This window comes from Xanthomonas arboricola pv. guizotiae, assembly GCF_002940205.1.
In the GTDB taxonomy this organism is placed as follows: Bacteria; Pseudomonadota; Gammaproteobacteria; order Xanthomonadales; family Xanthomonadaceae; genus Xanthomonas; species Xanthomonas arboricola_C.
Genome location: NZ_MDSK01000019.1, coordinates 1 through 56,212, shown reverse-complemented (window position 1 = coordinate 56,212; position 56,212 = coordinate 1). Strand labels below are relative to the sequence as shown.

At 66.9% G+C, this 56,212-nt stretch carries 49 protein-coding genes and 1 pseudogene (1 of these 50 cut by a window edge); 21 read left to right on the top strand and 29 right to left on the bottom strand.

Going from position 1 to position 56,212, the window contains the following annotated elements:
* The 5 genes and pseudogenes from XarbCFBP7408_RS12840 to XarbCFBP7408_RS12820 all read right to left on the bottom strand — a co-directional run.
* Positions 1-510, bottom strand: a pseudogene (locus XarbCFBP7408_RS12840) (response regulator transcription factor) (it extends 154 nt beyond the left edge of the window).
* Between the two features lie 150 nt (positions 511-660).
* The gene (locus XarbCFBP7408_RS12835) at positions 661-1,548 is read right to left on the bottom strand and encodes a TIGR01777 family oxidoreductase (RefSeq protein ID WP_104563285.1); all 888 of its coding nucleotides are present in this window, start codon (positions 1,546-1,548) and stop codon (positions 661-663) included.
* A 200-nt stretch (positions 1,549-1,748) separates the two neighbouring features.
* Positions 1,749-2,342, bottom strand: a complete 594-nt coding sequence (locus tag XarbCFBP7408_RS12830; protein ID WP_104563284.1) for a DUF4142 domain-containing protein — start codon at positions 2,340-2,342, stop codon at positions 1,749-1,751.
* A 95-nt stretch (positions 2,343-2,437) separates the two neighbouring features.
* A complete protein-coding gene (locus XarbCFBP7408_RS12825) occupies positions 2,438-2,704 on the bottom strand; it encodes a hypothetical protein (RefSeq protein ID WP_181106514.1) in 267 nt (88 codons plus the stop codon).
* Between the two features lie 42 nt (positions 2,705-2,746).
* Entirely contained in the window at positions 2,747-3,028 is a 282-nt protein-coding gene (locus XarbCFBP7408_RS12820; RefSeq protein ID WP_003486531.1) for a hypothetical protein, read from the bottom strand.
* Positions 3,029-3,597: 569 nt separating this feature from the next.
* Here XarbCFBP7408_RS12820 and XarbCFBP7408_RS22770 point away from each other — a divergent pair.
* The 3 genes from XarbCFBP7408_RS22770 (at position 3,598) to XarbCFBP7408_RS12805 (ending at position 5,832) form a co-directional block, all read left to right on the top strand.
* A complete protein-coding gene (locus XarbCFBP7408_RS22770) occupies positions 3,598-3,759 on the top strand; it encodes a hypothetical protein (RefSeq protein WP_181106512.1) in 162 nt (53 codons plus the stop codon).
* Between the two features lie 106 nt (positions 3,760-3,865).
* A complete protein-coding gene (locus tag XarbCFBP7408_RS12810; protein ID WP_104563281.1) occupies positions 3,866-4,966 on the top strand; it encodes a DUF3182 family protein in 1,101 nt (366 codons plus the stop codon).
* A complete protein-coding gene (locus XarbCFBP7408_RS12805) occupies positions 4,966-5,832 on the top strand; it encodes an alpha/beta hydrolase family protein (RefSeq protein ID WP_104563280.1) in 867 nt (288 codons plus the stop codon). The genes XarbCFBP7408_RS12810 and XarbCFBP7408_RS12805 overlap by 1 nt, the downstream gene beginning before the upstream one ends.
* A 111-nt stretch (positions 5,833-5,943) precedes the next feature.
* Here the strand turns inward: XarbCFBP7408_RS12805 and XarbCFBP7408_RS12800 are convergent, their stop codons facing one another.
* The gene (locus XarbCFBP7408_RS12800) at positions 5,944-6,756 is read right to left on the bottom strand and encodes a hypothetical protein (RefSeq protein WP_104563279.1); all 813 of its coding nucleotides are present in this window, start codon (positions 6,754-6,756) and stop codon (positions 5,944-5,946) included.
* A gap of 642 nt (positions 6,757-7,398) precedes the next feature.
* Positions 7,399-8,046 carry an HTH-type transcriptional repressor FabR gene (gene fabR, locus XarbCFBP7408_RS12795; RefSeq protein WP_104563278.1) on the bottom strand — a complete coding sequence of 216 codons (648 nt, stop codon included), beginning with the start codon at positions 8,044-8,046 and terminating at the stop codon, positions 7,399-7,401.
* 93 nt (positions 8,047-8,139) lie between these two features.
* Between fabR and XarbCFBP7408_RS12790 the strand changes: the two genes are divergently transcribed.
* Entirely contained in the window at positions 8,140-9,216 is a 1,077-nt protein-coding gene (locus XarbCFBP7408_RS12790; protein ID WP_104563277.1) for a ferredoxin reductase, read from the top strand.
* Positions 9,217-9,225: 9 nt separating this feature from the next.
* The gene (locus XarbCFBP7408_RS12785; RefSeq protein ID WP_104563276.1) at positions 9,226-10,350 is read left to right on the top strand and encodes a fatty acid desaturase family protein; all 1,125 of its coding nucleotides are present in this window, start codon (positions 9,226-9,228) and stop codon (positions 10,348-10,350) included.
* Between the two features lie 240 nt (positions 10,351-10,590).
* Here XarbCFBP7408_RS12785 and XarbCFBP7408_RS12780 read toward each other — a convergent pair whose 3' ends face one another.
* Positions 10,591-12,150, bottom strand: a complete 1,560-nt coding sequence (locus XarbCFBP7408_RS12780) for an EAL domain-containing protein (protein ID WP_104563275.1) — start codon at positions 12,148-12,150, stop codon at positions 10,591-10,593.
* A 383-nt stretch (positions 12,151-12,533) separates the two neighbouring features.
* Between XarbCFBP7408_RS12780 and XarbCFBP7408_RS12775 the strand changes: the two genes are divergently transcribed.
* Positions 12,534-12,710 (top strand): hypothetical protein, encoded by a 177-nt coding sequence (locus XarbCFBP7408_RS12775; RefSeq protein ID WP_010374782.1) that lies wholly within the window; start codon positions 12,534-12,536, stop codon positions 12,708-12,710.
* 619 nt (positions 12,711-13,329) lie between these two features.
* Here the strand turns inward: XarbCFBP7408_RS12775 and XarbCFBP7408_RS12765 are convergent.
* From XarbCFBP7408_RS12765 to ubiK, 3 genes are all read right to left on the bottom strand, one after another.
* Complete coding sequence (locus XarbCFBP7408_RS12765) at positions 13,330-13,839, bottom strand: lipocalin family protein (RefSeq protein WP_219820273.1); 510 nt, start codon at positions 13,837-13,839, stop codon at positions 13,330-13,332.
* Positions 13,840-14,120: 281 nt separating this feature from the next.
* The gene (locus XarbCFBP7408_RS12760) at positions 14,121-15,641 is read right to left on the bottom strand and encodes a YifB family Mg chelatase-like AAA ATPase (protein ID WP_104563272.1); all 1,521 of its coding nucleotides are present in this window, start codon (positions 15,639-15,641) and stop codon (positions 14,121-14,123) included.
* Between the two features lie 15 nt (positions 15,642-15,656).
* Complete coding sequence (gene ubiK, locus XarbCFBP7408_RS12755) at positions 15,657-15,935, bottom strand: ubiquinone biosynthesis accessory factor UbiK (protein ID WP_104563271.1); 279 nt, start codon at positions 15,933-15,935, stop codon at positions 15,657-15,659.
* A 141-nt stretch (positions 15,936-16,076) separates the two neighbouring features.
* On the opposite strand from ubiK, the gene XarbCFBP7408_RS12750 reads away from it, so the two are divergent.
* Both XarbCFBP7408_RS12750 and XarbCFBP7408_RS12745 read left to right on the top strand, forming a co-directional pair.
* On the top strand, positions 16,077-16,451 hold the full coding sequence (locus XarbCFBP7408_RS12750) for a P-II family nitrogen regulator (RefSeq protein WP_308632315.1): 375 nt from the start codon (positions 16,077-16,079) through the stop codon (positions 16,449-16,451).
* 447 nt (positions 16,452-16,898) lie between these two features.
* A complete protein-coding gene (locus XarbCFBP7408_RS12745; RefSeq protein WP_104563270.1) occupies positions 16,899-18,881 on the top strand; it encodes a beta-N-acetylhexosaminidase family protein in 1,983 nt (660 codons plus the stop codon).
* A 346-nt stretch (positions 18,882-19,227) separates the two neighbouring features.
* Here XarbCFBP7408_RS12745 and XarbCFBP7408_RS12740 read toward each other — a convergent pair whose 3' ends face one another.
* Entirely contained in the window at positions 19,228-19,902 is a 675-nt protein-coding gene (locus XarbCFBP7408_RS12740) for an RIO1 family regulatory kinase/ATPase (RefSeq protein ID WP_181106510.1), read from the bottom strand.
* A 558-nt stretch (positions 19,903-20,460) separates the two neighbouring features.
* On the opposite strand from XarbCFBP7408_RS12740, the gene XarbCFBP7408_RS12735 reads away from it, so the two are divergent.
* Both XarbCFBP7408_RS12735 and XarbCFBP7408_RS12730 read left to right on the top strand, forming a co-directional pair.
* Positions 20,461-21,270 (top strand): outer membrane beta-barrel protein, encoded by an 810-nt coding sequence (locus tag XarbCFBP7408_RS12735; RefSeq protein WP_104563269.1) that lies wholly within the window; start codon positions 20,461-20,463, stop codon positions 21,268-21,270.
* A 196-nt stretch (positions 21,271-21,466) separates the two neighbouring features.
* Entirely contained in the window at positions 21,467-22,078 is a 612-nt protein-coding gene (locus XarbCFBP7408_RS12730; protein WP_104563268.1) for a PH domain-containing protein, read from the top strand.
* Between the two features lie 88 nt (positions 22,079-22,166).
* On the opposite strand, the gene speE is transcribed toward XarbCFBP7408_RS12730, so the two are convergent.
* Positions 22,167-23,024 carry a polyamine aminopropyltransferase gene (speE, locus tag XarbCFBP7408_RS12725; RefSeq protein ID WP_104563267.1) on the bottom strand — a complete coding sequence of 286 codons (858 nt, stop codon included), beginning with the start codon at positions 23,022-23,024 and terminating at the stop codon, positions 22,167-22,169.
* A 233-nt stretch (positions 23,025-23,257) separates the two neighbouring features.
* Here speE and speA point away from each other — a divergent pair, with 233 nt between their 5' ends.
* From speA to XarbCFBP7408_RS12705, 4 genes are all read left to right on the top strand, one after another.
* Positions 23,258-25,144 (top strand): arginine decarboxylase, encoded by a 1,887-nt coding sequence (gene speA / locus XarbCFBP7408_RS12720; protein WP_104563266.1) that lies wholly within the window; start codon positions 23,258-23,260, stop codon positions 25,142-25,144.
* Between the two features lie 881 nt (positions 25,145-26,025).
* On the top strand, positions 26,026-30,009 hold the full coding sequence (locus XarbCFBP7408_RS12715) for a non-ribosomal peptide synthetase (RefSeq protein ID WP_104563265.1): 3,984 nt from the start codon (positions 26,026-26,028) through the stop codon (positions 30,007-30,009).
* Entirely contained in the window at positions 30,002-31,339 is a 1,338-nt protein-coding gene (locus XarbCFBP7408_RS12710; protein ID WP_104563264.1) for a glycosyltransferase, read from the top strand. The genes XarbCFBP7408_RS12715 and XarbCFBP7408_RS12710 overlap by 8 nt, the downstream gene beginning before the upstream one ends.
* A gap of 296 nt (positions 31,340-31,635) precedes the next feature.
* On the top strand, positions 31,636-32,763 hold the full coding sequence (locus XarbCFBP7408_RS12705; RefSeq protein WP_104563263.1) for an acyltransferase family protein: 1,128 nt from the start codon (positions 31,636-31,638) through the stop codon (positions 32,761-32,763).
* A 164-nt stretch (positions 32,764-32,927) separates the two neighbouring features.
* Here the strand turns inward: XarbCFBP7408_RS12705 and XarbCFBP7408_RS12700 are convergent, their stop codons facing one another.
* The 5 genes from XarbCFBP7408_RS12700 to radC all read right to left on the bottom strand — a co-directional run bounded on the left by XarbCFBP7408_RS12700 (position 32,928) and on the right by radC (position 37,657).
* Positions 32,928-33,683 (bottom strand): SDR family NAD(P)-dependent oxidoreductase, encoded by a 756-nt coding sequence (locus tag XarbCFBP7408_RS12700; RefSeq protein ID WP_104563262.1) that lies wholly within the window; start codon positions 33,681-33,683, stop codon positions 32,928-32,930.
* 40 nt (positions 33,684-33,723) lie between these two features.
* Positions 33,724-34,272: a hypothetical protein gene (locus XarbCFBP7408_RS12695; RefSeq protein WP_104563261.1), complete on the bottom strand. Its 549-nt coding sequence runs from the start codon at positions 34,270-34,272 to the stop codon at positions 33,724-33,726.
* A gap of 5 nt (positions 34,273-34,277) precedes the next feature.
* The gene (locus XarbCFBP7408_RS12690; RefSeq protein ID WP_104563260.1) at positions 34,278-35,159 is read right to left on the bottom strand and encodes an SPOR domain-containing protein; all 882 of its coding nucleotides are present in this window, start codon (positions 35,157-35,159) and stop codon (positions 34,278-34,280) included.
* A gap of 45 nt (positions 35,160-35,204) precedes the next feature.
* Complete coding sequence (gene argS / locus XarbCFBP7408_RS12685; protein ID WP_104563259.1) at positions 35,205-36,893, bottom strand: arginine--tRNA ligase; 1,689 nt, start codon at positions 36,891-36,893, stop codon at positions 35,205-35,207.
* A gap of 86 nt (positions 36,894-36,979) precedes the next feature.
* Positions 36,980-37,657: a RadC family protein gene (gene radC, locus XarbCFBP7408_RS12680; RefSeq protein ID WP_104563258.1), complete on the bottom strand. Its 678-nt coding sequence runs from the start codon at positions 37,655-37,657 to the stop codon at positions 36,980-36,982.
* A gap of 96 nt (positions 37,658-37,753) precedes the next feature.
* Here radC and coaBC point away from each other — a divergent pair, with 96 nt between their 5' ends.
* Genes coaBC through XarbCFBP7408_RS22765 form a run of 3 tightly spaced genes read left to right on the top strand, consistent with a single transcriptional unit; the run spans position 37,754 to position 41,845 of the window.
* Positions 37,754-39,022 (top strand): bifunctional phosphopantothenoylcysteine decarboxylase/phosphopantothenate--cysteine ligase CoaBC, encoded by a 1,269-nt coding sequence (coaBC, locus tag XarbCFBP7408_RS12675; protein WP_104563257.1) that lies wholly within the window; start codon positions 37,754-37,756, stop codon positions 39,020-39,022.
* Positions 39,019-39,486, top strand: a complete 468-nt coding sequence (gene dut / locus XarbCFBP7408_RS12670; protein ID WP_104563256.1) for a dUTP diphosphatase — start codon at positions 39,019-39,021, stop codon at positions 39,484-39,486. Before coaBC ends, dut begins: the two co-directional genes overlap by 4 nt.
* A 13-nt stretch (positions 39,487-39,499) precedes the next feature.
* A complete protein-coding gene (locus XarbCFBP7408_RS22765; protein WP_181106508.1) occupies positions 39,500-41,845 on the top strand; it encodes a phosphomannomutase/phosphoglucomutase in 2,346 nt (781 codons plus the stop codon).
* A 298-nt stretch (positions 41,846-42,143) separates the two neighbouring features.
* Here XarbCFBP7408_RS22765 and XarbCFBP7408_RS12660 read toward each other — a convergent pair whose 3' ends face one another.
* From XarbCFBP7408_RS12660 to pyrE, 9 genes are all read right to left on the bottom strand, one after another.
* Entirely contained in the window at positions 42,144-42,677 is a 534-nt protein-coding gene (locus tag XarbCFBP7408_RS12660; RefSeq protein WP_104563315.1) for a hypothetical protein, read from the bottom strand.
* 261 nt (positions 42,678-42,938) lie between these two features.
* Positions 42,939-43,280: a lipid-A-disaccharide synthase N-terminal domain-containing protein gene (locus tag XarbCFBP7408_RS12655; RefSeq protein ID WP_104563255.1), complete on the bottom strand. Its 342-nt coding sequence runs from the start codon at positions 43,278-43,280 to the stop codon at positions 42,939-42,941.
* Entirely contained in the window at positions 43,280-44,002 is a 723-nt protein-coding gene (locus XarbCFBP7408_RS12650; RefSeq protein WP_104563254.1) for a glycosyltransferase family 2 protein, read from the bottom strand. Before XarbCFBP7408_RS12650 ends, XarbCFBP7408_RS12655 begins: the two co-directional genes overlap by 1 nt.
* 89 nt (positions 44,003-44,091) lie before the next feature.
* The gene (locus XarbCFBP7408_RS12645; RefSeq protein WP_104563253.1) at positions 44,092-45,057 is read right to left on the bottom strand and encodes an SDR family NAD(P)-dependent oxidoreductase; all 966 of its coding nucleotides are present in this window, start codon (positions 45,055-45,057) and stop codon (positions 44,092-44,094) included.
* Between the two features lie 204 nt (positions 45,058-45,261).
* Entirely contained in the window at positions 45,262-45,570 is a 309-nt protein-coding gene (locus XarbCFBP7408_RS12640; protein WP_104563252.1) for a helix-hairpin-helix domain-containing protein, read from the bottom strand.
* Positions 45,571-45,605: 35 nt separating this feature from the next.
* A complete protein-coding gene (locus XarbCFBP7408_RS12635; protein ID WP_104563251.1) occupies positions 45,606-46,535 on the bottom strand; it encodes a ParB/RepB/Spo0J family partition protein in 930 nt (309 codons plus the stop codon).
* The gene (locus tag XarbCFBP7408_RS12630) at positions 46,535-47,332 is read right to left on the bottom strand and encodes a ParA family protein (RefSeq protein ID WP_104563250.1); all 798 of its coding nucleotides are present in this window, start codon (positions 47,330-47,332) and stop codon (positions 46,535-46,537) included. Before XarbCFBP7408_RS12630 ends, XarbCFBP7408_RS12635 begins: the two co-directional genes overlap by 1 nt.
* Positions 47,333-47,447: 115 nt before the next feature.
* A complete protein-coding gene (locus XarbCFBP7408_RS12625; RefSeq protein ID WP_104563249.1) occupies positions 47,448-48,110 on the bottom strand; it encodes a hypothetical protein in 663 nt (220 codons plus the stop codon).
* A 25-nt stretch (positions 48,111-48,135) separates the two neighbouring features.
* Complete coding sequence (gene pyrE / locus XarbCFBP7408_RS12620) at positions 48,136-48,795, bottom strand: orotate phosphoribosyltransferase (protein ID WP_104563248.1); 660 nt, start codon at positions 48,793-48,795, stop codon at positions 48,136-48,138.
* 118 nt (positions 48,796-48,913) lie between these two features.
* On the opposite strand from pyrE, the gene XarbCFBP7408_RS12615 reads away from it, so the two are divergent.
* The 3 genes from XarbCFBP7408_RS12615 to XarbCFBP7408_RS12605 all read left to right on the top strand — a co-directional run bounded on the left by XarbCFBP7408_RS12615 (position 48,914) and on the right by XarbCFBP7408_RS12605 (position 51,537).
* The gene (locus XarbCFBP7408_RS12615; protein ID WP_104563247.1) at positions 48,914-49,714 is read left to right on the top strand and encodes an exodeoxyribonuclease III; all 801 of its coding nucleotides are present in this window, start codon (positions 48,914-48,916) and stop codon (positions 49,712-49,714) included.
* A gap of 241 nt (positions 49,715-49,955) precedes the next feature.
* Positions 49,956-51,251, top strand: a complete 1,296-nt coding sequence (locus XarbCFBP7408_RS12610) for an AmpG family muropeptide MFS transporter (RefSeq protein WP_181106504.1) — start codon at positions 49,956-49,958, stop codon at positions 51,249-51,251.
* A gap of 58 nt (positions 51,252-51,309) precedes the next feature.
* Positions 51,310-51,537: a hypothetical protein gene (locus XarbCFBP7408_RS12605; RefSeq protein ID WP_104563246.1), complete on the top strand. Its 228-nt coding sequence runs from the start codon at positions 51,310-51,312 to the stop codon at positions 51,535-51,537.
* A 90-nt stretch (positions 51,538-51,627) separates the two neighbouring features.
* Here the strand turns inward: XarbCFBP7408_RS12605 and XarbCFBP7408_RS12600 are convergent, their stop codons facing one another.
* Both XarbCFBP7408_RS12600 and XarbCFBP7408_RS12595 read right to left on the bottom strand, forming a co-directional pair.
* Complete coding sequence (locus XarbCFBP7408_RS12600; RefSeq protein ID WP_104563245.1) at positions 51,628-52,770, bottom strand: anhydro-N-acetylmuramic acid kinase; 1,143 nt, start codon at positions 52,768-52,770, stop codon at positions 51,628-51,630.
* Positions 52,771-53,053: 283 nt separating this feature from the next.
* Positions 53,054-54,472 (bottom strand): M23 family metallopeptidase, encoded by a 1,419-nt coding sequence (locus XarbCFBP7408_RS12595; protein ID WP_104563244.1) that lies wholly within the window; start codon positions 54,470-54,472, stop codon positions 53,054-53,056.
* A gap of 170 nt (positions 54,473-54,642) precedes the next feature.
* On the opposite strand from XarbCFBP7408_RS12595, the gene tyrS reads away from it, so the two are divergent.
* Entirely contained in the window at positions 54,643-55,854 is a 1,212-nt protein-coding gene (tyrS, locus tag XarbCFBP7408_RS12590; RefSeq protein ID WP_104563243.1) for a tyrosine--tRNA ligase, read from the top strand.
* The last annotated feature ends 358 nt before the right edge of the window (positions 55,855-56,212 follow it).

The following is a 56,212-nucleotide window of genomic DNA, read 5'->3' as shown; positions in this document are numbered from 1 at the left end:
TGGTGACCACGCGCCCGGCGCGTTCCATCAGCGCCAGCAGCAGGCGGTATTCGTGCGCGCTCAGCGCCACCTACTTGCCGTTGCGGGTGACCTTGCGGCTGCTCGGGTCCACGCAGACATCGCCCTGCGTGAGCAGCGGCACCACGCGGCCCTGGCTGCGCCGGGTGATCGCACGCAGCCGCGCCATCAGCTCGTCGAACTGGAACGGCTTGACCAGGTAGTCGTCGGCACCGGCATCCAGGCCGCGGATGCGGTCGGTGAGCTGGCCGCGCGCGGTCAGTGCGATCACCGGGGTGGCGTCGTAATGGCCGCGCATGAAGCGGATCACCGTCAGCCCGGAGTCGCCTGGCAGGCCGATTCCAGCAGCACCGCGGTGTAGCGGTGGTCCACCAGCACGGTCTTGGCGGCATTGGCGCTGCCGACGTGGTCGATGGTCCAGGACCGCTGGCGCACGCCATCGCAGATCGCGTTGGCCAGCATGGTGTCGTCTTCGACAAGCCGCAGGTGCATAGGTGTTCCGCCGGGCCCAGGGCCAGTCCGAGATCGGCAGCACTGTCGGAGATGGTCGTTGGGCAAAGATTAGTGCATGGCCCGCAGGGCCGTTACAGGCGGCCGGCAGCCTTGCCCGTTGCGCAAGGCCCCAGGGCCACCACGCAGGCGCTAGCGCTGCAGGATGGCGCGCAGTGCCGCTTCCAGGCGGACGTACCGGAAGCGGAAGCCGGCCTCCAGGGCGCGTTGCGGCAGCACGCGCTGGCTGACCAGCAGCAGCTCGGCCATCTCGCCGAAGCCCAGCCGCAGCAGGCTGGCCGGCAGCGCCAGCAGCGCCGGGCGATGCAGCACGTGGGCCAGGGTGCGCGCGAACTCGGCATTGGTGACCGGGGTTGGCGCGGTGGCGTTGTAGGCGCCGGCCCGGCCGTGTTCCAGCAACCACAGCAGCAAGGCCACCATGTCGGCGCGATGGATCCAGCTCATCCAGTGGCGGCCATCGCCGAACGGGCCACCGCCACCGAAGCGGAACGCCGGCAGCATGCGCGCCAGGGCGCCGCCGTCGCGGTCGAGCACGATGCCGGTGCGCACCCAGCTCACGCGCGGGCCGAGCGCGGCGATCCTGGCCGCTTCGGCTTCCCAGTTGCGGCACAGCTGTGCAGAGAAATCGTCGCCGGCGTGGTCCGCCTCGGTCAGGACGCTGTCGCCCCGCTCGCCGTAATAGCCCACCGCCGAGCCGGAAATCAGCACCGCCGGGCGCCGTTCGGCCGGCTGCTGCGCGATCCAGGCATGCAGCTGGCCGGTGATGCCCAGGCGCGATGCGCGGAAGCGCTGCTTGCGCGCATCGCTCCAGCGGCCGGCCGCCAGCGGCTCGCCCGCCAGATTGATGACCGCATCGGCCTGCACCCCGTCCAGCGTGTCCACCACGGTCATGCCGGGCAGGCGACGCGCTGCGCGCCGCAGGTCGCGGGTCAACACGCTGACCTGGTGCCCGGCCTGCACCAGTGCCGGACACAAGGCCTGGCCGATGAACCCGGTGCCGCCGGTGATGAGCACCTGCATGGGACATTCCTGCGCCGAATCGATGCGGCACGATAGGCCAGCGCTGCCTGCTGCAAAGTGAAGTCGCTGCTGCACACGCTGCGATGGCCGCATGCGGCACCAGGACGGCGGCCGGGCGGGACGCGTCAGACGTGTAAGGCGCAAACGCCAACGCGCCGGACAGGCCGGCGCGTTGGATGCTTGCAGACGCTGTAACAGGCTCAGCGCGAAGAGGACACCGCGTGGGCACGCTCGAAGTGCGCCGACACCACGCGCCGGCTTTCTTCCAGATGCTGCTTGACCGGCGCGCTTTCGGCGGCGGGCAGCAGTTCGGCATCGATGATCTTGATGGTGTCGCCGTGGTCGCTGACCATCGTGCGCAGGAAGGCATTGCGGTAGGCGTCCTTGCCATCGGGCAGGGTCGCTGTCTTTGCCAGTGCGTCTACCGCTGCCTTGCCCTTGGCGCGCATTGCGTCGGCGCGCGGGCTGTCGGTGGCACCCAGTGCCTTGCTCTTTTCCAGGTTGGCTTCGTGGTCGTGCAGCAGCTGCTTGGCGAAGGTGTCGGTGGCGCCACCCAGATCCTGGGAGATGGCCTGCTTGGCCAGCGCGATTTCGTTTTCATCCAGCGCCGCCAGCACGCCGAGCACGGCGGGATCGCCCTTTGCCAGTTCGGTAGCACCGGTGCCGCTGACCGGTGCGGCGGTCGGCTCGGGCGATACGGCCGGCGCAGTCCGCGAGGCGTCGCCGCCGGGGCGATCGCAGGCGGTCAGGGAGAGCACGGCAAGGAACGATGTCGCGACAAGTAGGGATTTCATGGAGGTCCTAAAAGAATGCGGCCAATACTGCCGACGGTGAAATGCAAAGGAGCCGCTACGCGGCTCCGGTGAGATGCGGAAGTGGCGCCCGCCGGTCAGGCCAGCTGCGCCTGACCGGCTGCGCCAAGGCCCAACGATCTGGCTGGCGTACGCACGCTGTCCTGTGCGGTGCGGCACACGCGCGCCATGCGTGCGGTGCGCTCGCGAATCAGCGCGTGTTCGCTGGCCGGGGCACTGCCCAACAAGCTGGCGACATGGAAGCCCAGGATGTCCTCCGCGCGGTCGCCCTGGTCGCTGACGATGTGCGGAACCAGCCGCTCCAATCGCTCCAGCTCCTGCTGCACTTGATACGGGGTTTTCATGATGCTCTCCAATGAGTAACGGTCCTGCTCAATACGTGCCGCTCAACTATTGCGTGCACCCAGCCGCTGCCAGCAATCGGTAGCCAACTGTTCGTAGTTGGACTGGGTGCTGGATGAGATGAAGTGATGCTCCAGGCGGTCGCGAAACAGGCGCAGACGTTCCTGATCGCTCGAGCGCGGCGCCTGCAGATAGATATCGCAGGCCATTTTCACCACCGGGGACAATTCGCTGAACTTGCCGGCACCCAGGTTGCCCTGTGCATGCCGCGCCTGCCAATGCGCGATTTCGGCTTGTACATCGATGACGGATGGGTCTCTGCTCATGACTTCGCGTGGTCCGGGTTAAACAAACTTGACATGCAGGGTAACTGCGGCTGTGTCAACGAATGATCATCGAACCCGACTATTCCACGCACTTCAGCAGCGTGTGCTTAATTGGTCAGCTTGCATTTGCGCCTCTACACGCTGCGTATGCAGGCCATGTCGCGCATGACGTGTGCAGTTGCGATCAAGGCCATGGCGTCGTGCTTAGGGAACCTCTGAACAACTCTTGGCGTTGCGAGCGAACTTGGGATTTCGCTTGATCACGACAATCTCCGTTGCTGAAAATCAATCACTTACGCGTGATGGCTCCAACCTCAGGCGTCGATCAGAAGTCTATCGAGGAGTTGTTCAGAGCTTCCTTAGCAACAGCCAGCAATCGATTGCATTGGCTGAAATGTCGGCAATCGAGGTGTGAGGCTTGCCATCGCGCATCGGCTGGTAGCTGCGTTGAGCGCGAGAAAACAGTTGCGAAATGCCGCAATTTACGGAAGATTCTGAATCGTTCCACACTTGTATAACGTCCGATGCTTAGGATGCGCAATGACGTAATGGAGATGAGAGTACTCAGGATGCAGGACAGCGAAAGCAGTCGCAAGCCGCAACCCGCCAGCGGGACCCCCGAAGCACGCGTGTGGTGGCATGCCTTATTGGAATTGCGTGGGGGACGTATCGCCATCAGCTTGATCGTCGTCCTCGTGATCGTGTTTGCGTTCTACCTGACGCTGAAATAATTCCACGTTTCGGCACCAGCGTAGCGTTGCATCCACGCCTGCGCGTGTCTCGACCGTTTAAACAAGCCACAACGGCACGCGGCTCGACGCTGCGAGGGGAGACGTGATGGCGCGCAAGCAGTATTGCCATGTCGTGGGGCATGTCACCCGGCCGGTTCCCGAGTACGGCCATGAGCGTGCCACGCACGCCTGGGTGTGCGGCGAAATCGCACGGTTGCTGGACGTGCGCAGCGCAGGGCAAGCCGGCGACTTCAGGCATGGTGTCCCGGAGACCGTTTTCCATGTGCCCGATGAGACCTTGACGTGGGAACAAGCGCATGGACTCGGTATCGATGACGCGGCGGACCTGCTGGGCGGTATCGTGCCGCATGCGTTCCTGGCGACCAAGGTGATCGGCCATCCGCTGATTGCCGATCACGCAGACAGCATCGCCGGATGGAACCAGGCGCTGGCCACCGCCTTGATCCCGGCCACATTGGCGGGCTATACGGTGTTTTCGCGCACCGATGCCCTGCATGCCTTGGAGATCCTGCTGCCGGACGGTGGCGTGCGACTCAAATTGCCGACTGGCGTGGGCGGCGCCGGCCAATGGCGCATCGCCGGTGCAGCGCACCTCGCGCAGGTGCTGGACAGCCTGCCGGAGCACTATCTGGGCACGCATGGCGCGGTGCTGGAGCGCAATATCCTGCAGCCGGTGACGCACAGCGTGGGCGAGCTCTGCGTTGCCGGTGTCCAGATCGCCTATTACGGCACGCAATGCAGCGTGCGCAATGCGCAGGATGAAGAGGTCTACGGCGGCTCGTCGCTGCATGTATATCGCGGATCGCTCGAGGCCCTGGCCGCGGCCGCGCTACCGCCCCTGCAACAGCGCGTGGTCGAACAGGCCTGCAGATACGATCGATTCATCACCGCCGCCTATCCTGGGTTGCACATCTCGCGGCGCAACTACGACGTGGTCAGCGGCAACGACGGCAAGGGCGGCGCGGTTTGCGGTGTGCTGGAGCAATCCTGGCGCGTCGGTGGCGCGACACCGGCCGAGCTCGCCGCGATCTCCCGCTTTCAGGATGACACCAGCCTGCAGTGGGTGCACGCATCCACGCATGAGATCTATCAGGGCGAACCGCCCGCGGATGCGCAGATCTACTACCGCGCAGAACGCGCCGGGCCGGGTCCGCGCTTCAAATACAGGAGGGTATCCACCCCATAATGGAAGCGAAACTTTCCAGCATCCAGATCCCGGTCGACCAGGACGAACTCAGCGGCACCTTGCTGACGCCCACCGGCATTCCTGCCGTGTTGTTCGTCCATGGCTGGGGCGGCAGCCAGCACCACAGCCTGGTGCGCGCGCGCGAAGCGGTCGGCCTGGGCTGCATCTGCATGACCTTCGACCTGCGCGGTCACGAGGGCTATGCGTCGATGCGCCAGAGCGTGACACGCGCGCAAAACCTGGACGACATCAAGGCCGCCTACGATCAGCTTGCCGGCCTGCCGTATGTCGATCCGCAGTCGATCGCGGTGGTCGGGCTCAGTTACGGCGGCTACCTGTCGGCATTGCTGACGCGCGAACGTCCGGTGGAATGGCTGGCGTTGCGCTCGCCCGCGCTCTACAAGGACGAGCACTGGGATCGTCCCAAGGTGAGCCTCAACGCCGATCCGGAGTTGATGGACTACCGGCAACGCGTGCTGACCCCTGACGACAATATCGCCCTGGCGGCCTGTGCCGATTACAGGGGCGATGTGCTGCTGGTGGAGGCGCAGCACGATGTGATCGTGCCGCATCCGGTGTTGCGCAACTACGCCAACGCCTTCGTCAACGCGCGCTCGCTGAGCGCGCGCATGATTGCCGGTGCCGATCACGCATTGAGCGTCAAGGAACACCAGCAGGAATACACACGCATGCTGATCGACTGGCTGACCGAAATGGTGGTCGGTCGGCGTATCGCCCTGGCCAAGGAAGTGGTGGCCGCGCGCAAGCACAGGCTCAAGCAGCAAAGCGATGCGGGGGCCTCGCCAGGGCAGGGCGCACCCGAGTTCCGTGGCGATATCCGTGCGGTGGAGAACAGCTCCAGCTGATGTGCGCGTTTGCCAAAGGCGCCTCGTACCCGGCAATAGTTTCGACAAAAGAACGGGCCCGACGGGCCCGTTCTTTTTTGTCAGCTTGGCTGGGTGCCGGGCTGCAATACCTCAGACGCGCGGGTCGGTCGGATTGCGACGTGCCGCCTCATCGTGATGCTCGGAATCGAAGGCTTCGCGCACTGCATGCTTGGCCTTTTCCCAGCTCAGGCGCGAGTTGGACTTGAAACGGTCCCAGCCATCGCCCAGGTCGCGTTCCAGATGGTCGTCCCACTGGCGGCCTGCATGTTGTTGACGCGCCTGCATGCCATAACGATAAGCCGGACGATAATCGTCGTAGGAATACGCGGCATCGCGGTAGCTGGCGCTGTCGAAGCGGCCCTCGTAATGCGTGTCGCCCGCGCGATAGACGCTGTGGGTACGATCGGCGCGCTCCCAGGCATCGCGCGCGGCAAGGCGCGCCTCTTCCCACTCCAGCCGCGATTCGCCGCGATTGCGCGGCCACTCGCCGGCCAGGGTCGCTTCGGTTTCTTCCCAGGTGCTGGTCGGCCGCGTTTCGCGCGCCTGCAGGCCAAAGCCGTAGACGGTGGCGTAATCGCGGTCGTAATCGGTGCCTTGCTTGTAGTAGGGACGGTGCTGATGTTCCTGGCGCCAGTACTCGGTTTCCACCGTGGGATCCAGGCGCTCGGCCACGCCCTTGCCAGCTGCAGCGCCGGCCACCACGCCCACCGCAGCGCCGATCAAGGTGCCCAGCGGGCCAAACACCGTGCCGGCCAGCGCACCGGCGGCAGCGCCGCCTGCAACGCCACCCACACCCACACCCACCGGATGCGACCCGGGTGCACCGGAGATCGGATCGCGATTCAGATCCTGCGCTTCGGCCTTGCGTTCCTGCTTGTCGAGAGGGGTGTCGTGGTTGCTCATGTCGTCTCCGGGGCGGCTGTAGGTGCGTCTGTCGAGCAGATCGCGAACGTGGCGCCACCTTGGCCAGAAAGGAGTGAAACGCGCGTGCTTTGACGTGAGTGCCACCGCGACAAGGCTGAACTGTGCATCTGTCGCTCTGGATGAGCTTGCTGACGCCAGGTTGCGACCCTGCGCTCAGGCACGTTCACCCATGCGCGGCATGGACGACGGCGTGACCTCGGCTTATTGGTGTGGGCGGATAATCTCGACCACGTCGTCAGCCGATAACGCCAGGCTTCTTTCCGCAAAGCGGTGGTGTGTAGAAAGTGCGAGCGTAGCGCGCTGCAGGTCGTTGAAATGCCGTCCTACCCAAGCGGGCGCTGCAGCTGTTGCAGCGATCGCTGATTCCGGTTGGTTGCGCGGAATGCAGCACTTGCGACGATGTCGCTGCACGGGCGCCCGAGCGACGCTCCAGGCGGCAACGCAGGTGTATTGCGCCACCATGACCACAAGGTCATTGACGCACTGACAGTGCAGACGTGCGATGCAATCCATCCGCAGCCAGCCAGGCTGCAGCGCTCAACGATCAACGATCAACGATCAACGATCAAGCGTCATTGATGAAAGCGGAGCAGGCGCGCAGCTTCCAAGGTCAAACCACGCTCACCCGCCGTGCGTGCCCAAGGTGCGCGCGCCTGTCAGGATCATGCGCAGCATCTGCGAGATCTGTTCGATCAGCTCGGGATCTTTTTCCGGCGGCGAGTCCATCGCCACCGCGCCCATCGCAAACACCAGCCGGGTGATCGCCTTGGACACCAGCGCCGGTACATGCAGCTTGGCGTTGTCGGCGGCGGCCAGGCGGATCAGGTCCACCCGCAGCTCGTCTTCGAAATAGCTGAGCTCGCGCTCCACCGCCTGCTTGAATGCATCCGAGCCCACTGCGCCCTCGCGCAGCAGCACATGCAGCAACTTGTCGTCGGCGCGCAGCTGCTCCATGAAGGCTTCGACCGACACGCGGATGACGCTGCGGTCGGTGGAGGTGGCGCGCTGGCGGGCCTGGCCGATGATGGTGCGCAACGAGCGCCCGGCCAGATCGATCAAGGCCACCGCCAGCTCGTCCATGTCACGGAACTGGCGATAGAAGCTGTTCGGCGCGATGCCGGCTTCGCGTGCCACCTCGCGCAGGCTCAGCGTGGACAGGCTGCGGTGCGGTCCGATCAGCGACAGCGCCGCGGCGATCAGGTCCTCGCGTGAAATCGCCGGCTTGCGTGACGGCGGCGCGTCGTGGGAAGGCAGGGCGATGGATGTCATGGGGCGGCAGCCGGGCGTGGGTCTGAATCATAGCCCCTCCAGCCAATATACAAGTGTATACACGCCTGTGCATGCATGCGTATAGTGCGAACCATGAGCCCGGCATCTCCTCCCAAGTCCAAGTCCCCGTTGCCGACGCGTCTGGCGCGCCGGCTGGTGTCGCCGCAGTTGTTCGACTTCTGGGCAACCCGGCTCAACCCGCTGTGGACGCTGGAACGGCCGATGGCCCGCCTGGTCGCGCGCACGGCCGCCAGTCGGGACGCGGTGACCCTGGTGCTGCGGCCCAATGGCCACTGGCAGGGCCTGCAGGCCGGCCAGCATGTGAGCCTGGGTGTGGAGATTGATGGCCGCCGCCTGCTGCGCAGCTACAGCCCGACCGTGCTGGCCGATGGCCGCCTGGCGATCACCGTCAAGGCGATCGAGGGCGGGCTGGTCAGCCGCTACCTGGCCGGCGCTGCGCCGATCGGGACGGTGGTGTCGCTGGATCCGGCCTTCGGCGACATGCTGCTGCCGACCACCCCGACGCCGCTGTTGCTGCTGGCGGCCGGCTCGGGCATCACCCCGATGCGCGCGCTGCTGCAGGCCGCCGCGCAGGCCGGCATGCCGATGGACGTGGACCTGCTGTATTGGGTGCGCCAGCGCGACGAAGCCTGCTTTGTCGACGAATTCGAGGCGATGGCCGCCGCGCATCCGCGCTTGCGCGTGCGGCTGCTGACCACCCGCGAAGGCGCCACGCCGGCGGCGCGCATCGATACCCATCCGTTGGAGCAGATCGCCGATCTCTCCAGCCGCCACGTCATGGTCTGCGGCCCGGGCGGTTTCGTGCAGGCGGCGCGTGCGCGCCTGCAGGGCCGCGTGGCCGCATTCCAGGCCGAAGCCTTCAGCGTGCCGACGCTGGAAGACGGCGAAACCGGTGACGTGCAGGTCCAGCTGTCACGCAGCGGCCGTACGCTCAGCCTGCCGCGCGGCCAGTCGCTGCTGGAAGGACTGGAAGCGCAAGGCCTGCGCCCGAAATACGGCTGCCGCATGGGCATCTGCAACAGCTGCGCCTGCGCGCGCCAGTCCGGCACCACGCGCCACCTGTTGACCGGCGAGCGCAGCAACGAACCCACCGCACAGGTCCGCCTGTGCATCAGTGCCCCGAGCACTGACCTGATCCTGGATCTGTAAGGAATCTTCATGAGCCGAGTCCACAACCGCGCCCTGTCCGCTGCCGAACTGCAGTCCTTCGGCGACGAGCTCGATGCCATCCGCGCCCGCGTGCAGAGCCAGGTCGGCGCCGCCGATGCGCGTTACATCCGCCGCATCGTGGCGGCGGTGCGCTGGACCGGCGTGGCCGGTCGCGCGCTGCTGTTCCTGGGCGCGTTCGTGCACAGCGTGCTGATCCCGGCGTGGATCGCCGGCGTGCTGCTGCTGACCCTGTCCAAGATCCTGGAGAACATGGAGCTGGGCCACAACGTCATGCACGGCCAGTACGACTGGATGGGCGACCCGCAGCTCAACGGCAACACCTACGAGTGGGACATCGTTGCCACCGGCGACAACTGGCGCAAGACGCACAACTTCAAGCACCACACCTACACCAATGTGCGCGGCATGGACGACGACATCGGCTACGGCCTGCTGCGCATCTTCCCCGAACAGCGCTGGCGCCCGTTCTACCTGCTGCAGCCCTTCATCGCGGTGGTGTTCGCGCTGCTGTTCGAATGGGGCGTGGCGATCCAGGACCTGCGTCTGGGCCGCTGGTTCGCCGGCAAGATGAAGGCGGCCGAATTGCGCGCCTCGTTCCTTCCTGTGGGCCGCAAGATGGGCCGCCAGATGCTCAAGGACTACATCGTGTTCCCGCTGCTGGCCGGCCCGTTCTTCCTGACCGTGCTGCTGGGCAATCTTGCCGCCAACGTGCTGCGCAGCATCTGGACCTTCGTGATCATCTTCTGCGGCCACTTCACCGCCGATGCGGAAGTGTTCCCGAAGGAGTCGATCCGCAACGAGTCGCGCGGCCACTGGTATCTGCGTCAGCTGCGGGGTTCCTCGAACCTCACCGGCGGCAAGCTGATGAACGTGCTGTCGGGCAATCTGAGCCACCAGATCGAGCATCACTTCTACCCGGACCTGCCGGCCAATCGCTACGCGCAGATCGCGGTCGAGGTGAAGCAGGTCTGTGCGCGCTACGGCCAGCACTACAACACCGGCTCGCTGCCGCGTCAGTTCGGCCAGGTGATGTGGCGGATCGTGCGGCACGCGTTCCCGAGCCGGCCCAAGCCGGTACGCCGCCAACGCGAAGGCGCCCTGCAAAGCGCCTGATCGAACGGGCCGCCATCATTGGCGGCCTTTTTTCGGGGCCAGTTCGGCCTGCTCGCCACGCCAGCTCGCGTATCGTCCGGCGCGCAGCAGCGGTGGTTGCGACAGTGCTGAACACCTTCGCTGCGGTGCGCGCATGCCGTGCGCGCGCATGGGCCAGTGCCCTGCCTGGATCGCCGTGGCCGTTGGTCCACTGCGCGTCGTGACGGCCCAGGTCAGTGCGCTCTGCCGTAGCGGTCCTGCTCAGTGCGCAGCGCCGCGCATCAGCGCGTGGTAGGCGATGAAGCCGGTGGCCGGCAGCGCGCGCGAGAACAGCCAGCCCTGCGCCAGGTCCACGCCGTGCGCGCGCAGGTAGTCCAGCTGTTCCTGCCGTTCCACGCCTTCGGCAATGGTGCGCAACTGCAGCGTCTTGGCCATGTCGATGATGTGCGAGGTCACCGCGCTGGTGGCCGAGTGGGTGCCGATGGTATCCACGAACGACTTGTCGATCTTCAGCGCATCCAGCGGCAGCCCTTGCAGGTATTGCAGGCTCGAGTACCCGGTGCCGAAGTCGTCGATCGACACCGTGTGGCCGGCACCGCGCAGATGGGTGATGGTGGTGCGTGCCGCTTCGATGTCCATCAGGCTGCGTTCGGTCGCTTCCACCCACACCTGCCCGCTTTCCACGCCGGTGCCATGCAGCGCCTGGGCAAGCACGGTCTGCACACGGCCGCTCTTGATGTCTTCGGCGGAGACATTGATGGCCACGTGCAGGGAAGGGTCGCTCGCCAGGGTGGGGCCGAGGTCGCGGATGACTTCGGCCACCACCAGGTCGGTGATCGGCAGGATCAAGCCGCTTTCTTCGGCCAGCGGGATGAAGGCATCGGGCGGGATCAGCACGCCATCGGATTGCTGCCAGCGCACCAGCGCCTCGGCACCGACGCAGACGCCGGTATCGAGCGCGATGATCGGCTGGTAGTGCACCACGAACTCGTTGCGCTGGACGGCGATTTCCAGCCGCGCCAACGGCGACAACCGCCGCCGCGATATCCAGATCACCAGGCTGACCAACAGCAATGCCAGCGCAATGCCGACCGGCACCACCTGCAGCCGTGCGGCCGCCAGCGGCCCGCGTAAATAGGCCACCGGCTCGGTAACGACGGCGGCCCAGTCGCCGCGGCGGTCGCGGCCGGACAACACCTGGGCATCTGCGCCGGTGCCGGAGGCATCGGTCGGCGGTGCGATCAGCAGCCGCTCCGCAGCGGTGCCGGTACTGCTCAGTATCTGCCCGTCCGGCGTGCCGATCGCCAACTGCAGGCCGGGCGGCAGATTGATGTCGGTCAGCGTGGTCGGATTGATCAGGACGTTGTAGTCCCCCAGTTGCAGGGCCATCAGCGGGTGTTGCGGATTGGCCAGCGGGCGCAGCCGCGTGGTGACCGCAATGCCGCGCTTGACCACGAAGTCGGCAGTGGTGTGTGCAACCGTTTGCGGGGATGGCCCCCACGAGGTGCAGCGCAGCCGGCCTTGCTGCATGTATCCCAGTTCGACGATGTAGTGACTGGCCAGCACCAGCGCGCGCATCTGCGCCAGCTGCGACTGCGAGCAGGGCGGCAGTTGCGATGCGCCCATGCTCAGAAGCGCGCCATGGGCCTCGTTGAAGGCGGTGTCGGTACGCCGGATCGACAGTGCCGCGAGCTGCGCGAGCTTGCTTTCCTCGCGCTCCAGCGCCAGCCGCCAGGCCAGGTAGTAGGACAGGCTGACCGGAAGCATTGCGCACAGCACTACCAGCAACACGGTCAGACTGATGATGCGTTGACGCTTCACCTCACCACCCACATCTGTGTGGAGGGATGCTCACGCACGACAGCCCGTGCACAGCGACGCGGACGCGCATCGCCCCACGAAAGCCACGGCGTGGCAACCCCGCACGCGGACATGCCGCGCGAGGACGGTGAAGACAGAGACGGTGGACTGTTGAGGCGGCACGTCGCGAATGTACGACAGACGCGTGGGTTGCGCGCGTTCGCGGAGCGAAGCAGACGTGATTTTTTGCAGACGACGATGCCGGGCGACAAGGCAACAGGCCTTGTCAATGGATTCACGCGCCTGCACCAGCCAGCGCGCTAGGGTCGGGTTGCCTGTGCTCCCAAGCGGGAGCCGCGGCGCCATCCGGCCTCGTGCAAGGCACTCTCCCTGGAGGAATCACCATGACAACGCAGAAAGAGCGCGTCGGCGGCACCGATGCGGTGCCGATCTTCAAGATGCAGGAAACCACCCGCGATGGCGAGCTGACCAAGTACGTGGTCGGCGACACCGGCGTCGCCTTCGACAGCCTGGAAGGCGCGCAGGCTGCAGCCAAGGATCTGGGCACGCTCAACGGTTGAGTCGGGCTGCGATCCGCTCGCCAGTCGTCGAACACCACAGAGGTGGGAGCTGGCAGGTCGAGGGGGCGCGGTGCCCCCACCGCTTGCGGGACACGCCGTGAATCCCTGAGTGACCCGTGGCTGCCATCCATGCCGCCAGGGGCCCCGCAAGCGGCAGGGGCAGCGCACTAGCGAGTTGGTCGGCTGCTTTCTCGAAAGCCTGTTCCTGAGCTTGCGGCGGGCACACGAGACGTCTGTCGGTTGCGCGTTGAAAACCTCTCTGCTGCGCGGCTTATGCGGGGCAGCCGGTGGCATACACAGTGATCCGAACAACCCATGTCTTGCCTTGCTTGCCCGCGCCCACCGGCCATCTCCACTGGTCCTTGCCTGCCTACCGTCGCAGGACCTTACGCGGCATGGGTGCCGCGTCAGCGCCGACAGGCACGTACTTGCGGCGTGTCCTGCGATGGTGGGCGGGCGAGGGCCCTGCAGCCAAGCCGCAGCTCAGCCGCTTTAGGGTCTGGCTCGACAGTCGAGCTATCCGCAACCCCAATCTCCAGACACACCAGACATTCGCTGGTCCAGGGTGCGCGCCTTCGCCAGGGATGTCGAAGGCTGCTGTGTGAGCTTGGCGCAGCAGTCAGGTAAGTGGCTGCTCGGTCAGCCGCCCGGTGTGCGGGGTGTGGATCAGCGGGGCCAGATCGAAGCCCTGTTCGCGCGCGTGCGCCAGATAGGCCTGGGTAATGTTTTCGTCCAGCTGCGGCAGCCTCGCCAGCAGCCACAGATACTTGCGGTCGGGGCCACCGACCAGCGCAGCGGTGTAGTCCGCATCGATGCGCATCACCCAGTAGTCGCCTTTGGTGAAAGGAATCCAGCGCAGGCCCTCGGGCAGGAAGGTGACCTCCAGTCGTGCATTGCTGTCGTCGATGGCGCGCGCTTCGCCGATCGCTTCTTCCAGCTCGCCCTCAGCGCTCAGGCAGCGGTTCTGCACCCGCACCCTGCCATCGTCCTGCAACGAATAGTGCGCCGACACATCGGTGCAATCGGCATCCTCGAAGCGAATCGGCAGCCGTGCGATTTCGTACCAGGTGCCCAGATAGCGATTCAGATCCAGGGACGGGACGGTGACTAGGTCGGGAAGTCGGCTCATGGCGGCCTCTGCGCAGTGGTGTGGCGGACGTTGTACGTGCATGGCCATGAAATGGATGTTGCGGGCGCTGGAGAGGGCGTGTGGACGTACCGGCGAATGCTGTGCTGCCCGATGGAGCACGTGCACGCACCCTGCAGACGAACCGGCAGCAGATAGTGCTGCGATGGATGCAGCGATCGATCGCATTGCCGTCTCGAACTCCTGAGCGTCACAACGAAGCCGCGCGGCATCGTCGTACGGTGGACCAAGGCCACCACGTTGAGGCGTTTGGATCGGCGCTGCTACGCCGCGCTCGCCGTGCCGATGGCGCGATCCAGTTTGCGGTAGCCGATGGCCTCGGTCAGATGCCCGGTGGCAATGGCCGCACTGTCGTCGAGATCGGCGATGGTACGAGCCACGCGCAGGATGCGATGCATCGAGCGCGCGGAGAGCTGCAGGTGTTCGATGGCGCGTTCCAGCAGCAGCTGATCGTCGCCCTGCAGGCGGCAGTGATGATCGGTCTGTGCCTGATCCAGGTGTGCGTTGGGTGCGCCGGCACGCGCGAGTTGCCGTTGGCGTGCGGCCACCACGCGGGCACGCATGCTGGCGCTGCCCTCGCCGGGATCGCCGCTGCGCAAGGCCTGCGGGGGCAGTCGCGGCACTTCGACATGCAGGTCGATCCGGTCCAGCAACGGGCCGGAGATGCGGCTGCGATAGCGGCGGATGCTGTCGCTGCTGCAGCGGCAACGCCCGCTGCCATCGCCGGCCCAACCGCATGGGCAGGGGTTCATGGCAGCAACCAACTGGAACCGTGCCGGGAAATCCACGCTGCGCGCTGCGCGCGAGATCGTCACCAGGCCCGATTCCAGTGGCTCGCGCAATACTTCCAGCGTCTGCCGCTGCCACTCGGGCAATTCGTCCAGAAACAGCACGCCGTTGTGGGCCAGCGAGATCTCGCCCGGGCGTGGATGGGTGCCGCCACCGACCAACGCGACCGCGCTGGCAGTGTGATGCGGGGCCCGATAGGGCCGCTGCCGCCAGCGCGCAAGATCCAGACCGCGGCCGCTGACCGAGGTGATGGCAGCGGTTTCCAGTGCCTCGGCCTCGCTGGATTCCGGCAACAGGCCGGGCAGGCGCGAGGCGAGCAAGGTCTTGCCGCAGCCCGGGCTGCCGACCAGCAGCAGATGGTGACCGCCGGCGGCGGCGATCTCCAGCGCGCGACGCGCGTGCGGCTGGCCGCGCACATCGGCCATGTCGGGCAGCGCACGCGCGCCGAGCGCCAGGATCGCCACTTCGGCAGCGGGCGCCGGTTGGCTGCCGTTGAGCGCGGCGCAGACTTCCAGCAGCGTGCGTGCGGTGAAGGCCTCGACATGCCCGGCGACAGCCGCTTCGGCACCGTTGACCAGCGGCACGATCAGCCGTCGCCCGGCCTGCGCGGCAGCCAGTGCTGCCGGCAGCACGCCGTCGACGCCACGCAACTCGCCGGTCAGCGCCAGTTCGCCGAGAAACTCGTAGTCGGCCAGGGTCTGGCGATCGATCTGCCCGCTGGCGGCCAGGATGCCGAGGGCGATCGGCAGGTCGAAGCGGCCGCCTTCCTTCGGCAAGTCGGCCGGGGCCAGATTGATGGTGATGCGCCGGGCAGGAAACTCGAATTGTGCGCACAGCAGCGCCGCACGCACGCGTTCGCGCGATTCGCGCACCGCGGCCTCGGGCAGGCCCACGATCTGGGTGGAGGGAAGCCCGCCGGAGAGATGCACCTCCACCCGAACCTCAGGCGCATGCACCCCCACGCGGGCACGGCTGTGCACCAGCGCCAGACTCATGGTGGAAGGCCTTGGTCAGGGAGCGGCAGTTGGCGCCGGGGGCGGCGTGGCAGGCGCGCGGGCTTCCAGCGCGGCCACCGCCTGCTCCAGCGCATCGAGTTTTTCGCGCGTGCGCAGCAGCACCGCGCGCTGCACGTCGAACTCTTCGCGGGTGACCAGGTCCAGCTTGCCCAGGCCGGCCTGCAGCGCGCCCTTGAAGGTGCTCTGCAGTTCTTCGCGCGATTGGCGCAGGCCCGGCGGCACCAGATCGCTGAGGCGGCGGGCGAGGTCGTCGAGCTGGTTGAAATCGATCATGGGTGTTCTCCGCAGGTCCGTAGGAAGCCTAGTGCAGGCCGGGACACGCGGGACATCGGCAAGGCAGTCGGCAGGCGGTAAGGATAGTCCCATTCGGCTGTCGGCCGCGGTGACGGCCGCGCGCCTACGGCCGGCCACGGTATGCTGCGCGCCCGTCATGCCGCTGGATCCGCACCGATGAAAATGATCATGGCCATCGTCAAGCCGTTCAAGCTCGACGATGTGCGCGAAGCGCTCGCCGGCTGCGGGGTGGCAGGTATCACGGTCACCGAGGTCAAGGGCTTCGGGCGCCAGAAGGGGCACACCGAGCTGTATCGCGGTGCCGAATACGTGGTCGATTTCCTGCCCAAGGTGAAGATCGAAGTGGCGGTGACCGACGACCAGGCCGAGCGCGTGGTCGAAGCCATCGTGACCGCGGCCGGGACCGGCAAGATCGGCGACGGCAAGGTGTTCGTCTACGACCTGGGCAGCGTGGTGCGCATCCGCACCGGCGAACTGGACAGCGACGCGCTGTAAGGCGTCGGCGGGCAGCGCCTGCAGCGCCGTTGCGCTGCTGCTGCCCAGGCGATTGGCCGGCTGTTGGGATATCGCACCCGTCATCGCCCGATTGCCGCGACCCAGCGCCGCGGCGTCCATAATTGCGTCGTGGGTCGTTGTTCGCCGTAGGCAGGCGGCATCTGGCCATCGACGGCCGATGCAGCTGCGAGATGGCGCGCCGGCGCAACTTCATCCGAGCAGCTGGTCCGCGACATGACCCGAGCGGTGCCGCGCCGCACGCGTGCTCATATTCAATACCGCAGATCGGATCCGGGGCCTGAGGCCGGCATTGGCACCAGCGCCGTGCCGCGATTCGGCCTGTGGCCCTGTCGTCAGTCGAAATATCCCAAGGCAGGGTGCGCTTGTCGCCGCACGACGACTTGCCTACTCTAGGGCCTAATACCATTTCAATACCGGAGTTCGGGAATGAAGCGACGCGATAGGAAGTCGGGCTTGCGCCCGCTCTCGCTCTGGCTGGCAGCGGGCCTGGCAGCGGCAACAGTCCCCGCGCTGGCCCAGCCGGTCACCCAGCCGGCGATCTTCCCCGCGCCGGTCTCGATCACGCTGGAGGGCGGCACCGTCGCGCTGGGTCAGTCAGTGGTGCTGGTGGCGGCGCCGGGTGCGGATCCGGAGTCCGTGGCGCTGGTACGCCGCATCCTCGGTACGGCCGGCGTCACCAAGATCGCCACCGCGGCGCGTCTGCCGGCCAAGCTCGACCGCCCGCACATCGTGCTCGGCACCGGCGAGGCGGCAGTGGTGCGCGATGCGCTGACCCGCAGCAAGGCGGTGCAGGACACCCACAAGGAGGGCTATACGCTCGCCAGCGTGGCGCTCGGCACCGGCAGCCTGATCACGCTGGCCGGTCATGACAACGACGGGCTGTTCCACGCGGCGCAGACGCTGCGCCAGCTGGTCGAGCGCCCGGCCATTCCGACCCTGGCGATCCAGGATCATCCGGCGATGCCGATCCGCGGCACGATCGAGGGCTTCTACGGCGCGCCGTGGTCGATGAGCGATCGCAGCAAGCACATCGACTTCCTCGCCCGCACCAAGGCCAACACCTTCATCTACAGCCCCAAGGACGATCCCTACGCGCGCGATCGCTGGCGCGAACCGTACCCGAAGGCGACCTTGAAGGCGCTGGGCCAACTGGCCGCCACCGCCAGGCGCAACCACGTCGATTTCGTCTATGCGATTTCGCCCGGCCCCACGGTGTGCTTCTCCGATCCGGCCGATGCCAAGGCGCTGCTGCGCAAGTTCGATGCGTTCCGCGCGCTGGGCGTGCGCAGTTTCTACGTGGCGCTGGACGATATCGAATACACCAAGTGGAACTGCGAGCGCGACCAGACCACCTTCGGCGCATCCGACGCGCAGGCGGCCGGTATCGCGCAGTCGCATCTGCTCAACCTGGTGCAGGCCGATCTGGTCGCCCGCCACGATGCAGCCTCGGAATTGATCATGGTGCCGACCGAGTATTACGACGCCAAGGAAAGCCCGTACAAGGAAGCGCTGCGCAAGCATCTGGACCCGAAGATCGTGGTGCAGTGGACCGGCACCGACGTGGTGCCGCCGGCCATTTCCATCCCGGATGCGCGCGCGGCCACCAAGGCGTTCGGCCGCAAGACGCTGCTGTGGGACAACTACCCGGTCAACGATTTCGAAACCTCGGCCGGGCGCCTGCTGATGGCGCCGTATGCGCGCCGCGAGGCCGGCCTGTCGGCGGAGTTGTCCGGCATCGTCTCCAACCCGATGAATCAGGAAGTGCCCAGCCGGGTGGCGGTGATGGGGCTGACCGCCTTCGCCTGGAACGACACCGGCTACGACGCCCAGCGCACCTGGCATGCGGCCGCACGCGACCTGGCCGGTGGCGACGCGCAGGTGACCGCCGCGCTGCTGACCTTCTTCGACACCCAGCATCTGGCGCCGACCTTCGGCAGCCAGCCGTGGCAGCAACAGGCACCGCGGCTGAAAGCCGTGCTCGACCAGGTGCGCGAGACGATTGCGCTCGGCGATGCGGCAGCGCGCAGCCAGGCCATCGCCGAGCTGGCGCGCACGGCCGACGCGTTCGCGGCCGCGCCGCAGAGCATTCGCGCAGGCGTGGCCGACAAGGGCTTTGCGGAGCAATCGCGCCCCTGGCTGGAGGCGATGGAAGGCTGGGGCCGCGCGCTGCAGCAGACCGCGGCCGGGCTGGATGCCGCCAATCGCGGTGACGCGCAGGCGTCGGTTGCGTTTGCCGATGCCAGGCGGATCGCTGCCGACGCCGCGGCGATTGTCTCGATTCCTGGCGCCACGCGCTTCGGTGGCCCGGTCAAGATCGCCGATGGCGTGCTGGACCGCTTCGTCGCCGACGCACCGCACCTGATCGCCTACCGCGCGCCATCGGCAGCCGAAGCGGCCGGCGCGCAATGAGGACCTGGGGCGGCGAGCGGACGACCGGCTAGCCGCCGGGCAGGCGCTGCCGGTGCGTGGCATCGGCATGTCCCCCAATCCACCGCGTTTCCCTGCGCCGTTGCGCGCTACCTGGGCGGTTGCTCGTCAGGGGATCGCACGCCGTTGGAGTGGCACCGGGAGGGTCGGCCTTGCAGCCCGTCAAGCGCGGTGCGCGTCGCCGTCTCGGCTGCGGCATACAGACCGATGCGCGTTGTCCCCTGGCGCTGGTACGGCACGCATGGCGCGGTTGCGCATCACCGGCCAGTCACCGCGTACGGCGCGCGCTGCATTGGCGGCGGGCCTGCGGCCTGCCGGTCAACGGATGTCAGTCCGCCCCGGTTGGCTGCGCATCGCGCTTCAGGTGCCGATACAGCCGCTTCCAGCTGCTGCGGATGGTGCGTACCCAGCGCGGCTCGGCGCTGCGTGCGGCCTCGTCGACGGTCGGCGCGATCCCGGCCAGGCGCTGGCGCATTTTCTGGAAGTTGGCCACATCGCTGCGCTGCAGCTGACGCGCCAGCGTGCCGCGCCGCAGCCAGCGCGGGAAGCGCCACGCCGAGGTGAAATCGATCAGCACCGGCACGCCGGCACTGACCACCACATTGGTGCCATGCAGATCGTTATGGGTGATGCCGAACGCATGCAGCCGGCGCAGCGCCTGCTGCAATTGCTGGAAGACCTCCTGCCCCACCACCGCGCTGGCGCTGAGCGTGTCGCCGGGAATGAATTCCATGCCCAGCGCGAGGCCGCCGAGCGTGCCGAGCAGGGCCGGTGCATGGCGCCAGCCCTGCAGCTGCCGCAGCATTCTGGCCTCGTGGCGCACCATCAGCCGCGCAATCGGCGCCAGCAGCGTACGGCGGTAGCGGCTGTAGTCCTTGACCACCGCCAGCTGCCCATCCAGATGCGTGCGATAGACGTTGGGCTCGAGCAGCCGGGTGCCCTGCTTGAGCAGCACGGGCGTGACGATTTGCAGGCTGGAGGTGTCCAGCGGCTGGTGATGCATGGCAAGTCTCCGGACCTTGGCGGCGCGGAGGAATCACGCGTCTGGCAGGTTCACGATGATCGCGAGGGATCGGGCCGGGTAATTTTAGAACTTGCGAGTATTGAAATTACATTTGTTAATAAAATGAAATGTTCCGGGAGTGGAACGGATCGAAGAATCAATAGGTTGCCGCGTCAGCCGCGGTCAATCTTGTCGATATGTCTAGACGATGCGCTGCCTGCAGCGAGCGTGCGTGGGGCGCGAGGCACGCCGTACCTACAGGAGTGCTCATCGGGCGGCCGGCCGCGCGGCACGCACGCCGATAGTCAGCGATCACAGCCCTTCTTGACAGCTACTGAGACTCGACTCACTGTGCTGGCTGCGGTCAGGGGGCTGCATCACACATCAGTACGGGCACGTCCACGCGGACGATGCCTGAAGCCGAGTACGCGCACGATCCGGTGATGCTGGGAAAGCCCCCGAATGGGACAGCAACTGCGCCACTTCCGGACGCTGCCAGGTCATGCCTGCGTGCGCATGGATGCGGGGAGGATGGAGGACGACTCATTGGGGAATGCGATGAAAAGGACCGCAACATGGCTGTTGGCCTGCACGGCACTGGGCTGCGTCTCCGATGCGGCCGCGCAGTCGTTGTCGCGTGGCTGGGACACCTATCGGCAACAGCAAAAGCAGCAGGCTGGCACCTGGGGGGCCACCGCACCGGCAGCGCCACCGTCCGGCCCGTCGCAGGACGGTACCGCCGCAGGACAGACGACAGTGCAAGCCAGTGCAGCCGGCGAGACCGGCGGATTCACCACGGTGACGGCGCAGACGCCTGCAGTGGCGGCACCGCCCGCACCGACGCCTGCCTACGTTGCGCCTGCACCACGCGAACAAGAGCCGCGCCTCAAGAGCGGCATGTTCTTGGGCGTGCAGGGCGGCGACGCCAAGGTGTTCGAGGGCAACAAGCAGGACATGGCAGGTTTCAACGTCGGTTACCGCTGGCGTGCTGGTCCGGTCACGCTGGTCGGCATTGAAGTGGCCACCGGAAAAGTCGACGGTTCGAGGGATGCGGATGGCTTTGTCGTCATTCCGACAGTGGACTTCGGCAGCATCGGCGCAACGGCGCGCTTCAACTTCGGCAATACCCCCGTGTTCGCCTTGGTACGCGCGGGCTATTGGGGCGGCGAGGCAAAAGGCGAGGATTACACCGAGCGTGTCTACGGCGCATATCTGGGTGCGGGCCTCGGTGTGGATATCGGAAAGCATTTCAGTCTGAGCGCCCTCTATACCAACTACCTGTACGCCGACGAGTACTACGACGACTACGAAGACATCACCATCAATCGTGCCGAAGTGCTGAGCGTCGGCGCCGAAGTCCGCTTCTGAGTCGGCGATAAAACCAGCGTTGTGCACACAGCAAGGCGGATGGCGACATCCGCCTTGTTGCCGTTGGGGCTGTATGAAGCGCTCAGTGATCCGGTACTGCGCACGCTTGGTCGGAACGCTGATCGGGACCACGAAGGCACGGATGTGGTGTCATACAAGACAACGCTGCGGCGCAAGTAATCACGACGAGGAAGGTATGGAGGTCTTTACGCAATTCCCGACCGATGAGCAGGATCCGGTGGCCGTGGGCAAGATCCTGCCCAAGGTGAACGAGCTGCTGACGCGGGACGAGCAGGTCGAGTACATCGCAGTGCAGAAGAAAATGGTGGTGAACCTGTCGCCGGCCGCGGTGGTGCTGACCACTCGCAGATTCATCGTGGTGCACCCCACGCTGTTCGGGATGACGTTTCGCGATGTCCCCTGGCGCGAGGTGCTCGACGTGCACATGAGCGAGCAGATGCTGGGAGCGACGATCATGTGCCGCACCACGCAAGGCGGCTACCTGTCCATCGACAGCCTGCCCAAGAAGCAGGCGCGGCGGGTCTACGCCTATGCGCAGCAGGTGGAGGAATCGGCCTACGAAAAGCGCCAGCAGCTGGAGTTCGACAAGTTGCGCGCATCGGCAGGTGGCGTGGTGGTGCACGCACCCACCGCGCAGGGCAGCGCGTCCTCGTCACCGCCGAACACGGCAGCGGCCGCGGACGATCCGATCCAGGTGCTGAGCAAGCTCAGGCAGCTGCTGGATGCGGGACTGGTGACCCAGGAAGAGTTCGACGCCAAGAAAGCCGAGGTGCTGGCGCGGTTGTAGGGCGCTCGGCACAGTTGCCTGGCCTGGCCGTGATTACTGGCGCGCCGCCCGCATCCGCTGGCGGCGCGCTACGGTGCGTGAGCCGTGATTACTCGCCCAGCGCCTTGGCCACGAACGGCGGTGCGACCAGCACGCCGGTATGCAGGTGCGCGGTGTAGTACTGCGTCTCGAAGCCCTTGGCCTGCGCAGCGTCCTGGCGGAAGGCGAAATCGGCGTTGGCCTGCTTGCTGGCCATGGTCACGCTCCACCAGCCGGTCGGGTAGCACGGCTGCGGGAACGGCAGGGTCTTGAACGACTGGAAGCCGGCCTTGCCCATTTCGGTACGCATTTCCTTGATCAGCTCCAGCAGCGCCAGCGGCGATTCGGACTGCTGCACCAGGATGCCGTCGTCCTTCAATGCCTTGAAGCAGCTCGCGTAGAAGGCCTTGTTGAACAGGCCCTCGGCCGGACCGACCGGGTCGGTGGAATCGACGATCACGATGTCCACGCTGCCGGCCGGGCAGTTGGCCATGTAGGCCACGCCGTCGTCGAACAGCAACTCGGCACGCGCATCGTGGTTGGAATCGCACAGCTCGGGGAAATACTTCTCCGACATGCGGGTGACCTGCTCGTCGATGTCGCACTGGGTGGCGCTTTCCACGCCCGGGTGCTTGAGCACCTCGCGCAGGGTGCCGCAGTCGCCGCCGCCGATGATCACCACGCGCTTGGGTGCGGCGTGGGTGAACAGCGCCGGGTGGCTGATCATCTCGTGGTAGAAGAAATTGTCGCGGCTGGTCAGCATCACCGCGCCGTCGATCAGCATCAGCTTGCCCCAGTCGGTGGTCTGGTAGATCTCGATCTTCTGGAACGGGGACTGCACCTCGTCCAGCTTGCCGCTGATGCGGAAGCCGATCGCCGAGCCGGTGGGCTGGAAGTGTTCGATGTACCAGTTGTCGTTGGCGCTCATGCAAAGTCCTAAAAAGAAGGGGAAGCTGTCCCTTCTCCCACCGGGAGAAGGTGGCGCGTAGCGCCGGATGAGGGTCGGGCGCAGTCGCGCGCAGTCAAACTGCGCGGCGGCCGAACCCGCATTCCACCCCGCTCCAACCGGAGCAGGGCGTGAAGTCGGCGCGGATTGTAACGGACCCTGCGCGTGCCAGGCGTTACACTTCACGCCCTTTTTGCCCCAGCCGAGTCAGCGAAATGAGCGATTGGTCCCTCGACCAAGCCCGCAAGACCTATTCGATCCCGCATTGGGCCGACGGGTATTTCGATGTGAACGACGCCGGACATGTGGTGGTCACGCCGACCAGCGACGGTCCGTCGGTGTCGTTGCCCGAGGTGGTGGATGCCGCGCGCGCAGCCGGCGCCAAGCTGCCGCTGCTGGTGCGTTTCCCGGACATCCTGGGCCAGCGCCTGGGCAAGCTGCAGGCCGCGTTCGCGCAGGCGCAGTCCGAATGGGACTACGCCGGCGGCTACACGGCCGTGTACCCGATCAAGGTCAACCAGCACCGTGGCGTGGCCGGCACGCTGGCCAGCCACCACGGCGACGGCTTCGGTCTGGAAGCGGGCAGCAAGCCGGAGCTGATGGCGGTGCTGGCGCTGTCGCGTCCGGGCGGGCTGATCGTCTGCAATGGCTACAAGGACCGCGAATACATCCGCCTGGCGCTGATCGGCCGCAAGCTCGGCCTGCAGACCTTCATCGTCATCGAAAAGCCCTCCGAGCTGAAGCTGGTGCTGGAGGAGGCGCGCGCGCTGGACGTCAAGCCGGGCCTGGGCGTGCGCATGCGCCTGGCCTCGCTGGGCGCGGGCAAGTGGCAGAACAGCGGTGGCGACAAGGCCAAGTTCGGGTTGTCGCCACGGCAGGTGCTGGATCTGTGGAAGACCCTGCGCGACACCGAGTACGCCGACAGCCTGCAGCTGCTGCATTTCCACATGGGCTCGCAGATCTCCAACGTGCGCGACATCGCCAACGGCATGCGCGAGGCCACGCGCTACTTCGTGGAGCTGTCGCGGCTGGGCGCCAGGATCAGCCATGTGGATGTCGGCGGCGGCCTGGGCATCGATTACGAAGGCACGCGCTCGCGCAGCTATTGCTCGATCAACTACGGCCTGCATTCCTACGCCAGCAACATCGTGCAGCCGCTGGCCAGCGCCTGCGAAGAGCATGGACTGACCCCGCCGCGCATCGTCACCGAATGCGGCCGCGCGATGACTGCCCACCACGCAGTGTTGATCGCCAACGTGTCCGAAGTGGAGCAGGCGCCGGAAGGCCGCGTGCCGGACGCGCACGCCGACGAGCCGGCAGCGATCCGCCACCTGCGCGAGATCCATGACGAGCTCGACGTGCGCCCGGCGGTGGAGCTGTTCCAGGAGGCGCAGCACTTCCATGCCGAAGGCTTGAGTGCGTACGCACTGGGCCAGATCGACCTGACCCACCGCGCGCGCATCGACGACCTGTTCTATGCGATCGCGCATGGCGTGCGTGCACGCCTGAGCTTCGACGAGAAGAGCCATCGCCCGGTGCTGGACGAGCTCAACGAGCGGCTGGTCGACAAGTACTTCGTCAACTTCAGCGTGTTCGAGTCGATTCCGGATGTATGGGCGATCGATCAGGTGTTCCCGATCGTGCCGATCGAGCGCTTGAACGAAGCGCCGCAGCGGCGCGGCATCATCGCCGACATGACCTGCGACTCCGACGGCATGGTCAAGACCTACGTCGAGAACGAAAGCCTGGACAGCTCGATGCCGCTGCACACGCTGAATCCGGGTGAGAGTTATCGCATCGGTTTCTTCCTGGTCGGTGCCTACCAGGAAATCCTGGGCGATATCCATAACCTGTTCGGCGATACCGATGCGGTGGAAGTGGCCGTGGACGGCGATGGCTATCGCATCGCGCAGCAGCGCCGCGGCGATACCACCGATGTGATGCTGGACTACGTGGGCTATCAGCTGGACACGCTGCGTGCCACCTATGCCGAGCGTATCGCCGCCGCGCAGCTACCGCCCGAGCGCGCTCAGGAACTGAGCGATGCGCTGGAAGCAGGGTTGACCGGTTACACCTATCTGTCCGACGAACCGTTGGGCTGAGGCACTGCGCGCTGCGGCCGGGGCCGTGGCGCGCCATTCTGTTTCACCTTCGCGCGCAATGCATTGACGAGACGGCCCGCAGCACCGCTGTGCGGCCGTAATGCGGCGTGGCTCAGCATCCGAACCCCGCGCCATTGGCGGACGCCATGACTTTTGCGCGCCCTGCCGAGCCCGGTAACGTGTTGCCCCCGGCGACGGCGTGCGACGACCAACACGCTGCGCTCCGCCAGGACCAGGCAAGCAGCACTGCCTGTGCATGCGTGATCGACGCAGCGTCGCAGTGGCAATCAGTTAACCGTCGTATGAGCGCACGGTTGCAGTCGGGGATTTGAGGGAATCACTGAGTTGCAAATGGTTGTGCCTGCAACGCAATAAAATCAAGACCGCTGCATGCAGTGGTCTTGGTGCATGCAGCCTTGGGCGCCGCAGACCGTGCAAAATTCCCGGAAAAAAGCCTTCGCCAGTTGCGCTGCGATGCACGGCGGTCTGCTCCGGAGCGCGCAGAAGCGGGAAAATGCAGTCTGTGGACGTATGCATAAAGAACACTAGTTGAAATCACACTTCGGTAATTTTTTTTTGCGGGCAACGCGGAATTCGTGATTTTTGCACGGTTTATCGCGCTGGCTAATTGTTAGTGTTTGTTTAACTTGTCGGTAAACAAGTGCTTTTAGCAAAGTCGTTGCACGTCATTGTGTCGACGCTGCACGTCGCTTCGTGGTGCGTTCCCTTTGTGCGTTCCCATCGTCTATCACCGGTATGCGCTGGCGGTCGTCGGTGTCTCCTACCTCACGTTTAGCCAGGTGCTGATCCGGCGTCCCGTTGACCGCGTTGCGGACACGGCGCTCCGGGCGACTGCGCGCCACATAAGAAGGATGCACGCAATGCACACCGACGCCTCTCCCGTGTTTCCCCTGACCAAAGCGCAACGCGGCCTGTGGGTGGCCAGCAAGTTGCATACCGACAACACCTTGATGTTGTCCGAAGCCCTGGAACTGTTCGGCCCGCTGGATCCGCAGCTGCTGATCCGCGCCAGCATGCAGCTGACGCGCGAATTCGACACGCTGCGGCTATGCATCGCCGAGCACGACGGCGTGCCGCATCAGGTGATCCTGCCCGAATACACCGCCACGATTCCGTATTTCAACGTCAGCGGGGATCCGTCCCCGCGCAACGCCGCCGAGCATTGGGTGGACGAGGAAATCCGCAAGCCGGAAGATCTGCAGAACGGGCCGTTATGGCATTGCGCGGTGTTCCGCCTCGGCGAAGACCATCACATGTGGGTGCAATGCGTCAGCCATCTGGTGATGGATGGCTATTGCGCGTCGATCATGATGCAGCGCATGGCGGTGCTGTATAACGCCTACGCAGAAGACCGCGAGCCGGAGCCTGCGCAGTACGGCAGCGCGCTGTCGTTGATCGAGCTGGAACAGCAGTATCGCGACTCCGATCGTTTTCAGCGCGACCGTAGCTACTGGATGCAGCAGCTGGCCGATCTGCCGCCGCCGGCGACCCTGGCGCGTCCGGGCAATCACCTGTCGACCGGGTTGTTGCGTGGCACCGGACAGTTCTCGCCGCAGCAGGTGGTACGGCTGCGCGCGCTCGGCAAGGACTACGGCGCCAGCCTGCCGCAGATGCTGATTTCGCTGATCGCCGCGTATTACTACCGTTGCACCGGCGCCGAGGATCTGGTGCTGGCCATGCCGGTGACCGGCCGCATCAATGCGCGTTACCGGCAGACCGCAGGCCTGGTGGCCAACGTGATCTCGCTGCGCCTGAAAATGGATCCGCAGCAGCCGGTGCATGCGCTGTTCGCGCAGGTGTCCTCGGTGGTCAGGCATGCGCTGCGCCACCAGCAATACCGTTTCGAGGACGTGCGTCGCGATCTGGGCATGTTCGGGATCGATCAGAAGTTCGCACGCTTGGCAGTGAACATCGAAGCCTTCGATTACGCAATGCGATTTGGCCAAGCCTATTCGATGCCGCATAACCTGTCCAACGGCCCGGCCGACGATCTGACCGTCTTCTGCTACGAGCGCGGCGACGGTGCCGCGTTGCGCTTCGATCTGGATGCCAATCCGGCGCTCTACGACAGCGACGAGCTGGCCGAACACTGCCGCCGCCTGACCCATCTGGCCGATGCGGTACTGGCCGATCCGGAATGCGCGCTGGGCCAGATTGATGTGCTGGGCGATGCGGAACGCCGCCGCCTGTTGCACACCTGGAACGCCACCGCCGCGCCACTGCCGGAGCCGGCCACGCTGCTGCACGGCATGTTGCAGCGTGCCGAGCTGATGCCGGCGGCAGTGGTGGTGCAGTACGACAACCGCACCCTGGACTACGCCACGCTGTGCGAGCTGGCCTCGCGCATCGCCGCGCAATGGGCGGCCGATGGCGTCCGCCCCGGCGACGTGGTCGCCATCGCGTTGCCGCGCGGCGAGCAATTGCTGGTGGCCTTGCTGGCGGTGATGTGGAGCGGGGCGGCGTATCTGCCGCTGGACCCGGAAAGCCCGGCCGCGCGCAACCGGCAGATGCTCAACGATTCCGGTGCCATCGCGCTGGTCTGCGAGCCGGCGTTGTGCGAGCGCTATCTGCTCGGCGGCATGGTCTGGCTGGATCCGCGTCCGGCGGTGTTGCCGGCGGCGATCGCGCCGCTGGTCACGCCGGACGGTACGGCCTATGTGCTGTACACCTCCGGTTCGACCGGCGCGCCCAAGGGCGTGGAAATCAGCCATCGCAACCTGTTCAATTTCCTGCATGCGATGGAGCATGAGCTTGCGTTGCGCCCGCGCGACCGCGTGCTGGCGGTCACCACCATCACCTTCGATATCGCCGGGCTGGAGCTGTATCTGCCGTTGTTGGTGGGCGCGCGCGTGGTCATCGCACCGGCCGGCATCACCCACGATCCACGCAGCCTGTCGCGGCTGATCGCGCAGGAGCAGATCAGCGTGGTGCAGGCGACCCCGTCGCTGTGGCGCATCCTGCTGGCCAACCAGGATCTGGCGCTGGACCGCATCCACGCCCTGGTCGGCGGCGAAGCCCTGGTGCCGGAACTGGCGACCCAGTTGCTGAGCCGGGTCGGGCGCCTGACCCAGTTGTACGGGCCGACCGAAACCACGATCTGGTCGACCATCATGCCGTTGCAGCTCACCGACGCTGCCGCCCCGCCGATCGGCAGGCCGCTGCTCAATACGCGCGTCTACGTGCTCGATGCGCAGCGGCAACCGCTGCCGACCGGCGCGATCGGCGAGTTGTACATCGGTGGCGCGGGCGTGGCCAAGGGCTATCGCGGCAAGCGTGTGCTGACCAGCGAGCGGTTTATGCGCGACCCGTTCGCCGACAACGGCAGCACCATGTACCGCACCGGCGACCGCGTGCGTCAGCGCCGCGACGGCATGCTGGAGTTCATCGGCCGCGCAGACGCGCAATTGAAGATCCGCGGGCACCGCGTGGAGCCGGCCGAAATCGAAAATGCCTTGCTGCTGCATTCGCAGGTGGCGCAGGCGGTGGTGGTCGGTCATCGCGATGGCGACCACGACGCGCTGCAGTTGCTGGCGTATGTGGTGGGCAAGCACGGTGCGACGCCAACGCCCGAGGTGTTGCGTGCGCATCTGCAGCAGCGCCTGCCGGCGTCGATGATTCCCTCCTTGTGGGTGCCGTTGCAGGCACTGCCGCTGACACCCAATGGCAAGCTGGATCGCCGCGCCTTGCCCTCGCCGGGTGCGCTGCCGCAGCGCGCGCATGTGGCGCCGCGCGATGCGCTCGAACAGCAGCTGGCAGCGATGCTGCAGGACGTGCTGGGCATCGAAGTGGTGGGTGTGGAAGACAACTTCTTCGAGCTCGGCGGCGACTCGCTGCGCGCGGCGGAAATGGCCGCACGCTTCCCGCAGACGTTCGGTGTCGAACTGCCATTGGGTACCCTGTTCCATGCGCCGACCATCGCCGGCCTGGCCGAGGTGATCAAGCGCAACGCGCAGATCCCGAACGATCCGCTCGGCGTGCTGCTGCCGCTGCGTGCAGGCTCCCCGGGGACGCCGCCGCTGTTCTGCATCCACCCGATGGTCGGCCTGGGCTGGTCGTATCTCACCTTGCTCGGTCAGCTGGATCCGCAGTGGCCGGTGTATGCGTTGCAGTCGCCGGGCTTGAGCGACCCCCAGCATCGCCCGGAAAGCATCGAGGCGATCGCGCGCGACTATCTGGCGCGGCTGCGCACGGTGCAGCCGCAGGGGCCGTATCGATTGATCGGCTGGTCGCTGGGCGGCTTGATCGCCCATGCCATCACCGCCGAACTGCATGCACTGGGCGAAGAAGTCGAATTGCTGGCGATGCTCGACAGCTATCCGCACCTGGAGCAGGCCGCGTCGCTGCCGGAATCGGAGAGCGTGCGTGCCTCGGTGCATGCGCTGGGCCTGCATCCGGCACATGGCCAGCCGATGCCGACCACGGTGGCCGAACTGGCCAGCCTGCTGTGCGATCACTACGGGTTGAACGAACTGCCCGCGGTGCGCCAGTTGCTCGAACAACGCCCCACGCTGCTGGACGACATGGGCGGCATGACCCAGCACCACCTGCATCTGGCGCGGCGGCATCGTCCCAAGCCGCTGGACCAGGATGTGGTGTTCGTCGAAGCGAGCGTGCGCATGACCTCCGGCGGCGACGATACGGTGTGGGTGGATTACCGGCCGCAGGCCTGGCGCCCCTACGTGCGCAACCTGCAGCTGCATGTGCTGGACAGCGACCACCACTCGATGCTGTCGTCCACGCATTCGGCTACGCTCAGTGCACTGCTGCATGCGGCCACTGCCAAAGCCGCGCAACGCGCTGGCAGCATCGCTACCGCCAGCGACGGGGTGGCCGAATATGCCTGAGTCTTCCGTCAACGCGGGACGCCAGCGCCCGGTGCTGATCGCCACCCTGGGCACGCATGGCGATGTGCGCCCGATCATCGCGCTGGGCCGTGGCTTGCAGGAGCGCGGTTATCCGGTGCGGGTGCTGACCAGTGCCAACTTCGAAGCGCTGATCCGCGCCAATGGGCTGGACTTCTTCCCGCTCAGCGGCGATCACCAGAAACTGCTGCAGGGCCATCCGGATGTCGCCGAGATGCGCGGTGGCTGGCGCGGCATCTGGGGCACCTTGCGTGCGCAGCTGCTGGAGTGGGCGCGCGACTGGGCCGAGCAGGGCCGCGCGGCCTGTGCCGATGCCGGCCTGATTCTCGGCGTCGGCAGCGCCAGCCTGCTGGCGCATAGCCTGGGCCAGGCCTATGGCGTGCCGGTGGTGTTCACGCAATTGCAGCCGCTGACCGCCTCGCGGCATATGCCGTTGATGGTGATGCCCACCGTGCGCCTGCCCGGGCTGGTGAGCGTGGCGCTGCATCACGCGGTGCGGTTTGCCGGCTGGCAGCTGATGCGCCCGGCGCTCAACGGCATCGTGCGCCCGGCCTTGGGGCTGCCGGCGTATCCGTGGAGTGGCCCCGATCGCAGTGCGCAGCGCGTGGTGTATGGCTATAGCGAGCATCTGTGCCCACGTCCGCCGGACTGGCCGGACCGGGCCCAGGTCAGCGGGTTCTGGCAGTTGCCGCAGCCGCAATGGCAGCCGCCGGCCGCGCTGCAGGCGTTCCTGCAGGCCGGCCCGCCACCGCTGTATATCGGCTTTGGCAGCATGATCAGCAGCGATGCGGCGCAGCTCACCGCCATCGTCAAGGCGGCGGTGCGTCTGACCGGTCAACGCGCGCTGCTGGCCAGCGGCTGGGGTGGGCTGGCGGCCCAGGAAGACGCATCCGACGATGCCGAGCGCTTCTTCCAGCTGGAGCAGGCACCGCACGATTGGCTGTTCCCGCGGGTGGCGGTGGCGGTGCATCACGGCGGTGCCGGCACCACCGGTGCGACGCTGGCTGCGGGGATCCCGTCGGTGGTGCTGCCGTTCGGTTACGACCAGCCGTTCTGGGCGCACTGCCTGGCCCAGCGCGGCGTCGCCCCGCCAGCACTCGCACGGGTCGGCTTGCAGCCGCAGACCCTGGCCGATGCCATCGTCCAGGCCAGCGCGCCGAGCATGCGCGCGGCGGCACGCGCGCTGGGGCAGCGCATCCGCGCGGAGGACGGAATCGGCCGTGCGGTGGAGCAGCTGGAAGCCTGGGGATTGCTGCAACCGGCGGTGTCGGTGGCGCCGGCCGTGCGGATCGAGCAGCAGGCCGTCGCATGACACAGGCCGATGCGTGATGGATGACGCTGTGGGGGGAGCCACAGCGTCAACATTGGATTGGCTGCGGCAATGCGGCTGGCCTCACCGAAGACCTTCGGCTGCTGCGCGGGTGGGCCGCCGGGGCGTGTTGCTGTCGCCGATAGGTGGTCGACCGGACCAGGCCTGCACGATCGAGTGACGTGGAAACAGCGTCTGCGTTACTGATCCGAGCTGGCGAATGCGCCAGCGTCGGCGCCGGCATCGTCGCATCGACGGGATGCCGCACAATCGGGCTCCCTCGGCTTTGCATCGCCCGCATGCGCTATCCCGCTCTCGATCTGCTGCGTGGCATCGCTATTGTCTGGGTGATGCTGTTCCATTCCTTTGTGGTCGGCGGCCTGGGGCCGGACTGGGCGTGGTTGTCGCGCTACGGCTGGATGGGCGTGGACCTGTTCTTCGTCCTGAGCGGCTTCCTGATCGGCACGCAGGTGCTGAGGCCGCTGGCGCGCGGGCAACGCCTGGACTTCAAGGAGTTCTATCTGCGCCGCGCGTTTCGCATCCTGCCGGCGTTCTTGCTGGTGCTGGTGATCTACATGGCGTGGCCGGACTTTCGCGAGTCGCCTGGGCTGGCGCCGTGGTGGATGTTCGTCACCTTCACCCTGAACCTGTTCGTCGACTACGGCCGTGATGCCGCGTTCTCGCACGCCTGGTCGCTGTGCGTGGAAGAACATTTCTATCTGCTGTTTCCGTTGCTGGCGACGTTGCTGCTGCGGCGACCCTCGGCCGCGCGGTTTGTGATGCTGTGCGTGGCGGTGGTAATCGCGGGCATCGCGCTGCGCGCCGGCTTCTGGTTGCACAACACTGCCCTGGACAGCGCTGGCGCCGGGCTGCAGCGCAACTGGTTTATCGAAGACATCTACTACCCGACCTGGAATCGTCTTGACGGTCTGCTGGCCGGTGTCGTGCTGGCGGTACTGAAGGTGTTTCGTCCCATGACGTGGCAACGGCTGCAGCAGCACGGCAACGCCATTCTGTGTGCCGGCGTGGCGATTCTGGCGCTGGCACTGTGGCTGTTCCGCGAGCGCACCGGCCTGATCGGCAATGCGGTGGGCTGGCCGGTGCTGTCGCTGGGACTGGCCTTGCTGGTGCTCGCCGGCACCGCCGGCAGCGGTGTGCTCGGCGGCTTGCGCGTGCCGGGCGCGGCATGGCTGGCGACCATCTCCTACAGCCTGTATCTGACCCACAAGGCCGTATTCCATCTCACCCAGGGCTGGTTCGGCCCGGCGCTGGAGGGGCGGGGCGTGCTGGCATTTGCGGTTTATGGGCTGGTGGCAGTGCTGGGTGGCGCGCTGTTGCACTACGCGGTGGAGCGCCCGTTCCTGCAATTGCGCGACAGGATGCTGCGGCCGGGCGCGCGGCCATTGGCTGCCGCCGATCGCGGCTGACTAGGCAGAGCAAAACGCCGCGCAATGCGCGGCGCTTCGTCATCCCTGGCGGTGCGCCGGTTGCAGTCCCGCACCCAGCTTGGATGCGGCGCGATCTGCTCACGCGCCGGCCGCCACACCATCGGATCGCGGCGCGACCGCGGCACTGGCGCTGCCGGCCATCGTCACTGCGCGTCGCGCGCCACCTGGAAACCGGCGAACGACTGCGTGACCGGCATGATTTCCAGCCGATTGATGTTCAGATGCGCCGGCAGGCCGGCGACGTAGAAGATCTGCTCGGCGATGTCCTCGGCGGTCATCGGGGTGGCGCCGCGGTACAGCGTGTCGGAGGCGGCCTGGTTGCCGCCGGTGCGCACCAGGGTGAATTCGGTTTCGGCCATGCCCGGTTCGATCGAGGTCACGCGCACGCCGGTGCCGTGCAGGTCCGCGCGCAGGCCCAGCGAAAACTGCTGCACGAACGCCTTGGTGCCGCCGTACACATTGCCGCCGGTGTAGGGGTAGGTCGCCGCGACCGAGGCGATGTTGATGATGGCGCCGCGGCGTGCGATCAGCGCCGGCAGCAGGCGGTGGGTGAGGGTGACCAGCGCGGTCACATTGGTGTCGATCATCTGTTGCCACTGGGTCAGGTCGGCCTGCTGCGCGGGTGCGGTGCCCAGCGCCAGCCCGGCGTTGTTGACCAGCACATCGATGTCGGAAAACGCGGCCGGCAATGCGTCGATCGCTACCGACAAGGCCTGCGCATCGCGCATGTCGAAGGCAGCGGTGTGCACCTGGCCGGCAGGCAGCTCGGCCGCCAACGCCTCCAGGCGCTCGGCGCGGCGGCCGGTGGCGATGATCTTCCAGCCGGCGGCGGCAAAACGGCGCACGGCGGCGCTGCCGAATCCGGAGGTGGCACCGGTGATCAGAACGGTCTTGGACATGGGGGATAACTCCTGCGAACGAGGGGATCGGGCAAAGGGATCAGGGTGTGGTGGCCGCGCCGGGCGCGTCGGCCTGGGCACGGCGCGCGCGCAGCCTGGCCTCGCTGAGCGGCTCGCGCGCAACCACGCGGCCGTGTTGCACCTGCAGGAGCAGGTATGCTGCCTCTGCAGCGCCGGGCGCGGTGTCGCCGGGATCTGCAGCGGTTGGCAGGGCGACCACCAGCTCGCCATCGATCCAATCCGCGGCAACCGGGGCGGTTCGCCCGGGGAACAGCACCTCGAGCGGTAACGCCGGCGGCGCGGTGTCGCAGGCGCCGATGACGATGCGATCCAGCAGCACCTGCGCCTGCTCCACGCGCCAGTCGGCCTGGTAGCCGCGCCAGTTTGCACCGCAACTGCCCAGCGCCTGCCGCGCATGCGCCACGAAACGTTGCCAGGTGGCCTGGTCGTCCAGCACCGGCGCCAATGGCTCGGCCAGCAGCACCGCGTCCTGCCCGTCGATCCGGATGCGGTCGGGAATCTGCTCGGTGGCGTGCGCTGCGCCGATCAGTCCCCACCACAAGCACAGGCCGGCGGTGCGCTGCAGCACTGCGGCTACTGCGCCTTGATCGCAATGGCGGGCAAGCCGCTACCGGTCAGCTTCTGCTTGGCTTCGGCCAGCTCGCTGGCGCTGCCGTATGGCCCCATGCGCACGCGGTAGACGGTCTTGCCGCTGATGTCGGCCGACTCCACGCGTGCGGCCAGGCCCATCATCGCCAGCTTGGCCTTGGTCGATTCGGCATCGCCGGAGGCGCCGAACGAGCCGGCCTGCAGGATGTAGCGGGTGTTGTCGGTCACTGCAGAGGCAGCTGCCGGGGTGGCAGCCGCTGCTGTCGCTGCCGGCCTCGGCGCAGCGGTTGCAGCCGGCGCGGTCAGCGCCGCAGTGCTGGCCTGGGCCGGCGTGGCGGCCGGGCGGGCCGGGGCGGTCTCGGCCAGTGGCTTCGGCGCGCTGGCGGCAGTTTCGGTCAACGGGACCGGCACGCTGGCGGCCGGCGTGGCTGCCGCCACGCTCGCACCCGGTGCAGGCGCGACCGGCTTGCCTTCCAATGCCGCGCGCGCACGTGCGGCTTCCTCGGCGCGCGCACTGGCTGCCAGTTCGGCATCGGACATCTGCACTTCCTTGCCGGGCAGCAAGGTGTAGAAGTCGTACTGGGTCTGCGCATCGCCCGGCTTGGCTTGCGGTTTGGGCGCTTGCGCGCTGGGCTTGGGCAGCTCGGCCGGCGTATCCACGTCGGCATCGGCCACCGGCTCGGGCTGCGCATCGGGGTTGGCGCGCGGGCCGACGCGCAGGAAGCCGTCGCCGTCCTTCTTGAACAGGTTGGGCGCGGCCAGAAAGATCACTGCCGCAATCGCAGCGCCCGCCACCAACCACACCCAACCGGGGGTGCCATTGCTGCTGTTGCGTCGCGCCTGACTCTTACCGCGTCGTGCTGCCATCTACCACTTCTCCGAATCACGTCGTCGCGGGCCATGCGGCCCGGCTCACATCTTTTCTGGGGCGCTGACGCCAAGCAGTTCCAGGCCGTTGGCGAGCACCTGTTGCGTGGCGACGGCGAGGGTGAGCTTGGCGTCGCGCTCTGCGGCATCGTCCACCAGCAACTTGGTGTTGTGATACCACGTGTGGAAGGCGTGCGCCAATTCACGCAGGTATTGCGCGATCTGGTACGGCTCCAGCGTCTGCCCGGCGATTTCCACCACCTCCGCATAGCGCGACAGCTCGACCATGACGTTGAGCGAATGCTCGTCGTCCAGGCGCGCCAGCTCGGCCAGTCCATGCGCCTGCTCGTACTTGTAACCTTTCTCCTGCGCCTGCCGCAGCACGCTGCAGACGCGGGCATGCGCGTACTGCACGTAGAACACCGGGTTGTCGTTGCTCTGCTGACGGGCCAGGTCGATGTCGAAGGTGAGCTGCGAGTCGGGTTTGCGCGCGATCAGGAACCAGCGCACCGCATCGGCGCTGGTTTCTTCGATCAGATCGCGCAGGGTGACGTAGCTGCCGGCACGCTTGGACAGCTTCACTTCCTCGCCGCCGCGCATCACCGTGACCATCTGGTGCAGCACGTATTCCGGCCAGCCCTGCGGGATGCCCAGCTCCAGCGCCTGCAGGCCGGCGCGCACGCGCGTCAGCGAGCCGTGGTGGTCCGCCCCCAGCTCGGTGATCGCGCGCTCGTAGCCGCGCTGCCACTTGGTCAGGTGATAGGCCACGTCCGGCACGAAGTAGGTGTAGGTGCCGTCGGACTTGCGCATCACCCGGTCCTTGTCGTCGCCGAAGTCGGTGGACTTCAACCACAACGCGCCGCCTTCCTCGTAGGTATGGCCGGAGGCGATCAGCTTCTGCACCGCCTCTTCGACCTTGCCGTCCTTGTACAGCGAGCTTTCGAGGAAATAGATATCGAAATCCACCCGGAACGCGGCCAGGTCGTGGTTCTGCTCGTTACGCAGGTACGCCACCGCGAAGCGGCGGATCGATTCGAGATCGGCAGGGTCCTTGCCGCCGGTGACCAGATGGCCTTCCAGGTCGACGGTGTCGCCGGCCAGGTAGGCGTTGGCCACATCGGCGATGTAGTCGCCGCGGTAGCCGTTCTCCGGCCAGCCCTCGCTGTCGGGGGTGAGTCCGCGCGCGCGCGCCTGCACCGACAAGGCCAGGTTCTCGATCTGCACGCCGGCATCGTTGTAGTAGAACTCGCGCTTGACGTTCCAGCCGTTGGCATCGAGCACGCGCGCCAGGCTGTCGCCGATCGCCGCGGCGCGGCCGTGGCCGACGTGCAGCGGGCCGGTCGGGTTGGCGGAGACGTATTCCACGCCCACCGAGCGGCCGTTGCCGGCCAGCCCGCGACCGTAGTCGTGGCCCTGCTTGAGCACATGCGCCACTTCGCGCTGGTAGGCGGTGGGGGCGAGATGGAAATTGATGAAGCCCGGGCCGGCGATCTCCACCTTGGCCACGTCGTCGCTGGCCGGCAGCGCCGCCACAAGCGCCTGCGCCAGCGCGCGCGGATTGCTGCGCGCGGCCTTGGCCAGCAGCATCGCGGCGTTGGTGGCGAAGTCGCCATGCTCGCGGGTCTTGGGTCGCTCGACCACAAAATCCGGCGGCAGGGTGTCGGCAGGCAGGGTGCCGTTGGCGCGCAAGGCTTCGATGCCTTGGCCGATCAATGCGCGGAGTAGGGCTTTCACGTGGGATCTGCTTGGAACGAAACCACCGATTTTACCCGACCGCGCGCCCCGGGGTCGGGCCGATGGTTCAGGTCACCGCCGCGCGCTCATCCCAGCCAGCCGCGCTCGGCCAGCGAGACCGGACGCCCGTCGCCGATCACGAAGTGGTCCAGCAGGCGGATATCCACCAGCTCAAACGCATCCAGCAGGCGCCGGGTGACCGCGCGGTCGGCCTCGGACGGCTCCGGATTGCCGGAGGGATGGTTGTGCCCGACGATCACCGCCGCCGCGTTGTGCAGTAGCGCCCGCCGCACCACTTCGCGCGGGTGGATGTCGGCCCCGTCGATGGTGCCGGTGAACACTTCCTCGAAGGCGATGGCGTGATGGCGGGTGTCCAGGTACAGCACCGCGAACACCTCGTAGGCGCGCGCACGTAGCCGCTGCGAAAAGTAACGGCCGACGCTGGGCGGGTCGCTGAGCGCGTCGCCGCGTTCCAGTGCGCTCAGCAGGTGGCGGTGCGCCAGTTCCAGCGCCGCACTGAGCTTGCAGGCCGACGCCGGGCCCAGGCCGGGCAGGCGCGCCAGGGCGGGCGCGGTGAGATCCAGCAACACGCGCAGCGGGCCGTGGCGCAGCAGCAGGTCGCGTCCGGTCTGGACGGCGTCCTGGCCGCGCAGGCCGGAGCCGACAAAGATCGCCAGCAGCTCGGCATCGGACAGGGCAGGCGCCCCGCGCGCCAGCAGTTTCTCGCGCGGACGTTCGTGGGTGGGCCAGTCGTGAATGTGCATATGGCGAGATTGCCGATGCTCATCGCTCACGCCTATCAGGCCGGACGGGGGCATCGGCTAATCTAGTTGTCCTTGTAACCGTAGGACGACTCCGACGTGACCGGCTCCACTCAGGCCCGCCCCCTGGACGGACAGCGCTTGCTGCTGTGCGTCGGCGGAGGCATTGCCGCTTACAAATCGCTCGAACTGGTCCGTCGCCTGCGCGACGCCGGTGCGCAGGTGCAGGTCGCCATGACCAGCGGCGCGCAACAATTCGTCACCCCGCTCAGCTTCCAGGCGCTGTCCGGGCAGCCCACCCGCACCACGTTGTGGGACAGCGCCGCCGAGCAGGCGATGGGACACATCGAACTGGCGCGCTGGGCCGATCAGGTGATCGTCGCCCCGGCCACCGCCGACCTGCTGGCGCGGCTGGCGCATGGCCTGGCCGACGATCTGGTCAGCACGCTGTGCCTGGCCACCACCGCGCCGCTGACCGTGGCCCCGGCAATGAACCACCGCATGTGGCTGCACCCGGCCACGCAGGCGAACGTGGCGACCCTGTCCGCGCGCGGCGTGCGCGTGGTCGGTCCCGAGGACGGCCCGCTGGCCGAAGGCGAGTCCGGCCCCGGCCGGCTGGCCGAGCCGGCGGCGATCATTGCCGCCCTGGCCGGCGCTGCCGGCAGCGCCGCACCGCTCGCCTCCAAGGTTGCTGCCGCCCCGGCGTTCGTGCCCAGCAGCGCGCAACTGCAGGGCCTGCGCATCGTGATCAGCGCCGGCCCCACCTTCGAGGACCTGGACCCGGTGCGCTACGTCGGCAACCGCAGCAGCGGCAAGATGGGCTATGCCCTGGCCGCTGCCGCCGCCAGCCAGGGCGCCGACGTGGTACTGGTCAGCGGCCCGGTGCACCAGACCACCCCGGCCGGGGTGCGGCGGATCGACGTGCGCTCGGCTGCGCAGATGCGCGATGCGGTGCTGGGCGCGTTCCCGGCCGACATCTACATCGGCGCCGCCGCGGTGGCTGACTACACCCCCAAGCGGGTGGTCGCGCAGAAGATCAAGAAGACCGGCGAGACGCTGACCCTGGAACTGGTGCGCACCCCGGACATCCTGGCCGAGGTCGCCGCGCAGACCGGCGCGCTGAAGCTGGTGGTCGGCTTTGCCGCCGAAACGCACGACGTGGAGCATTACGCGCGTGGCAAGCTGGCCGCCAAGCGGCTGGACCTGATCATCGCCAACCAGGTGGGGATCGAGGGCGGCGGCTTCGAAAGCGACAACAATGCCGCCACCGCCTACTGGCAGGGCGGCGAGCGCGGCTTCCCCAGCAGCAGCAAGACCGAGCTGGCCGACCAGCTGTTGGCCCTGATCGCGGAGAGATTGCAGGCATGAGCGCCCCGACCCAGTCCTTGCAGGTGAAGCTGCTCGACCCGCGCTTTGGCGATCTGTGGCCGCTGCCGGCCTATGCCACCGAATCCAGCGCCGGCATGGACCTGCGCGCCGCGCTGGAAGCGCCGATGACGCTGGAGCCCGGCGATGCGGCGCTGATTCCCAGCGGCATCGCCATCCATCTGGCCGACCCGCAGCTATGCGCGGTGATCCTGCCGCGCTCGGGCCTGGGTCATCGCCACGGCATCGTGCTCGGCAACGGCACCGGGCTCATCGATGCCGATTACCAGGGGCCGCTGCTGATCAGCACCTGGAATCGCGGCCGCGAGGCCTTCACCATCGAGCCGGGCGACCGCATCGCACAGCTGGTGGTCCTGCCGATCGTGCGCGTGGGCTTGCAAGTGGTGGATACTTTCGTCGACAGCGCGCGGGGAGCGGGTGGATTCGGCCACACCGGCGTGCGCTGACGGGGGGCGTCACATGAGCAAGGCGAGCGAGCGCAGGCAGTCGATGTCCAGCGTGCGTACGAGTGGTCCGGTGTTGGGGGGGGTGTTGGTGCTGCTGGCTGCCTGGTTCGGCTGGAACAGCTACGCGCAATGGCGCCAGGATGCGATTGCGCAGGAGCTGGAACAGGCGCGCGACCGCGCCGTGCAGGACATCAGCCGGGCCATGGCCCAACCGGCCAGCCAGCTCGACGCCGTGCTCAAGCAGCCGCAGGTCATCGCCGCGTTGGCCAATGGCGATGCGCTGGCGGCCGCCTCGAGCATCCGCGAGCGCTTCAAGGGTGCCGAGGATGTGCAGGTGCTGTCCGGCGACCTCACCGCCGCCTACGACAATCCCAAGGACTTCGGTTACGCGCGGCTGAGCCTGCTCGAGTCGGCACTGGTGGCCGAGCGTGCGCAGGTGCACGTGGTGCGCGATGCCAAGCAGGTCCGGCTCGGCGTGGCGGCCGCGGTGCGCCTGGGCGCGCAGCCGGCGGTGGCGTATGCGCGGTTGCCGCTGTTGCGCCTGACCGGCTCGCTGGATGCGATCGCCGTGCCCGGCAGCGCGTACCTGGCCTTGCGCCAGGGCAGCTACAACGTCGCCCAGCAGGGCGATCTGGCGCTGGCCGATGCCGCCGAAACCCTGGCCAGGCCATTGGGTAACAGCGGCCTGCGCGTGGCCGCCGCGGTGCCGCAACGCGATGACGGCCCGCTGGGTCTGGGCGCCGTTGGCTGCGCGATCGTGGCCGCGCTGCTGCTCGTCATCGCCGTGCTGTTGGTGCTGGCCAGCCGTGGCCGCGTCGCCTTGCCGCGTCGCCGCGTGTCCGGCGAGCCGAGCGCCGACGAACCCACCCTCAGCCAGAGCCTGCAGCACGACGCCAGCCTCGCCAGCCAGGCGCGCGCGCTGGAGGCAGATGCGCCGCCCGCGCCGCCGGCGCTGGTACCGGCCGTGCAGGTCGCCACCGAGATATTCCGCGCCTACGACATCCGTGGCGTGGTCGGCAAGGACCTCAACCCCGGCGCCGCCGCGTTGATCGGCCAGGCCATCGGCAGCGTGATGCAGGCGCAGGGCCTGCGCGAGGTGGTGGTCGGCCGCGATGGACGGCTGTCGGGCCCGGAGCTCGCCAATGGCCTGATCGACGGCCTGCGTCGCGCCGGCTGCCAGGTGATCGACATCGGCCTGGCGCCCACGCCGGTGGTGTACTTCGGCGCCTACGAACTGCGCGCCGGCAGCTGCGTGGCGGTCACCGGCAGCCACAATCCGCCCGACTACAACGGCTTCAAGATCGTGATCGGTGGCGAGACCCTGTCCGGGGCGGCGATCGCCGAACTGCACCAACGCATCAACGAAGGCCGCCTGCACACCGCGGCAACGCCTGGCGATGTGGAACAGCGCGACATCAGCGACGCCTACATCCAGCGCATCGCCGACGACGTGCAGCTGGACCGTCCGATCAAGGTGGTGGTGGATGCCGGCAACGGCGCGGCCGGCGAGATTGCGCCGCGCCTGCTGGAAGCGATCGGTGCCAAGGTCATTCCGCTGTATTGCGAGATCGACGGCACCTTTCCCAATCATCATCCCGACCCGAGCGAGCCGCACAACCTCGACGACCTGGTCAAGATGGTGCAGCGCTTCGATGCCGATATCGGCGTGGCATTCGATGGCGATGCCGATCGTCTGGGCGTGGTCACCCAGCAAGGCGCCATGGTGTTCCCGGACCGCCTGCTGATGTTGTTCGCCGCCGATGTGCTGCAGCGCAATCCCGGCGCGCTGGTCATCTACGACGTCAAGTGCACCGGCAAGCTGTCCGATCACGTGCTGCGCAATGGCGGCAGCCCGTTGATGTGGAAGACCGGCCACTCGCTGATCAAGGCCAAGATGCGCGAGACCGACGCCGAACTGGCCGGCGAGATGAGCGGGCACTTTTTCTTCAAGGAGCGCTGGTACGGCTTCGACGACGGTATCTACGCGGCCGCGCGCCTGCTGGAAATCCTGGCCCAACGCGAGGAAACCCCGTCCGAGGTGCTGGACGCCCTGCCCGAAAGCGTGTCCACGCCGGAAATCAAGGTGCCGGTGGACGGCGATGCGCACGCACTGGTCGCGCGCTTTGTCGAGCGTGCCCAGGCGGGCGAGGAATCGCCGTTCGAATCGGCGCGGCTGTCGACGATCGACGGGCTGCGTGCGGACTTCGCCGACGGCTGGGGCCTGGTGCGCGCCTCCAACACCACGCCGATCCTGGTGCTGCGCTTCGAGGCCGACACCGAAGATGCACTGCAGCGGATTCGCGGGTTGTTCCGCAGCCAGTTGCAGGCCCTGCTGCCGGACCATCCGCTGGAATTTTGACCGGCCGGTGCGTCACGGGCGACTGCTCTGCCGGCGTGTCGGCAGGGCGGGTCGCGGCGCCGCGCCGCAGGGGCCGATCACACCGTGCTCGGCGCTGGCAGATGCAGGCGATCACCGCAGCGCGCAGCCCGCTCCGGCAGGCGTAGGCGAGCAACCTCAGACGTCGCCCGAACAGACGCCGCTGGACGTCAGACATTGATCGAGCAGGCGTCGCTCGCACAGATATCCCGCAATGCTGACCGGCGAAGACGCGCAACAGTATGTCTGGCTCGCGCCGGACGGATGCAAGCGATCACGGTCACCTGCCTCCCGGACCCGGCATACGTGCGCGATCATCCGGTGCTGCAATCGCGGCGCCATGTGCAGCGCGGTCATGCAACAGCCAGACCGCATCCCAGTACGGATACCCACCGATCTGCGCGGCCAGCCCTGCGCGTACTGGCAACGCCACCAGCGTACGCGCGAACTGTCGATGATCCTCATTCGGCGCAAGCGCCGACGCCTGCATCTGCGGCTGCCACACCGTCCCGCCACGGCCGCGCGCGCGATTGACCGCCTCGGCAGCCGCCCGTCGCGCGAGGGAGGCCAGTTGCAGCAGCGCAGCCTTGCCAGGCGCCTGCAACAGCGCACACCAACTGTCAGGCAGCAGCACCCAGCACAGCAACTGCGCGCCCTGCCAATGACCGGTGGCCGCAAGGCTGGCCGCGGCCGCCCGCGCGCAACGCCAGTCGGCAAACAACGGCACCTGCTGATGCGTGTACAGCTGCAGGTACCAGTGCGCCGCAATCGGCGCCGACCCGGACAATGGACGATGGAGGAGTGCGCTGGACATGGGCACAGCATGCCGATGGGCAAACAGGCGCGGCATCGGCCACGCGCCTTGTCCCAGGTCGGTAACCATCGCATCGCGACGTACGAAAAAACGCATTGACCCCAATTAGCGAGCCCCTGACGTTATCCAGCGAAAGCAGAGCCAATGCAGCACCAATGCAGCACGCTCAATCAGCTCAGCTACGCAGCCAGCATCGCCTCAAAGCCCGGAAACGTGGAGCGGGAGTGCCGCACTTACGAATCCCCAATCCCCAATCCCCGCTCAATGCACCGCCCGATCCCGCCTCCAGCCGCGATGCTTCACATCCAGATACAGGCTGTAGAACGCGGTAAACGCCGGGAACAGGTTCTGCAGCACGCCCACCGAATCCTGCTTGGCCGAGAATACGAAATAGCTCAGCGTCATCAGGCTGCCGACCACGCTCATGTACCAGAACAGGCGCGGGATCACCGGCTTGCCGGCGCGCTTGGAGGCGACGAACTGCACCAGCCAGCGGCCGCCGAACATCAGTGCGCCCACATAGCCGATCAGCTTCCAGCCGGTGACGTGCAGCCCGGTCCAGTACAGCCAGGTCAGCGGTTGGTCCAGCCAGTGCAGTTCCATCAGCGCTCCTGCACCACGGTGCGCTTGCTGCGGGTGATCAACCAGGCCACGCCGCGCAGGTCGCGGATGCCGACCAGCGCGCGATTGAGGTTGTTGTACTTGGACACGCCGGCGGTGCGATGGCGGTGATGCACCGGCACGCTTACCGTGCGCCAGCCGGCGCGCTGCATCAACGCCGGCAGATAGCGGTGCATATGATCGAAGTAGGGCAGGTCCAGGAACGCCTCGCGCTCGAACAGCTTGATGCCGCAGCCGGTATCGGGTGTGTTGTCGTGCAGCATGCGCGAACGGATCGCGTTGGCCCACTTGCTGGCCCAGCGCTTGGACCCCGAATCCTGGCGGTTGACCCGCCAGCCGGCGAACAGCTTGACCTGCGGCTCGGCTTGACTGCGCGCGATGAGCAGCTTGGGGATGTCGGCCGGGTCGTTCTGGCCGTCGCCGTCGAGCGTGGCGATCCAGCTCGCACGCGCGGCCTTGACGCCGTTGCGCACCGCCGTGCTCTGGCCGCTCTGGGTCAGGTGATGCAGCACACGCAGTTCCGGCGTGGTGGTCTTCAGGCCTTGCAGCACCGCCAGGGTGTCGTCGCGCGAGTGGTCGTCGACATAGACGATCTCGAACGCCACCAGCCCGCGCAAGGCGGCGACGATCTCGCCGACCAGGGCGGCGACGTTGTCGCGCTCGTTGAACACCGGGACGACGACGGACAGCTGGGGTTGGCTCATGGATGCGTGTTGGCCAGATGAAGGCTGAGCGAAAAAGATCGCGCATTGTGCCCTGACTGTCTGAGTCAGGCATGAAGCGAACGCGCGCCCTAGGCGCGCTCGCCGAAATAACTGCGGCACCAATCCACCACCTGCGGCAGGCCGTGCTCGACCGGGGTGGCCGGCTCGAAGCCGAAGGCGGCGCGCGCGCGCTGCGTATCGGCCATGGTACGGATCATGTCGCCCGGCTGCATCGGCCGGTAGACCTTCTCGGCCGGGCGTCCGGCAGCCTGGGCGATCAGGTCGATGAAGTATTCCAGCTCCACCGGGGTGTGGTTGCCCAGGTTGAACACCCGGTGCGGCACCGGTTCGCCGCTGGGCGTGTCCAGCGCGCCCAGCACGCCGGCCACGATGTCGTCGACGAAGGTGAAGTCGCGCTGCATCCTGCCGTGGTTGAACACCTCGATCGGCCGCCCCGCCAGCACCGCGCGGCTGAAGATCAGCGGCGCCATGTCCGGCCGGCCCCATGGCCCGTACACGGTGAAGAACCGCAGCCCGGTCGCGCGCAGGCCGTACAGCTGCGCATAGGTATAGCCCATCAGCTCGTTGGCGGCCTTGGTCGCCGCATACAGCGAGCGCGGCTGGTCCACGCGCTGGTCTTCGGAAAACGGCGGGGTGGCCGAATCGCCGTACACCGAACTGCTCGAGGCATACACCAGGTGCTGCACGCCGCGGTGCCGGCACAACTCGAGCATGTTGACGAAGCCGACCAGGTTGCTGTCGACGTAGGCGGACGGATTTTCCAGCGAGTAACGCACCCCCGCCTGCGCGGCCAGATGCACCACGCGGGTGGGCCGGATCTCGTCGAACAACGCGGCCAGGCCGTCGCGGTCGGTCAGGTCCAGCGTGCGGATGTCGATACCGGGGCATAGCGCCGCCACCCGGTCGCGCTTGAGCTGCGGGTCGTAATAGCTGTTGTAGTTGTCCAGGCCCACCACCGATTCACCGCGCGCAGCCAGCGCGCGGCAGGTGTAGGCCCCGATGAAACCGGCGGCGCCGGTGACGAGTATGGTCATGGCGGTGATCCTGGGAAATACGCAAACAAAAGGCCAGCACAACTGATCCGCACGCACCAAGCGCCGCAGACACGGCCACGCGCTGTGCTGGCGTTTTCATGCTGTTGATGTACTTGCGGCGCGCAGTGCGCCAAGTTCGATTCACGGCAGTCGCGGCTCATGCGGTGCTCCAGGTAAGGGCTGCAACGCGGCATGCGGGTACGTTCACCGCAGGGCGAGCGGTGCTTCGCTGGCGAGCTTGGCCTTGCGTTCGGCGCTGAACTTCCACCACGGCTGCGCCGTCTCGCCGTCCATGAAGCGCACGATCGACAGGAACACATCGATCACGCAGGGGTCGTGCAGCACGCCGGTGCGCAGGCACAGCTGTGCATGCATGTCGTAGGCGTCGCGACCGCGCAGTTGCGCAGGCACGCGGATGCCGATCAGGCGCAGATCCTTTTCGCAGGCCGGCCCGACGTTGGGCAGGTCGGTCAGCTGCAGCAGATGCTGGCGGTCCACCTTGGCGGGATTCATTGCCGGCGAGGATCCTGTTGGATGCGCAATAGCGGTCAGCCGCGCTGCAGGCGCAGGCGTTCGAGCACGCCGTCCAGCGTGTCCAGGTCGGTGTAGTGGATCACCAGCTTGCCCTTGCCGCCGCGGCCGTGGTTGAACACCACCTTGGTGCCCAGCGATTCGGACAGTTCGGTCTCCAGCGAGGCGATATCGGCCTGCGGGGCCACCGGCGCCGGCTTGCCCTTGCGCAGCGCGCCGGGCAGCTTGCCGGCGGCGAACTGCTGCGCACGGTGTTCGACCTCGCGCACCGACCAGCCCTGGTCGGCCGCTTCCTGCGCCAGCTTGCTGGCCAGCTCCGGCGCCAGGGTCAGCAGCGCCCGCGCATGGCCCATTTCCAGGCGGCGGGTTTCCAGCAGCACGCGGATCGCCACCGGCAATTCCAGCAGCCGCAGCAGGTTGGACACCGACGCACGCGAGCGGCCCACCGCACCGGCGGCCTCGGCGTGGGTCAGCGAAAATTCGTCGATCAGTCGCTGCAGCGCCTGCGCTTCTTCCAGCGGGTTGAGGTCTTCGCGCTGGATGTTCTCGATCAGCGCCATCGCGATGACGGTGCGGTCGTCCAGCTCGCGCACCACCACCGGCACTTCGCTCAGCCCGGCCAGCTGCGAGGCGCGCCAGCGACGTTCGCCGGCCACGATCTCGAACTGCCCCGGCGCCAGCTCGCGCGCCACGATCGGCTGGATCACTCCCTGCGCCTTGATCGACTCCGCCAGCTCGGCCAGCTTGACCTCGTCCATCTCCCTGCGCGGCTGGTACTTGCCCGGCTGCAATTGGGTGACCGGCAACCGGCGCAGGCTGTCGCCCGGCTGCAAGGCCTCCTCGCTGGCCGCGCTCGGCGCCGCGGCGGCGGCCGCGCCCTTCGGCCCCAGCAGCGCTTCCAGGCCACGTCCCAGGCCGCGCTTCTTTGCGGGGATCGGCTTGTTCATCAGACGGTCTCCACGGGCCGGTAGGCCTTGTTGCGGTCGTTCTGGCGGCGCACGATTTCGCCGGCCAGCCCCAGGTAGGCCACGCCACCGCGCGAGGTGCGGTCGTAACCGACGATGCTCTGGCCATGGCTGGGCGCCTCGGCCAGGCGCACGTTGCGCGGCACGATGGTGCGGAACACCTTGTCGCCGAAATGCTCGGTCAGCTCGGCCGACACCGCATTGGCCAGGTTGTTGCGGATGTCGAACATCGTGCGCAGCACGCCTTCGATTTCCAGCGCCGGATTGAGGTTGGCGCGCAACGCCTCGATGGTTTCCAGCAGCGCGGTCAGTCCTTCCAGCGCGTAGTACTCGCACTGCATCGGCACGATGATCGAATCGGCCGCGGTCAAGGCATTGAGCGTCAGCAGCGACAACGCCGGCGGGCAGTCGATCAGGATGAAGTCGTACTCGTCGCGGATCGGCGCCAGGGCGCGCTTGAGCCGCTGCTCGCGCTCGCCCTGATCCATCAGCTGGATCTCGGCCGCGGTCAGGTCGATGTTGCCCGGCAGCAGGTCGAAGCCTTCCGGCGCGGTGACGCGGATGTCGGCGGCGGTGTTTTCGCCCAGCAACAGGTCGCAGGTCGAGGCGGCCACATCGCGCTTGTCGATGCCGCTGCCCATGGTCGCGTTGCCCTGCGAGTCCAGATCCACCAGCAACACACGCTTGGGCGCGCGCGCCAGGCCGGCCGCCAGATTGACTGCGGTCGTGGTCTTGCCGACGCCGCCTTTCTGGTTGGCAATGGCGATGATCCGGGCCATGCGGGAGAGCCTCGTGGGCAGGGAGTAAGACCGGCCATTATGCGGGCAGGGCGTCGGATCGGGAAATGCCGCCCGCCGCAGTGCGCTGCACGGGCGGGAATGACGGCTGCGCCGGTCAGCCGCTGGGCGCCACGCCGGCCGGCGGCTCCTTCATCGCCCGGTAGCGCTGCAGGATGTCGGCGATCTCGCTGTCCAGCGCCACCCGTTGCTGCTCGAAGCTGGTCTGCAGACGCAGCTGCGCCATCAGCTCGCGATGGCGTTGCTGGATGTCGGCGGCCAGCTTGTCGGCCACCGCCTGGCCGGCCAGTTCGCGGTCGCCGGCGCTGCGCAGCATGCTGGCCAACCCTTCGCGCAGGCTGGTCACATTGAAGCGCGCGGTGTGGATGTTGTTGTCGACGATGGCGATGCGCTCGTTGAACACCCGGCGCAGATCGTCCTCGCTCTGGTAGGACATCAACATCGCCTGGTCGGTGCGCTGGCGCATCTGCTCGGCGGCCAGGTCGGCCTGGCGTTGCTGCTCGCTGGCCGCGGCGGCAGCGCGCTCGTCGCTGCTCATCGCGCGCTGCACCTCGGCGCTGCGCATGCCGCTCCTGGCGTTGAATTCGTCGCGCGCCTGATTGACCGCCTCCGGCGGCAGCGTATCGCTGCACACCCGGGCGCCGTTCTGGTTCCAGCAATACAGCTTCTTCGCGGCCGGCTTGTCCTGGCCGATGGCAGGCGCGGTGGCCACGGCTGCCGCAACGGCGGCGAGTAACGCCAAACGGGTGTGTTTCGGCATCGTCGCAGCCCCCTGTCGCCTGCCGTCAGCCTGTGGTGTCGGTGCCGTAGCGGCCACGATAGGCCAGCAGCGGTTCCCGGAAGCCCACAAGGTCGGCGTTTCCTGCCGCAAAAGCAAGCAGGTCGACCAGGTTGGCCACTGCGATCACCGGGATGCCGGCCTCGGCCGCCACCGCCTGCGCAGCCGAGCGGCGATCCTGCTCGGAAGCGATCTCCTGCCGGTCCAGCGCCACCACGATCCCGGACGGAATGCCGCCGGCGCCACGGATGGTGCCCAGCGCCTCGCGGATCGCGGTGCCGGCGGTGATCACGTCGTCGACGATCAGCACCTTGCGGCCCTCAAGCGGCGCACCGATCAGGCTGCCGCCCTCGCCATGGTCCTTGGCTTCCTTGCGGTTGAACGCCAGCGGCAGGTCGCGCCCGCGTCCGGCATAGGCGCAGGCCAGTGCGGTCGCCAGCGGGATGCCCTTGTAGGCCGGCCCGAACAACAGATCGAACTCCACCCCGGCCGCGTCGATCGCATCGGCATAGCACTGCGCCAACTGCGCCGTCTTGGCGCCCGAATCGAAGCGCCCGGCATTGAAGAAATACGGGCTGAGCCGCCCGGACTTGAGCGTGAACTCGCCAAAGCGCAGGGCATCGGCGCCCAGGGCCAGCTGCAGGAAACGGGTGCGGTGGTCGGTCATTGACAGGAATGGGGAATGGAGAATCGCGAATGGTAAACGCATCGCGCCTCGGCAGCCTTCGCAGCTGCGCTGGGGTAGGCTTTACGATTCCCTATTCCCGACTCCTTATTCCCGGCCTATGCGCATCATCAGTTTCAACGCCAACGGCCTGCGCTCGGCCGTCACCAAGGGTTTCTTCGAGTGGTTCGCCGACCAGGACGCCGACGTGCTGTGCGTGCAGGAGACCAAGGCCCAGGAGCATCAGCTGGCCGGTCCCAAGTTCCTGCCCACCGGCTACAAGGCCTGGTTCCGCGACGCCAGCACCAAGAAGGGCTATAGCGGTGTGGCCATCTACAGCAGGCACGAGCCCGACGAAGTGCGCACCGCGCTGGGCTGGCCCGAGTTCGACGAAGAAGGCCGCTATGTCGAAGCGCGCTTCGGCAACCTCAGCGTGGTGTCCTTCTATATCCCGTCCGGCTCGTCGGGCGAGTTGCGTCAGGGCTACAAGTTCCAGGTGATGGAATGGCTGCGGCCGATCCTGGAGCAGTGGCTGGCCAGCGGCCGGCAGTACGTGCTGTGCGGCGACTGGAACATCGTGCGCTCGGCGCTGGACATCAAGAACTGGAAATCCAACCAGAAGAATTCCGGCTGCCTGCCGCCCGAGCGCGACTGGCTCAACGGCCTGTGCGCCGATGCGCTGGAAGACGCCAACGCCGCCAGCGGCCGCGGCTGGGTCGATACCTACCGCGTGCTGCATCCCCAGGGCCAGGACTACACCTGGTGGAGCAACCGCGGCGCGGCGCGCACCAACAACGTCGGTTGGCGCATCGACTACCAACTGGTCACCCCCGGCCTGCGCGACAAGGTGAAGGCCTGCTCCATCTACCGCGAGCAGCGCTTCTCCGACCACGCGCCGTACAGCGTGGATTACGCGGAGTGAGTGAGGGCGCGCAGCTGGCAGTGACGAGCATGGGTCCGGTTGGCCAGGCCCCCCAGTGGTGTGCTTCCAGCCGTTGCGTGGAGATCAACGTCGAGTGCGTGCAGGCTGTGCCCGGCCGCAGCCTGATGGCGGTGGATCCTTCATGGCGCCAATCATGCGTTTCCGGCAGGTCAATCCGCGCAGCGGCCAGCGATACTGCCCGCCCGGCAATGATCAGCACCCGTTCCCAGTGGCCATACGCATGACTAAGCTTGTACCCAACTACAAAGGACTGCGCGGCATCCGGCAGGCCTTCGCCACGCCATCGGCGGCAACCATGGCACTGCTGGGTTTCGGCAGCGGTCTGCCGTTCCTGTTGATCGCCTCGCAGACCCTGTCCACCCGGCTGCGCGATGTCGGCCTGGATCTGGGCAGCATCGGCTTGATCAGCCTGGCCAGCTTCTTCTACCTGCTCAAGTTCCTGTGGGCTCCGCTGATCGACCGCTATGCGTTCCCGCTCACCGCGTTTCTGGGCCGCCGGCGTTCCTGGCTGCTGGTCTCGCAACTCGGCGTCACTGCCGGCCTGTTCGCACTGGCGTTTTCGCGCCCGGAGATGAGTGTCACCGGCCTGGTCGCCTGGGTGCTGTTCGCCTCGTTCTGGGGCGCCACGCAGGATTCGGTGGTGGATGCCTACCGCATCGAAGTCGCCCCGGACACGGCGCAAGCGGCCTTGGCGGCGACCTACACCCTGGGCTATCGCATCGGCCTGATCCTCGGTGGCGCCGGGGCGCTATACCTGGCCGAATACCTCAACTGGACCTCGGCGTACCTGGCCATGTCGGCGCTGATGCTGCTGCCGATCATCACCACCCTGGTATGCCGCGAGCCGGACCGCCCCGCGGTTACGGTGGTGCGTCGCATCGATGTCGCCGACGCATTCTGGCAGCCCATTTCCAGTTTCTTCTCCAGCAATGGGCTGGCGCTGGGCATCGTCCTGCTGGCATTTGTCGGCCTGTTCAAGTTCCCGGATCAGGTGATCGGCGTGATGGCCGGGCCGTTCTATCTGGATTCTGGCTACACCAAGGCCGACATCGCCACGGTGTCCAAGCTGTTCGGTGTATGGATGGGCATCGTCGGCGCATTCGCCGGCGGTGCGGCGGTGGCGGCGTTCGGCTTCCGTCGCATGCTGCTGGTGGCCGCCCTGGGCGTGGCGCTGTCCAACCTGGCGTTTTTGCTGATGGCGCAGAACCCTGGCAAATTGTGGGCGTTCTACGCCGCACTCAGTGCCGACAATCTGTTCCAGGGGTTCGCCGGTACCGTGCTGGTGGCCTTCATGTCATCGCTGACAAATCGCAATTTCACCGCCACCCAGTACGCCTTGCTGGTGTCGCTGGCCAATTTGCCGGGTAAGTTCGCCGGCGGTGTATCCGGGTTCCTGGTCGAGGCCACCTCCTACAGCACCTTCTTCATCCTCAGCGCCCTGACCGTGGTTCCCACGCTGGCCTTGCTCGCCTGGCTGTGGCCGCGGCTGGATGCCCGCGATGGGCGCCCGGATTGAAACGGCCGCCAAGGTTGCCGATGATGCAGGCGGGGCAGCGCAGTGCACGAGGCAAAGCATGACCGATCTGCTGTTGCGGGACATCGATCCATTGCTGGTGGACAGGATTCGTCGTATCTCCGTCGCACGCGGCTGGACCCAGCACCAGACCGTGATGCATCTGCTCGAACAGGGCCTGTTCGCCAGCGAATACGAAGTCACCGGCGGCCTGCAACACCCGGAAGTCGATGCCCTGGCCGAAGCGATTGCCGCGCTCAAGGCGCTGCCGGCGGGGAATAGTCCGTAGCTGCAAACGGTCAGCCAGCGCTGCCTCGCGTGCGAATCCATTCGGCGCGAGGATGCTGCGGCTGCGGACGCTCGCACTGATCCAGGCCTGTCATGCCGGATGGATCGCTCCCAGCAACCGCGGCCCGGCCGCCCCGGTCACCGACGGCAGGTTGGCTGTACGGCCCGCCAGCAGCTCGGCGGCCAACCATGCAAACCCCATCGCCTCCAGATAGTCCGGATCCAGTCCATGCCGCGCGCTGGATTCCACCACCACGCCCGGCAGTCGCGCTGCCAGTCGTGCCATCAACACCGGATTGCGTACCCCGCCACCGCACACCAGCACGCGGCGAGTATCAGGCTGCAGCCGCAGCAACGCGTCGGCGACACTGGCCGCGGTCAGTTCGAGCAGGGTCGCCTGCACATCGGCCGCAGACAGCGCCACGTGTCCCAGTGACCGCATCGCCTGCATCGCCCAGTCCAGATGGAACTGCTCGCGCCCGGTGCTCTTGGGCGGCGCCAGCGCAAACCACGGGTCGGCCAGCAACGCCTGCAGCAGTGCGGTATCGACGCGCCCGCTGGCGGCAAACGCACCGTCGGCATCGAACGCCGTGCCGCGATGCTGCTGGCACCAGCTGTCCAGCAACGCGTTGGCCGGCCCGGTATCGAAGCCCAGCACCGCGCCATCGCGCGGAATCAGCGTCAGGTTGCCGATGCCGCCCAGATTGAGCACCGCGCGGTCTTCATCGCCCGTGCCCAGCATGGCCAGATGGAAGGCCGGCATCAGCGGCGCGCCCTGGCCGCCGGCAGCCACATCGCGACGGCGGAAATCGGCCACCGTGGTGATGCCGGTGTGCTCGGCAATCCGGCTGGCATCGCCGATCTGCCAGGTGAAGGCCGGATCGGCCTTGGGTCGATGTCGAATGGTCTGCCCATGCGAGCCGATCGCGCGAACGCGCGCACGCGCGATGCCGCTGTCGCGGATCAGTTGATTGGCCGCGGCCGCAAACGCCAGCCCCACCTGCGCATCCAGGTGTCCAAGCGCATCGATGGCGATCACGTCGGCGCCCTGGCCCAGCATCACCAGCGTGTCGCGCAGTTGCGGCTCCCAGGCCACGGTGGTGCCGGCAACCAGTTCGCAGCGGCGATGGCTGTCATCGGCAAAGCGCACCAGTGCGGCATCGATGCCGTCGGCGCTGGTGCCGGACATCAGGCCCAGGTACAGCGGGGATTCCAGGTGTTCCGGAGCGGACATGCCAGGGCCAGTTGCACAGTGGTCGTGCAGCTTGTGCAGCCCGGCTTGGAGAGTCAACCGGCCCTGCACGCATCGCGGTGAGGCCAATGGGCTGTACGTTCGTCAGGCAGGCGCCGCACCGGCAGTGCCGACGGCCGCGTCGGCATCATGGTGTCCACTGGCCGCTGGCAGCGATCCGGCGCCGGCCGCGGTGTTGCGGGAGCTAGAAGCCCCTGCGCGAACGGTATGCAGCCATCCGATCGGCGATGGCCATGTCGGCGGCCGAGAAGTCAGCCGCCGCCACTCAACCGCGCGGCTTGTCCTTGGCAGGCTTGCCGGCGTCGGCATAGATCAACTTCTCCATGCCTTCGATACGCGCCAGTGCCGGCGCCGTCTGCGCGCGGAAGGCGGCCAGCTCGGCACCCTGCAGCGGCTCGGGCGGCGGCATGGTGACCGACATCGGATTGCGCTGCTGCCCGGCGACACGGAATTCGTAATGCAGATGCGGGCCGGTCGCCAGGCCGGTCATGCCGACATAGCCGATCACCGTGCCCTGGTTGATGCGCTGGCCGGCCTTGATCTTGCCGAAGCGCGACATGTGCCCGTACAGCGTACTGAAGTTCTTGCCGTGGTCGAGGATCACCACATTGCCGTAGCCGCGCTGGGTGCCGACGAACACCACCCGCGCATCGCCGGCGGCCATGATCGGCGTGCCCGAGGCTGCCGCGTAGTCCACGCCCTTGTGCATGCGCATGGTGCCCAGCACCGGGTGCTTGCGTGCGCCAAAGGTCGAGCTGATGCGGCTGTAGGCCACCGGCATGCGGATGAAGCTCTTCTTCAACGGCCGACCGGTGATGTCGAAATACTCGGCCGGCTTGCCGGCACGCTCGAAGCGGAAACCGGTGTAGGTCTTGCCGCCAGTGGTAAAGGTCGCCGCCAGGATGTCGCCGGTATTGATCCGCTCGCCCTCGCGCCAGGTTTCGTCCATCACCACGCTGAAACGATCGCCCGGCTGCAGATCCTTGTCGAAGTCGATGTCGTACTTGAAGATCTCGTCGGTCATGATCGCCACCGCTGCCGGCGACAACCCCGACTTGCCGGCCGAGGCGTACAGCGAGCTGCTGATTTCCCCGCTCGCCACCACCGTGCGCGTGGTGGTCGCGCGTTCGGTGACGTTCTCGCGCACGGCATCTCCCAGCAGGCGCAGCTCCACCCGATGACTGTCGTCGCGATCAAAGCGCAGGGCGCGCAGCTGCCCCGGCGTCGGCATGTCGAACGCGATCTCCGCGCCCGGACGCAGCTTGGTCAGCGCCTCCTTGGTGCCCGGATGCGCCAGCACCTGGTACATCACCGTGGTCGGAATCCCCAGCTCGCCGAACAAGGTGCTCAGCGTCTGGCCCGACTTGACCTGCAGAATTTCCCAATCGGTGCTCGGCGCCAGTTGCTTGCGGCTCGGCACCAGCGGCGGCAACGGCAATGCCAGCGTGGAATGGCTGGACAGCGGAGTATCGATGGCGTTGGAGAAGCCCGGCACGATCGTGGCCACCAGCGCACCGATGGTCGCGAACAGGCTGGCATGGATCCAGTGACGGCGTGTCCACCGGTCGTTGAACGCCGCCGGGAGATGCGCCTTGAGCTTGCGATGCAGGGCAGTGTCGTGGAGGACGTGGAGGCGTTCGTGAAAGCGCCGCTTGCGTGCACGGCCCTGCTCTGAGTTCTGCATCGTTCAAATTCCTCGCTGGCTCGAAGTGCGAGCCCAATCGCCGTTACCATAGACAGCCTGTAACAGCGCGTCAAACCATTGAGCCTGTTCAACATTTTCATTTGGCGCGGAATTAACCCGCGTTTAACATCGTTCACGTTGTTGACGGCAAACGCCGCTGGAGTCTGTGGTTGGCCACTATCGAAGAATCCCTCGCACTCATTGGCCGTGGCGCCGAAGAGATCCTCAAGCTCGATCAGCTCGAAGCACGGCTCAAGACCGGTGCCCCGCTACGGGTAAAGGCCGGCTTCGATCCCACTGCGCCGGATCTGCATCTGGGCCACACCGTGCTTCTCAACAAGATGCGGCAGTTCCAGCAGCTCGGCCATCAGGTGATCTTTCTGATCGGCGACTTCACCGGCATGATCGGCGACCCGAGCGGCAAGAACGCCACCCGCAAACCGCTCAGCCGCGAGGATGTGCTGGCCAATGCCCGGACCTATGAGGAGCAGGTTTTCAAGATCCTGGACCGCGAACGCACCGAAGTGCGCTTCAACTCCGAATGGTTCGGCCAGATGAACGCGGCCGACATGATCAAGCTGTCCGCACAGCACACGGTGGCGCGCATGCTCGAGCGCGACGACTTCGCCAAGCGCTTCACTGGCCAGCAGCCGATCGCCATCCACGAATTCCTGTATCCGCTGGTCCAGGGCTACGACTCGGTCGCCCTGAAGGCGGACGTCGAACTGGGCGGTACCGACCAGAAGTTCAACCTGTTGATGGGGCGTGGCCTGCAGGAGCACTACGGCCAGGCCCCGCAGGTCGTGCTGACCATGCCGCTGCTGGAAGGCCTGGACGGCGTGGCCAAGATGTCCAAGTCGCTGGGCAACTACATCGGCATCAACGAGCCGGCCATCGACATCGTCACCAAGACCATGAAGATCGGCGACGCGCTGACCTGGCGCTGGATCGATCTGCTGTCCTTCGACATCAGCATGGTCGAAGCAGAACGCCTGAAGGCGCAGGTCGCCTCGGGCGAACTGCACCCGCGCGAGGTCAAATTGCGGCTGGCGCGCGAACTCGCCGCACGTTTCCATGACGCTGCCACCGCGGAGCAGGCCATCGCCGGCTGGCACGCGGTGGTGACAGGTCAGGGCGACACCAGTCTGCTGCCGGTACAGGAAGTGGTGGTTCCGGCCGAAGGGCTGCGCCTCGCCAGTCTGCTGACTGCCGCCGGTCTGACGCCGAGCAATTCCGAAGCCACCCGCAAGATCAAGGAGCGCGCGGTCAAGATCGATGGCGAAGTGGTGGAAGATGCCAGCCGCGTTTTCGCTCACGGCTTCGAAGGCGTCATACAAGTGGGCAAACGTAATTTTGCTCGCGTGTCGCTCGTTACTGCCTGACCTGCCTTGAGGTTGCTGCAGGGCGGTAGCCTCTATGGATACGCAAGCTGCACCCATCAGATAGAAGTACTGGCTCTATTAGATCGCTCGGGCTCTAAAGCCCGGCCGATTGAGGCGCAGCGCAAGTTTTTGGCAAATCCGTGAAAAATTTTTCACAAAACGCTTCCCAAATCCGTTGCGTCGGGCATATAGTTCGCCTCCCCCGACGCAACGGCCCGCAAACGCGGAAACGGAGCGGAAAGGGTTCGAAAACTCCTTGAAATTAAGGTGTTGACGAAACGGAAAAGCCGGCTATGATGGGCGGCTAGCTACACGGAAAGACGCTGCGGCGGATTGAAGTGCAGCGGCGGCAACTTCC

Bases quoted from the DNA above. Each gene is read 5' to 3' on its own strand.
- XarbCFBP7408_RS12615 (WP_104563247.1), top strand. From the start codon at position 48,914: ATGCGCATCATCAGTTTCAACGCCAACGGCCTGCGCTCGGCCGTCACC.
- XarbCFBP7408_RS12745 (WP_104563270.1), top strand. From the start codon at position 16,899: ATGAAGCGACGCGATAGGAAGTCGGGCTTGCGCCCGCTCTCGCTCTGG.
- XarbCFBP7408_RS12835 (WP_104563285.1), bottom strand. From the start codon at position 1,548: ATGCAGGTGCTCATCACCGGCGGCACCGGGTTCATCGGCCAGGCCTTG.
- XarbCFBP7408_RS12655 (WP_104563255.1), bottom strand. From the start codon at position 43,280: ATGGAACTGCACTGGCTGGACCAACCGCTGACCTGGCTGTACTGGACC.
- XarbCFBP7408_RS12710 (WP_104563264.1), top strand. From the start codon at position 30,002: ATGCCTGAGTCTTCCGTCAACGCGGGACGCCAGCGCCCGGTGCTGATC.
- XarbCFBP7408_RS12750 (WP_308632315.1), top strand. From the start codon at position 16,077: ATGCTGCGCGCCCGTCATGCCGCTGGATCCGCACCGATGAAAATGATC.
- XarbCFBP7408_RS12605 (WP_104563246.1), top strand. From the start codon at position 51,310: ATGACCGATCTGCTGTTGCGGGACATCGATCCATTGCTGGTGGACAGG.
- XarbCFBP7408_RS22765 (WP_181106508.1), top strand. From the start codon at position 39,500: ATGAGCAAGGCGAGCGAGCGCAGGCAGTCGATGTCCAGCGTGCGTACG.
- radC (WP_104563258.1), bottom strand. From the start codon at position 37,657: ATGCACATTCACGACTGGCCCACCCACGAACGTCCGCGCGAGAAACTG.
- XarbCFBP7408_RS12765 (WP_219820273.1), bottom strand. From the start codon at position 13,839: ATGAGCCGACTTCCCGACCTAGTCACCGTCCCGTCCCTGGATCTGAAT.
- XarbCFBP7408_RS12640 (WP_104563252.1), bottom strand. From the start codon at position 45,570: ATGAATCCCGCCAAGGTGGACCGCCAGCATCTGCTGCAGCTGACCGAC.
- ubiK (WP_104563271.1), bottom strand. From the start codon at position 15,935: ATGATCGATTTCAACCAGCTCGACGACCTCGCCCGCCGCCTCAGCGAT.
- dut (WP_104563256.1), top strand. From the start codon at position 39,019: ATGAGCGCCCCGACCCAGTCCTTGCAGGTGAAGCTGCTCGACCCGCGC.
- XarbCFBP7408_RS12715 (WP_104563265.1), top strand. From the start codon at position 26,026: ATGCACACCGACGCCTCTCCCGTGTTTCCCCTGACCAAAGCGCAACGC.
- XarbCFBP7408_RS12595 (WP_104563244.1), bottom strand. From the start codon at position 54,472: ATGCAGAACTCAGAGCAGGGCCGTGCACGCAAGCGGCGCTTTCACGAA.
- XarbCFBP7408_RS12730 (WP_104563268.1), top strand. From the start codon at position 21,467: ATGGAGGTCTTTACGCAATTCCCGACCGATGAGCAGGATCCGGTGGCC.
- XarbCFBP7408_RS12830 (WP_104563284.1), bottom strand. From the start codon at position 2,342: ATGAAATCCCTACTTGTCGCGACATCGTTCCTTGCCGTGCTCTCCCTG.
- XarbCFBP7408_RS12700 (WP_104563262.1), bottom strand. From the start codon at position 33,683: ATGTCCAAGACCGTTCTGATCACCGGTGCCACCTCCGGATTCGGCAGC.
- XarbCFBP7408_RS12825 (WP_181106514.1), bottom strand. From the start codon at position 2,704: ATGAAAACCCCGTATCAAGTGCAGCAGGAGCTGGAGCGATTGGAGCGG.
- fabR (WP_104563278.1), bottom strand. From the start codon at position 8,046: ATGACATCCATCGCCCTGCCTTCCCACGACGCGCCGCCGTCACGCAAG.
- XarbCFBP7408_RS22770 (WP_181106512.1), top strand. From the start codon at position 3,598: ATGCAGGACAGCGAAAGCAGTCGCAAGCCGCAACCCGCCAGCGGGACC.
- XarbCFBP7408_RS12630 (WP_104563250.1), bottom strand. From the start codon at position 47,332: ATGGCCCGGATCATCGCCATTGCCAACCAGAAAGGCGGCGTCGGCAAG.
- XarbCFBP7408_RS12760 (WP_104563272.1), bottom strand. From the start codon at position 15,641: ATGAGTCTGGCGCTGGTGCACAGCCGTGCCCGCGTGGGGGTGCATGCG.
- XarbCFBP7408_RS12645 (WP_104563253.1), bottom strand. From the start codon at position 45,057: ATGACCATACTCGTCACCGGCGCCGCCGGTTTCATCGGGGCCTACACC.
- XarbCFBP7408_RS12625 (WP_104563249.1), bottom strand. From the start codon at position 48,110: ATGCCGAAACACACCCGTTTGGCGTTACTCGCCGCCGTTGCGGCAGCC.
- XarbCFBP7408_RS12690 (WP_104563260.1), bottom strand. From the start codon at position 35,159: ATGGCAGCACGACGCGGTAAGAGTCAGGCGCGACGCAACAGCAGCAAT.
- XarbCFBP7408_RS12775 (WP_010374782.1), top strand. From the start codon at position 12,534: ATGACAACGCAGAAAGAGCGCGTCGGCGGCACCGATGCGGTGCCGATC.
- XarbCFBP7408_RS12705 (WP_104563263.1), top strand. From the start codon at position 31,636: ATGCGCTATCCCGCTCTCGATCTGCTGCGTGGCATCGCTATTGTCTGG.
- XarbCFBP7408_RS12800 (WP_104563279.1), bottom strand. From the start codon at position 6,756: ATGAGCAACCACGACACCCCTCTCGACAAGCAGGAACGCAAGGCCGAA.
- XarbCFBP7408_RS12790 (WP_104563277.1), top strand. From the start codon at position 8,140: ATGAGCCCGGCATCTCCTCCCAAGTCCAAGTCCCCGTTGCCGACGCGT.
- XarbCFBP7408_RS12635 (WP_104563251.1), bottom strand. From the start codon at position 46,535: ATGAACAAGCCGATCCCCGCAAAGAAGCGCGGCCTGGGACGTGGCCTG.
- XarbCFBP7408_RS12810 (WP_104563281.1), top strand. From the start codon at position 3,866: ATGGCGCGCAAGCAGTATTGCCATGTCGTGGGGCATGTCACCCGGCCG.
- XarbCFBP7408_RS12820 (WP_003486531.1), bottom strand. From the start codon at position 3,028: ATGAGCAGAGACCCATCCGTCATCGATGTACAAGCCGAAATCGCGCAT.
- speA (WP_104563266.1), top strand. From the start codon at position 23,258: ATGAGCGATTGGTCCCTCGACCAAGCCCGCAAGACCTATTCGATCCCG.
- XarbCFBP7408_RS12735 (WP_104563269.1), top strand. From the start codon at position 20,461: ATGAAAAGGACCGCAACATGGCTGTTGGCCTGCACGGCACTGGGCTGC.
- XarbCFBP7408_RS12650 (WP_104563254.1), bottom strand. From the start codon at position 44,002: ATGAGCCAACCCCAGCTGTCCGTCGTCGTCCCGGTGTTCAACGAGCGC.
- XarbCFBP7408_RS12740 (WP_181106510.1), bottom strand. From the start codon at position 19,902: ATGCATCACCAGCCGCTGGACACCTCCAGCCTGCAAATCGTCACGCCC.
- XarbCFBP7408_RS12600 (WP_104563245.1), bottom strand. From the start codon at position 52,770: ATGTCCGCTCCGGAACACCTGGAATCCCCGCTGTACCTGGGCCTGATG.
- XarbCFBP7408_RS12805 (WP_104563280.1), top strand. From the start codon at position 4,966: ATGGAAGCGAAACTTTCCAGCATCCAGATCCCGGTCGACCAGGACGAA.
- XarbCFBP7408_RS12610 (WP_181106504.1), top strand. From the start codon at position 49,956: ATGACTAAGCTTGTACCCAACTACAAAGGACTGCGCGGCATCCGGCAG.
- XarbCFBP7408_RS12660 (WP_104563315.1), bottom strand. From the start codon at position 42,677: ATGTCCAGCGCACTCCTCCATCGTCCATTGTCCGGGTCGGCGCCGATT.
- pyrE (WP_104563248.1), bottom strand. From the start codon at position 48,795: ATGACCGACCACCGCACCCGTTTCCTGCAGCTGGCCCTGGGCGCCGAT.
- XarbCFBP7408_RS12785 (WP_104563276.1), top strand. From the start codon at position 9,226: ATGAGCCGAGTCCACAACCGCGCCCTGTCCGCTGCCGAACTGCAGTCC.
- speE (WP_104563267.1), bottom strand. From the start codon at position 23,024: ATGAGCGCCAACGACAACTGGTACATCGAACACTTCCAGCCCACCGGC.